46 protein-coding genes and 4 pseudogenes (2 of these 50 cut by a window edge) are annotated in these 57,671 nt (G+C 58.3%); 27 read left to right on the forward strand and 23 right to left on the reverse strand.

Features of this window, described 5'->3' with window-relative positions; translation table 11 throughout:
* The 3 genes in view from NLM33_RS36955 to NLM33_RS36965 are tightly spaced (at most 15 nt apart) and all read right to left on the reverse strand, a layout consistent with a single transcriptional unit that may run on beyond the window.
* On the reverse strand, positions 1 to 677 hold the 5' end (the start) of the coding sequence (locus tag NLM33_RS36955; RefSeq protein WP_254103365.1) for a restriction endonuclease subunit S. It extends 892 nt beyond the left edge of the window; 677 of the gene's 1,569 nt are visible here — the first part of the coding sequence; the start codon lies at positions 675 to 677; its stop codon lies off the left edge, out of view.
* The gene (locus NLM33_RS36960; RefSeq protein WP_254103366.1) at positions 674 to 2,440 is read right to left on the reverse strand and encodes a type I restriction-modification enzyme R subunit C-terminal domain-containing protein; all 1,767 of its coding nucleotides are present in this window, start codon (positions 2,438 to 2,440) and stop codon (positions 674 to 676) included. Before NLM33_RS36960 ends, NLM33_RS36955 begins: the two co-directional genes overlap by 4 nt.
* Positions 2,441 to 2,455: 15 nt before the next feature.
* Entirely contained in the window at positions 2,456 to 3,427 is a 972-nt protein-coding gene (locus tag NLM33_RS36965) for a DEAD/DEAH box helicase family protein (protein WP_254103367.1), read from the reverse strand.
* 169 nt (positions 3,428 to 3,596) lie between these two features.
* Between NLM33_RS36965 and NLM33_RS36970 the strand changes: the two genes are divergently transcribed.
* Positions 3,597 to 4,208, forward strand: a complete 612-nt coding sequence (locus NLM33_RS36970; RefSeq protein ID WP_254103368.1) for a DUF2441 domain-containing protein — start codon at positions 3,597 to 3,599, stop codon at positions 4,206 to 4,208.
* A gap of 274 nt (positions 4,209 to 4,482) precedes the next feature.
* Positions 4,483 to 4,644 carry a hypothetical protein gene (locus NLM33_RS36975; RefSeq protein WP_254103369.1) on the forward strand — a complete coding sequence of 54 codons (162 nt, stop codon included), beginning with the start codon at positions 4,483 to 4,485 and terminating at the stop codon, positions 4,642 to 4,644.
* A gap of 74 nt (positions 4,645 to 4,718) precedes the next feature.
* Here NLM33_RS36975 and NLM33_RS49870 read toward each other — a convergent pair.
* The 3 genes and pseudogenes from NLM33_RS49870 to NLM33_RS36990 form a co-directional block, all read right to left on the reverse strand.
* A pseudogene (locus NLM33_RS49870) lies at positions 4,719 to 4,946 on the reverse strand (DUF3223 domain-containing protein); the annotation flags it as partial.
* Between the two features lie 129 nt (positions 4,947 to 5,075).
* The gene (locus NLM33_RS36985) at positions 5,076 to 5,699 is read right to left on the reverse strand and encodes an AAA family ATPase (RefSeq protein ID WP_254103371.1); all 624 of its coding nucleotides are present in this window, start codon (positions 5,697 to 5,699) and stop codon (positions 5,076 to 5,078) included.
* 1,221 nt (positions 5,700 to 6,920) lie between these two features.
* The gene (locus NLM33_RS36990) at positions 6,921 to 7,100 is read right to left on the reverse strand and encodes a hypothetical protein (RefSeq protein WP_254103372.1); all 180 of its coding nucleotides are present in this window, start codon (positions 7,098 to 7,100) and stop codon (positions 6,921 to 6,923) included.
* 564 nt (positions 7,101 to 7,664) lie between these two features.
* Here NLM33_RS36990 and NLM33_RS36995 point away from each other — a divergent pair.
* Positions 7,665 to 7,868, forward strand: a complete 204-nt coding sequence (locus NLM33_RS36995) for a hypothetical protein (RefSeq protein ID WP_254103373.1) — start codon at positions 7,665 to 7,667, stop codon at positions 7,866 to 7,868.
* Positions 7,869 to 8,131: 263 nt separating this feature from the next.
* Here NLM33_RS36995 and NLM33_RS37000 read toward each other — a convergent pair whose 3' ends face one another.
* The 3 genes from NLM33_RS37000 to NLM33_RS37010 form a co-directional block, all read right to left on the reverse strand.
* Positions 8,132 to 8,974, reverse strand: coding sequence for an IS5 family transposase (locus NLM33_RS37000; protein ID WP_254099474.1), 843 nt, complete (start codon positions 8,972 to 8,974; stop codon positions 8,132 to 8,134).
* 338 nt (positions 8,975 to 9,312) lie between these two features.
* On the reverse strand, positions 9,313 to 9,474 hold the full coding sequence (locus tag NLM33_RS37005; RefSeq protein ID WP_254103374.1) for a hypothetical protein: 162 nt from the start codon (positions 9,472 to 9,474) through the stop codon (positions 9,313 to 9,315).
* A gap of 211 nt (positions 9,475 to 9,685) precedes the next feature.
* On the reverse strand, positions 9,686 to 10,723 hold the full coding sequence (locus NLM33_RS37010; protein ID WP_254106086.1) for a cytochrome-c peroxidase: 1,038 nt from the start codon (positions 10,721 to 10,723) through the stop codon (positions 9,686 to 9,688).
* 898 nt (positions 10,724 to 11,621) lie between these two features.
* Between NLM33_RS37010 and NLM33_RS37015 the strand changes: the two genes are divergently transcribed.
* Both NLM33_RS37015 and NLM33_RS37020 read left to right on the forward strand, forming a co-directional pair.
* A complete protein-coding gene (locus NLM33_RS37015) occupies positions 11,622 to 12,326 on the forward strand; it encodes a lytic polysaccharide monooxygenase (protein WP_254103375.1) in 705 nt (234 codons plus the stop codon).
* Between the two features lie 378 nt (positions 12,327 to 12,704).
* A pseudogene (locus tag NLM33_RS37020) lies at positions 12,705 to 13,369 on the forward strand (efflux RND transporter permease subunit); the annotation flags it as partial.
* Positions 13,370 to 14,256: 887 nt separating this feature from the next.
* Here the strand turns inward: NLM33_RS37020 and NLM33_RS37025 are convergent.
* The gene (locus NLM33_RS37025; RefSeq protein WP_254103376.1) at positions 14,257 to 15,189 is read right to left on the reverse strand and encodes a LysR family transcriptional regulator; all 933 of its coding nucleotides are present in this window, start codon (positions 15,187 to 15,189) and stop codon (positions 14,257 to 14,259) included.
* Between the two features lie 98 nt (positions 15,190 to 15,287).
* On the opposite strand from NLM33_RS37025, the gene NLM33_RS37030 reads away from it, so the two are divergent.
* On the forward strand, positions 15,288 to 16,853 hold the full coding sequence (locus NLM33_RS37030) for a bifunctional 3-(3-hydroxy-phenyl)propionate/3-hydroxycinnamic acid hydroxylase (RefSeq protein ID WP_254103377.1): 1,566 nt from the start codon (positions 15,288 to 15,290) through the stop codon (positions 16,851 to 16,853).
* Positions 16,854 to 16,855: 2 nt separating this feature from the next.
* Positions 16,856 to 17,917, forward strand: coding sequence for an alpha/beta hydrolase (locus NLM33_RS37035; protein ID WP_254103378.1), 1,062 nt, complete (start codon positions 16,856 to 16,858; stop codon positions 17,915 to 17,917).
* Positions 17,918 to 18,647: 730 nt separating this feature from the next.
* Here the strand turns inward: NLM33_RS37035 and NLM33_RS37040 are convergent.
* Both NLM33_RS37040 and NLM33_RS37045 read right to left on the reverse strand, forming a co-directional pair.
* Positions 18,648 to 19,931 carry a type II toxin-antitoxin system HipA family toxin gene (locus NLM33_RS37040; RefSeq protein ID WP_254103379.1) on the reverse strand — a complete coding sequence of 428 codons (1,284 nt, stop codon included), beginning with the start codon at positions 19,929 to 19,931 and terminating at the stop codon, positions 18,648 to 18,650.
* On the reverse strand, positions 19,918 to 20,253 hold the full coding sequence (locus NLM33_RS37045; protein ID WP_254103380.1) for a helix-turn-helix transcriptional regulator: 336 nt from the start codon (positions 20,251 to 20,253) through the stop codon (positions 19,918 to 19,920). The genes NLM33_RS37040 and NLM33_RS37045 overlap by 14 nt, the downstream gene beginning before the upstream one ends.
* A 293-nt stretch (positions 20,254 to 20,546) precedes the next feature.
* Here NLM33_RS37045 and NLM33_RS37050 point away from each other — a divergent pair, with 293 nt between their 5' ends.
* Genes NLM33_RS37050 through NLM33_RS37060 form a run of 3 tightly spaced genes read left to right on the forward strand, consistent with a single transcriptional unit; the run spans position 20,547 to position 22,954 of the window.
* Positions 20,547 to 21,257: a hypothetical protein gene (locus NLM33_RS37050; RefSeq protein WP_254103381.1), complete on the forward strand. Its 711-nt coding sequence runs from the start codon at positions 20,547 to 20,549 to the stop codon at positions 21,255 to 21,257.
* Positions 21,241 to 21,840, forward strand: coding sequence for a hypothetical protein (locus NLM33_RS37055; protein WP_254103382.1), 600 nt, complete (start codon positions 21,241 to 21,243; stop codon positions 21,838 to 21,840). The genes NLM33_RS37050 and NLM33_RS37055 overlap by 17 nt, the downstream gene beginning before the upstream one ends.
* Positions 21,794 to 22,954, forward strand: coding sequence for an MBL fold metallo-hydrolase (locus NLM33_RS37060; protein WP_254103383.1), 1,161 nt, complete (start codon positions 21,794 to 21,796; stop codon positions 22,952 to 22,954). Before NLM33_RS37055 ends, NLM33_RS37060 begins: the two co-directional genes overlap by 47 nt.
* A gap of 304 nt (positions 22,955 to 23,258) precedes the next feature.
* On the opposite strand, the gene NLM33_RS37065 is transcribed toward NLM33_RS37060, so the two are convergent.
* Entirely contained in the window at positions 23,259 to 23,489 is a 231-nt protein-coding gene (locus tag NLM33_RS37065) for a hypothetical protein (protein WP_254103384.1), read from the reverse strand.
* 247 nt (positions 23,490 to 23,736) lie between these two features.
* On the opposite strand from NLM33_RS37065, the gene NLM33_RS37070 reads away from it, so the two are divergent.
* The 8 genes from NLM33_RS37070 (at position 23,737) to NLM33_RS37105 (ending at position 33,302) form a co-directional block, all read left to right on the forward strand.
* Positions 23,737 to 24,866 (forward strand): IS3 family transposase gene (locus tag NLM33_RS37070; RefSeq protein WP_254095161.1). Its coding sequence is split into 2 segments (ribosomal slippage): positions 23,737 to 23,989 and positions 23,989 to 24,866, totalling 1,131 coding nucleotides; the frame shifts between segments, so codons are not numbered across the junction.
* Between the two features lie 999 nt (positions 24,867 to 25,865).
* A complete protein-coding gene (sfnG, locus tag NLM33_RS37075; protein ID WP_254103385.1) occupies positions 25,866 to 26,972 on the forward strand; it encodes a dimethylsulfone monooxygenase SfnG in 1,107 nt (368 codons plus the stop codon).
* A 122-nt stretch (positions 26,973 to 27,094) separates the two neighbouring features.
* Positions 27,095 to 27,916 carry an ABC transporter ATP-binding protein gene (locus tag NLM33_RS37080; RefSeq protein WP_254106087.1) on the forward strand — a complete coding sequence of 274 codons (822 nt, stop codon included), beginning with the start codon at positions 27,095 to 27,097 and terminating at the stop codon, positions 27,914 to 27,916.
* Positions 27,916 to 28,806 carry a branched-chain amino acid ABC transporter permease gene (locus NLM33_RS37085; RefSeq protein WP_254103386.1) on the forward strand — a complete coding sequence of 297 codons (891 nt, stop codon included), beginning with the start codon at positions 27,916 to 27,918 and terminating at the stop codon, positions 28,804 to 28,806. Before NLM33_RS37080 ends, NLM33_RS37085 begins: the two co-directional genes overlap by 1 nt.
* A 3-nt stretch (positions 28,807 to 28,809) precedes the next feature.
* Positions 28,810 to 29,856: a branched-chain amino acid ABC transporter permease gene (locus NLM33_RS37090; protein WP_254103387.1), complete on the forward strand. Its 1,047-nt coding sequence runs from the start codon at positions 28,810 to 28,812 to the stop codon at positions 29,854 to 29,856.
* A gap of 27 nt (positions 29,857 to 29,883) precedes the next feature.
* A complete protein-coding gene (locus tag NLM33_RS37095) occupies positions 29,884 to 31,215 on the forward strand; it encodes an ABC transporter substrate-binding protein (protein WP_254103388.1) in 1,332 nt (443 codons plus the stop codon).
* A gap of 72 nt (positions 31,216 to 31,287) precedes the next feature.
* On the forward strand, positions 31,288 to 32,076 hold the full coding sequence (locus NLM33_RS37100; protein WP_254103389.1) for an ABC transporter ATP-binding protein: 789 nt from the start codon (positions 31,288 to 31,290) through the stop codon (positions 32,074 to 32,076).
* A 29-nt stretch (positions 32,077 to 32,105) separates the two neighbouring features.
* Positions 32,106 to 33,302 (forward strand): acyl-CoA dehydrogenase family protein, encoded by a 1,197-nt coding sequence (locus NLM33_RS37105; RefSeq protein WP_254103390.1) that lies wholly within the window; start codon positions 32,106 to 32,108, stop codon positions 33,300 to 33,302.
* A 90-nt stretch (positions 33,303 to 33,392) separates the two neighbouring features.
* Here the strand turns inward: NLM33_RS37105 and NLM33_RS37110 are convergent, their stop codons facing one another.
* From NLM33_RS37110 to NLM33_RS37130, 4 genes are all read right to left on the reverse strand, one after another.
* Positions 33,393 to 33,767 (reverse strand): hypothetical protein, encoded by a 375-nt coding sequence (locus tag NLM33_RS37110; protein ID WP_254103391.1) that lies wholly within the window; start codon positions 33,765 to 33,767, stop codon positions 33,393 to 33,395.
* 20 nt (positions 33,768 to 33,787) lie between these two features.
* On the reverse strand, positions 33,788 to 34,132 hold the full coding sequence (locus NLM33_RS37115) for a helix-turn-helix domain-containing protein (RefSeq protein WP_254103392.1): 345 nt from the start codon (positions 34,130 to 34,132) through the stop codon (positions 33,788 to 33,790).
* Positions 34,129 to 34,500: a type II toxin-antitoxin system RelE/ParE family toxin gene (locus tag NLM33_RS37120; protein WP_254103393.1), complete on the reverse strand. Its 372-nt coding sequence runs from the start codon at positions 34,498 to 34,500 to the stop codon at positions 34,129 to 34,131. The genes NLM33_RS37115 and NLM33_RS37120 overlap by 4 nt, the downstream gene beginning before the upstream one ends.
* Before the next feature lie 708 nt (positions 34,501 to 35,208).
* On the reverse strand, positions 35,209 to 35,649 hold the full coding sequence (locus NLM33_RS37130; protein ID WP_254103394.1) for a hypothetical protein: 441 nt from the start codon (positions 35,647 to 35,649) through the stop codon (positions 35,209 to 35,211).
* A 407-nt stretch (positions 35,650 to 36,056) separates the two neighbouring features.
* Between NLM33_RS37130 and NLM33_RS37135 the strand changes: the two are divergent.
* Positions 36,057 to 36,262, forward strand: a pseudogene (locus tag NLM33_RS37135) (cold-shock protein).
* Between the two features lie 202 nt (positions 36,263 to 36,464).
* Here the strand turns inward: NLM33_RS37135 and NLM33_RS37140 are convergent.
* Complete coding sequence (locus NLM33_RS37140; RefSeq protein WP_254094380.1) at positions 36,465 to 37,733, reverse strand: IS256 family transposase; 1,269 nt, start codon at positions 37,731 to 37,733, stop codon at positions 36,465 to 36,467.
* Between the two features lie 694 nt (positions 37,734 to 38,427).
* Here NLM33_RS37140 and NLM33_RS37145 point away from each other — a divergent pair.
* Entirely contained in the window at positions 38,428 to 38,880 is a 453-nt protein-coding gene (locus tag NLM33_RS37145) for a MarR family winged helix-turn-helix transcriptional regulator (protein WP_254103395.1), read from the forward strand.
* A 289-nt stretch (positions 38,881 to 39,169) separates the two neighbouring features.
* On the opposite strand, the gene speD is transcribed toward NLM33_RS37145, so the two are convergent.
* Entirely contained in the window at positions 39,170 to 39,562 is a 393-nt protein-coding gene (speD, locus tag NLM33_RS37150; RefSeq protein ID WP_254103396.1) for an adenosylmethionine decarboxylase, read from the reverse strand.
* Between the two features lie 166 nt (positions 39,563 to 39,728).
* Entirely contained in the window at positions 39,729 to 39,896 is a 168-nt protein-coding gene (locus tag NLM33_RS37155; RefSeq protein WP_254103397.1) for a hypothetical protein, read from the reverse strand.
* 1,869 nt (positions 39,897 to 41,765) lie between these two features.
* Between NLM33_RS37155 and NLM33_RS37160 the strand changes: the two genes are divergently transcribed.
* The 4 genes from NLM33_RS37160 to NLM33_RS37175 all read left to right on the forward strand — a co-directional run bounded on the left by NLM33_RS37160 (position 41,766) and on the right by NLM33_RS37175 (position 52,280).
* The gene (locus NLM33_RS37160; protein ID WP_254103398.1) at positions 41,766 to 48,167 is read left to right on the forward strand and encodes a non-ribosomal peptide synthetase; all 6,402 of its coding nucleotides are present in this window, start codon (positions 41,766 to 41,768) and stop codon (positions 48,165 to 48,167) included.
* A 41-nt stretch (positions 48,168 to 48,208) separates the two neighbouring features.
* Entirely contained in the window at positions 48,209 to 49,588 is a 1,380-nt protein-coding gene (locus NLM33_RS37165; RefSeq protein ID WP_254103399.1) for an MATE family efflux transporter, read from the forward strand.
* 523 nt (positions 49,589 to 50,111) lie between these two features.
* Complete coding sequence (locus NLM33_RS37170) at positions 50,112 to 50,843, forward strand: 4'-phosphopantetheinyl transferase (RefSeq protein ID WP_254103400.1); 732 nt, start codon at positions 50,112 to 50,114, stop codon at positions 50,841 to 50,843.
* A gap of 660 nt (positions 50,844 to 51,503) precedes the next feature.
* The gene (locus tag NLM33_RS37175; protein ID WP_254103401.1) at positions 51,504 to 52,280 is read left to right on the forward strand and encodes a DUF4239 domain-containing protein; all 777 of its coding nucleotides are present in this window, start codon (positions 51,504 to 51,506) and stop codon (positions 52,278 to 52,280) included.
* Positions 52,281 to 52,287: 7 nt separating this feature from the next.
* Here the strand turns inward: NLM33_RS37175 and NLM33_RS49875 are convergent, their stop codons facing one another.
* The 3 genes from NLM33_RS49875 to gmd all read right to left on the reverse strand — a co-directional run bounded on the left by NLM33_RS49875 (position 52,288) and on the right by gmd (position 54,687).
* Entirely contained in the window at positions 52,288 to 52,515 is a 228-nt protein-coding gene (locus NLM33_RS49875; protein ID WP_371930035.1) for a hypothetical protein, read from the reverse strand.
* A 158-nt stretch (positions 52,516 to 52,673) separates the two neighbouring features.
* On the reverse strand, positions 52,674 to 53,621 hold the full coding sequence (locus NLM33_RS37185; RefSeq protein ID WP_305880503.1) for a GDP-L-fucose synthase: 948 nt from the start codon (positions 53,619 to 53,621) through the stop codon (positions 52,674 to 52,676).
* Positions 53,602 to 54,687, reverse strand: coding sequence for a GDP-mannose 4,6-dehydratase (gmd, locus tag NLM33_RS37190; protein WP_254103402.1), 1,086 nt, complete (start codon positions 54,685 to 54,687; stop codon positions 53,602 to 53,604). Before gmd ends, NLM33_RS37185 begins: the two co-directional genes overlap by 20 nt.
* Positions 54,688 to 55,626: 939 nt before the next feature.
* Between gmd and NLM33_RS37195 the strand changes: the two genes are divergently transcribed.
* The 3 genes and pseudogenes from NLM33_RS37195 to NLM33_RS37205 all read left to right on the forward strand — a co-directional run.
* On the forward strand, positions 55,627 to 55,827 hold the full coding sequence (locus NLM33_RS37195; protein ID WP_084801537.1) for a hypothetical protein: 201 nt from the start codon (positions 55,627 to 55,629) through the stop codon (positions 55,825 to 55,827).
* 27 nt (positions 55,828 to 55,854) lie between these two features.
* Positions 55,855 to 56,118: pseudogene (locus tag NLM33_RS37200) on the forward strand (hypothetical protein); the annotation flags it as partial.
* A 1,509-nt stretch (positions 56,119 to 57,627) separates the two neighbouring features.
* Positions 57,628 to 57,671, forward strand: the beginning of a protein-coding gene (locus NLM33_RS37205) for a hypothetical protein (RefSeq protein WP_254103403.1). 112 nt of this gene lie beyond the right edge of the window; only the first 44 of its 156 coding nucleotides appear in the window; it begins with the start codon at positions 57,628 to 57,630; its stop codon lies off the right edge, out of view.

A 57,671-nucleotide genomic window follows, 5' to 3' on the forward strand; every position in this document is an offset into this window, starting at 1 on the left:
TCAGCGCGCACATTAGCCAAAACTGTGTTCGATGTTTCGAGTTTATTCGAGTGCTTTGTTCGCCAATCCGCCGTAAGCATGCCCTCGAAGGCATGCTTAAGGAATGCTTGGCGGTATGCTGTGAGTTGCTCCTGAGCGGTCTTGAGGCTCTCGACCCCTTTGTCGATCTCGGAGAAGAGTTCTTCAATCTTGGCGACGATGCGACGCTGTTCGTTTGTTGGGGGCAGTTCAAACGGCTGCGCCCGTACTTGGTTATCCTTTACTGCGGGATAGCTAACGCCATATTGCTCACCAGTAAGTGCGGCGACGAAATCTCGGGAGATTGATTTGTAAAACAGATAGCTCGGGATCACGCCATCGACGGCGCGAAGCACCGAAAAACCTGTAGATGCAATTTCTCCATCTAGACTTTCAGGAACCTGGGCTATGTTTCGGAGGTAAGGCCGAACGGTAGCAAACAGGACATCGCCGGACTTCACTACTTGTCGTGCCCGTGATGGTGCTGACGAGAGGCGTAGTCTCTTCGGCTCGGCAATCCTGTTGGCAATGTTATCGATACTGGAAATATCAACGTATAGTATGTCTCTGTCTTGAGACTTCGCGGCGTCAATAGTTTGAACGGGAGCCGTAACATCAGCGATGGTACACAGGACCCAGGTTGCAGGGATGTGGGTCATGCCGCTAGCGCCTCATTGAGTTCAGAAATCACGTTATCCATGCTGTCGCCGAAGAGCTGATACATCTTCCCGAGGCTGCCTTTTGCGTCAAACGGCGCCATATCGAGGTCGTCTCGTTCCAAGTGAATCGACATCGTGATGTGGTCGCGGATCATGCGAAGCCAGTCCATCTGTTCTTCCGTGAACTTCTCGCCTGCGCCGCTATGGCGCTTCAGAATCCAGCTCTGGAAGTTCCGGCGTACCGTGTCGGCATAGGGAGAAATCTTTTCGTCCAACCCGCAGGCGCGGCGAATGAGGGCAACAAGTGCCGTTAGTTCGTTGACGGGATCGCTGCCCTTATACTCATCGAGCAGGGCATAGGCGCGCCAGACGCGCAGCGGTGCGAGCTTTGGCCGATCCGTCTTGAGTGCGTCCAACAGCGTCTTGATCATTGCGTAAGTGACAGTCGATCTGCGCGCTGGTTGGGTGTAGAAGATGGTAAGAGCTTCGATCTGGTCCTTGTTTTCTTCCAGATATGTCGCAAAGTCCTTTGCCATCGCCGTGGCATTCTCCTTGGCATCGCCGCTCCAGCCTGCCTCGATGAGCTTGTCGAGATTGTCGTGGTCGATTGTTTGTTCTTTCTCACGACGAATACCGTCGAGAAGGTTTATCAATGGACCAGTAAAGACGTTGGCGGCTTGACCGACAAGCTTGTCACGCGCTTGGTTGCGCTGTGCGTCCGTCGGCTCCGTGCCGCCAGCTGTGATCTTTGCTGTTTCTTCGATCAGGTCACCATCGATCGCATCGAACAATCCCCGCACAATGTCCGTCAGGGTTGCGCCTCCTGCTGCTTCCTTGATGCGGGCCTGGTCTGTCTCGTCAAGCTCGTTGTTGAGGCGCGCAAGACGTCCAGCGAGTGAGCTGACGGTATCGTCATCGCGTGCGCCCATCATAACCCCAGTCAACAGGTCCTTGAGAGGGACCGACGGCTTCGTTATGAGTGGCTGGCTGGCGGTCTTGAGCGATTTTGTGACACCCACGGCATCGACGATAACGTAGTGAGTCTTGGCTGTCGTTGCAGACGGGGTTACTTTCTTCAGGCTGTCTTCATCTAACGTGCGAGTCCCACGTCCCTTCATTTGTTCGAAGTAGTTCGAGCTTTTTACGTCTCGCATGAAGAGCAGGCATTCCAGCGGTCTTACGTCCGTACCGGTAGCAATCATATCGACCGTAACGGCAATTCGCGGATTGTAGCCATTGCGAAATTGAGCGAGGACGGACTTGGGGTCTTCCGTCGCTTGATACGTGATCTTCTTGCAGAAGTCATTGCCCTCCGAGAATTCTTCCCGAATCGTCTGGATAATGTCGTCGGCGTGACTGTCGGTCTTTGCAAAGACGAGCGTCTTCGGCACTTCCTTGCGTCCGGGAAAGATTTCGGGGAGTTTGTCCCTGAATGCACGAATGACAGTGCGTATCTGGTCGGGATTGACTACGGCGCGGTCCAGCTGCGTTGCGGCATATTGTTCGTCCGCGTCCTGACGTTCCCAACGCTTCTGGCGGGTAATGCGCTCGCGCTTCTGTACTTGCTGATCTGCTTTGATCGTGCCGCCCTTTTTCGTGACCTCCGTATCGATGATATAGATTTCATTGCCGACATTGACTTTGTCGGCAACGGCTCGCTCGTGGCCGTACTCGCTAACGACGTCTTTACGAAAGAAGCCATAGGTCCGATTGTCTGGTGTGGCGGTGAGGCCGATGAGATAGGCATCGAAATATTCTATCACCTGCCGCCAGAGATTTTAGATGGAGCGGTGGCACTCATCGATAATGATGAAGTCGAAGAACTCCGGCGGAATCTTCTTATTGTACACGACCGGGAGCGGCTGTTTGGGTTTCACCATCAGCTCGGCAGGATTGGTCTCCTCGGCGGACTCATCCAACGGCTCGTCCTTGAGCAGCGAATACATTCGCTGCACCGTACTGATGCAGACCTGGCTGCTGCCCGCGATGAAGGGGGATTTCAGGCGCTGGACATTGTAAAGCTCGGTGAACTTCCTGTTATCGTCGTTCGGCAGGTAGGACATGAACTCCTGCTCGGCCTGCTCGCCGAGGTTTTTCGTGTCCACGAGAAAGAGAATGCGCTTGGCGTCGCCAAACTTCAGTAGCCGGTAGACAGACGTGACGGCTGTGAAAGTCTTGCCGGAGCCGGTCGCCATCTGGACAAGGGCGCGGGGGCGGTCGTCACGGAAGGACTGTTCAAGATTGTGGATGGCGGTAATCTGGCAGTCGCGTAGACCGGCTGAGTTCAGCGGCGGTATATCCTGTAGACGGGCGCGAAGGGATTTGGGCTTCGAAAGCCATTCGGCCATCGTCTCCGGCCGATGGAAGGTGAAGATTTCACGAGAGCGAGGTTTGGGATCGCGCCCATCGGTGAAACGGGTGATGACACCGGTGCTCTCGTAGACGAAGGGCAGAGGCTCTTTGTTATTGACCCATTTGAGCTTGGCGGCTGCGTAGCCCGCAGACTGCTCTTCGACCGTTGTGATCTTCTGCCCCCAATCTTTGGGCTTGGCTTCGATCACACCTACGGCACGTCGATCGACGAATAGGACGTAGTCGGCAGGACCTGCATCGGTCTGATATTCGCGTACAGCGATGCCTTGGCCCGCGTTGAAGTTGATGGCGTTCTTATTCTGAACATTCCAACCGGCCTCGTTCAGGCGCTTATCAATTTGATCCCGGGCAATCTGTTCGGGGTTTTGATTGGCCATCGTTGCAGATTACCTCTGCGCAGCACCGGGAGCGGGAAGGAGCCCCGCGTCGAGCTCCTGAACATACGGGGTTAACACTTAGGGTGGGGCTTACGGGATCATGTTCGCCGGTGAGTGATACGTGACCGGTTCTGCTGGTGTCATTTTGCATGATGAGGACTGAGGCGGGGTGCGCGAACAAGTCGAAAATCGGAAGCTTTATCAGGTCACCGTAACGAACAACTACAAGCGGGCCTTTGTGCCGGGCGAAGTAATCGATATTGGGACCGAGCATAATCCATTTTTCAAGTTTTACGAGACGACGCTGGAATACCCGATAGCGGACGGGCGGACTGGAGCGCAGATCAACGTGAATGCCGTGGATTGGCTGCATCGCGTCCGGACGGGAAACATTCTCACCTCGTATGAAATGTTAGCCGACAAGGCTTTCGAGGTGAGTCAGCATTACATGATGCTGGCACGTGAGCTCATCATGGAGCAGATCAGGCTTGATGAATTCGACGGTAAGCCGCCATCGAGACAGAGCTGTCTGTACCTTTCGGAAACGCTTGATGAAGCGAGAGCCTGGATTCCGTTGCTGGGCGGACAGGGAGCCGTTTGCGAGTTGACCTGCACCGGAGTGATTCATCGGGCAGACTCCCGGCTCATGGTTAAGGTGAGCGAGCCTCTGTCTGTTACAAAGGACAAAGCGCGTGCTTATTGGCGAGGTGAGGCAAGTGCAGACCCTCGTATGGAAACCTTGTTTGTAGGTAGAGCTATTGTAACCAGCATAGGTTTGTAAATCTGGAGCCGCGTCGGAGCTGGGCTAACCCGAGATTTGTATCGCCCCGGCTTTAGACGCAGGCGGGATGATTGGGCAAGATTGATCGTGTCTTTGACAAAATCGAGTCTAGCGACTCTTGCATGCCACTGGCGGAATGCTTCGATGAGAGCGTGGTTAGTCACCTCCGGCGTGACCTGCTCGTCGGCGCCATCGGTTAGAGGAACAGCGTCGAGGGCTAGTCCGCGGCTTTCGAGGAAAGTGGTGACGATGACTTCAAAGGTCATGAGGGGCCATGATCCATGTGGCCGTCCTCCGGGCGGATGCGCTCGCCTGTAACTGCGCAGGTGACAAGGCCGTCGCTGTCGCGGTGTTCGGCAAAAAAGCTGTCGCGGGCTCGATAGAGGTCAATGCGAACTGCGTGGTGCAGTGCCTTCGATACTTCCTGCTTGCGTGAAGGTGGGCGGCTCTAATGCAGTGAAGATAAGAGAAATCAGTTCCAGTGCTGTCGGTGCGAACCACGCGAAAGCATTGTGTACCGTGCTGCGTCGTCATGACTTCGAAATGATCGACGCCAACGCCAACTTTGTCCTGGTACTCCGTGTGTCGCTCCAACAGAGCTGCCAGATGAAGCGCATCGATGTCATCGACGCGCTGGCCTGCCCCATAGCGGTTGAGCATCTCCTCAAAGAAATCGGCTGCTGCTGTCTGGGTTGGAAAATTGATTGTGGCAAGGTCAACTAAGTTGCCGCGAGCCATAGGTTCCCTCCTTTTAACGACGCGCAAACGTGAGCGTGCGTTGCACAAAATTCAGCAGTTCTGCGCCGTTAATCCTCTGAGAGCGCCAAGCAGAATTGGTGTCGTGATGAAAGAGATTGGCGTATTCAGTTAGGTCGCGCAGCTCATCGATGTCCTGTTGACCAAGGACTTGATCGGCACCGACGCGCTGCTGACAAATACCTCTGAATGGTCCGAGCAATTGGCCGGGCGGAAAATCGCCCGGATAGGCGACGCGGCAAAGGCTTCCAGTATCGGACGCAACGCCTCGGCCACCTCGCGCGCATCAACTCCCGTTGCCGAGCCAATGTAGTTGCGCAAAAGCTCGTGGCGTTGGTCATGCAAGGTGATCATGTCCCGGTTTACGTCCCAAGCTCGAAGTGTCGAGCCAGTGCCGTCACGGACGACCTCGAGTGCCGCCCGTGGCATTTGATCGGCGGCGTCCCAAACATTGCAAAGAAACGGTTTGTTGTGAGAAAGCACAATGACCTGCCGTGTTCGCTGCGCAAGCCTCCGCAATTCCTGCACCGTGGTAGGGGAGCGATGATCGTCAAGACTTGAGACGGGGTCGTTGATGACGACGATCTTGTCCGCGAGCGCTGGGTCTTGGTCGATCGATGCAAAGAAGAAGGCGAGGGCAAGGGTGTTCCGATCGCCCGCGCTGAGCGAGGTGCGGAAAGAAGGTCTGCCGAGAGCTGCGGTTGCCACGGGGATGGCTGGATCGTTGATGAGCACGCTGTAGGTGCATGCGGACCACCCCGGGTATTTTGCGGGGCGATTTGATCAATGCGGAACCCGGCGTTGAACTTCCGGAGATACTCGTTAATGGCCGTCTGATAGGTCGGAAAGATGCTTTGTCGATATTGATTGAGAGCGGTGCGAGCAGCACCCCGCCTTTGCTCTGCGGCAGTCTTTGCTGTCTTTTCGTCAAGATAGCTCGCACAAAGGGGCGCTATCTCCGGCGTGTATCGCGCTTTGATGGCTCGAAGTTGGTCGCGGTCGCGGGTTAGAGCCGCAACATTGCCGCTCGCTGCCTGCTCGCGGACCACCGCAATCGTGTCGTTCGCACGCTGGAGAGCGAAGCTAAGGTCCGAGATATGTTGTCGCAAGCGTTCGTATCGCTCAAGCGCCGCCACCCCCTCTCGACTGAACTCCATTCGTTCAAGTGGACGGTCCTGCTTTGAACGGAGCGCGGTCAGAACGGCAGCCTGCGCCTCACCTCGCGCGCTCGCAATAGCGGCAGTGTCGATCACAATTTCCGGTATCTCGGCGAAACGAGACCAGAATTGCCGCCGCTCGACGGTGACTCGGATAGCGCGCTCGAATGCGGCGGAGGAATCGAAATCGCCCGATGACCCCGTCCCATGGAAGCGCTCCACATCTTCGATGGCACGCGCGACCTGGGCCTTGAGAGCGGCATAAGCTTCGCCAAAATAGGCACGATAACGACCGATTAGCGCGGAACCATCCAGCGATTGAGCGCAGAATGGGCAACCATCGAGGCCATTTGCGGTAACGCGCTCCATGCCTTGCGCGACCGAGGATTCCCCACTAGCGCCGATATTGGCGAGGTGAGCCTGCACACGGTCTGCCGCATTGTCATCGAGATCACTTAGGGTAGTCGCTAGGATCGCATTTAGATCGTCAGTTCTAAAATCTGGCAACAAGAACGGACTCAAAGCCACGAGCGATCCGGCTCGATAGCGGCAGTCAAGTTTCGCTCGGCCTCTTGAATTGCGCTATCAACGTTTGGGTGGTTGGGAAGTGCACAAAGGTCATCAACGGCGAGCCCGCCCCGTTGAGCAGCGGGAATGGCGTCGCCCTTCTCGCGTAGGGCTCTGTTGTGCGCTTCCACGTCCTCGACTGCATTCTGCACGTCAGTATTGAGCGCTACGCCCTGTGCGCCGATGATAAGCTCATGAAGTCGCTGTGCTTAAACTTGCCACGCAGGCCGAGTTACCACTCTTCGGCATAGTCCTCCGCGAGCCGTAGCTCGTCTTTGCGGGTCGTCGCGCGGTACTGCTTCCCACCAACGGACGCGGAGCGTTGCCAGAACTGATAATCGCCGCGCCGATAGAGCTGGACTCTTCCGCCAAGGATGGAATGCCGGGTGATGTTCGAGGGCGCGTTCTTCATGGCAATCCTCGGTTGAAAATGAGAGGAATACAGTCTCAATAGTCAGGACTGTGCTAGCTCTCGTAAGGAGGGATGGTAGGATTAAGTAACTGAAAGACAAGTAAAAAATGTGGTTACTGCTGTATGAAAAGGGATTTTAAGGCGAGTGTTGCAACTAGATCTTATTCGCGTCCACGGCAGCTTGCCGCTTCATTTCGAGTGAGAACATGCATGCCAGGGCGGATGGTACGTCCTCCCATTGAGGCGTATGCCAGCGCCTTTGGAAAAGGCGCGAATGATACGGTGGCGTGTTTCCCATGATCCGGCACACGCTCTAGCATCGATCGCTTGCGTTGGGCGGGGCCGCCGCTTCTGGAGGCGGCGGCCCCTTGCCGCGAAGACGCAGGTTACGCGAGACATCGGCACCTTCGCGACCACCGCCAGGATGGGCGCGGTTAATGTACGGCGACAAGGAGCTTTGCTCGTTAGTCTTACCGATCAAGGTTTTTGCTATTGGGATGCTGCATTCAGCTGCGTGGGCAATTATATTGGCCAATTCAGGCCAATTTTCTATTTGAGAGATAGATGTCGCATTCAGTTGAGTTGATCGTCAACGGCTATGTCAGACTAAAGGATCGTGGCGCGCTGGAGGGTCTTCTTGCGCATCGGCGGGAGCTGCTGAGGCAACTAACGAGCGTCACCGGCATCGATCCAAGTCGAGCCGTCGCGCAAGTAAGCCAAGAAATCGCAGTCATCGAAGCTGGACTTGCGACGATCGCGCCAGAGTGACGCGCGGGGGCGCCCGTTCAGTACAGGCGAGCAACGGGTGTTGGCTACCTAGTTTGATGGCCTCCACGCCCATGCGGGCTAAGCCAGCGACGCGCGAGCAGGGTGATCCAGAGGCGGGCATAGAAAGCGGCGGACAGCGGCTTACGCTACGATGACGCTTTCCAATCAAACGAAGCGCCGCGCCGAGTATATTGGCGCGACGACTTCGCCTTGGGTGGCCCCGGACGGGGCAATGTCCGGTGCGCGGAGCCTAAGAGTCTGACTCAAAATTGCATTGCTGTTTTTATGGCTGCGATGCGCCTTGTCATGAGTTGGACGGAGGCGAGGAAGAGCCAGGCAGTTGCGCTTTCGATGGTTCGCTCGAAGTCCTTGGCCAATCTGCGGTTGCGGCCGAGCCAGGCGAAGGTTCGTTCGACCACCCAGCGGCGCGGAAGCACCTCGAAGCCCTGTGCGGCATCGGAGCGCTTGATGATCTCGACAGTCCACCGGCCGATCTTTCCCAGCACCGCCTTGAGCTTTCCGCCGGCATAGCCGCCATCGGCGAAGATATGGCGCAGCCAGGGGAAGCGGTAGCGAATGCTGCACAGGACATCTGGCGCGCCATCGCGATCCTGGACGTCGGCAGCGTGAACGATCGCGCCGACCAGGAGCCCTTGGGTGTCGGTGACGATGTGGCGCTTTCGACCCTTGATCTTCTTCCCCGCGTCGTAGCCGCGAGGGCCGCCACCTTCGGTGGTCTTGACCGATTGGCTGTCGATCACACCAGCCGTCGGCGAGGCCTCCCGGCCGATCGCCTCGCGCGCCAGCATCAGGAGTGCGTGGTTGATCGATTGCCACAATCCGCTGTCCCGCCATTGGTAGAAATAGTACTGCACCGTGGTCATTGGTGGAAACAGAGTGGGCGGCAGCATGCGCCACGGCAACCCGCCGCGCAGCAGATAGAGCACTGCCTCGACGATGTCCCGATAGCTCCATTTCGGGCGCCGCCCGCGCTTGGCCCGCACAGGAAGCAACCTCTCCAGCACGACCCATTCCGCATCCGTCAAGTCGCTTGGCAAACGCAGCTCCTCTCGGGCAAACTGTGCCCGAGTGATATCAGTCCACATTCTCGATCCCTTTGATGCTTCGCAACACCAATGGAATCAGAACTCGCTGATATCACTCAACTTATTTTTCGGTCGGACACTAACGCCCTGTAGTACTATGGCAAGCAAACCCTTGCATTAAGCTTGATGTCGCCGCCGCAGGTCAATTCTGGAACCTGTATCTGCAGTCGACGTTGGCTGAACGCCAATGTCAGCGGGGGCGAACAGCGATGGCCCGTTAGGAGAATTGATTGCGACGCTGAGGCACGGCGGACATGATCCAGAGTTAAAGCTCGCCAAGCTTGCTGGAAAGCCAAAAAGTTCCCCTCAAGATCGCGCCGGGCGTCGGTCGCGCGTTCTCAGTCGCTCGGCTGCTTAGGCCGATCGAGAAGGTCGAGCGCCGTGTTTACTTGCCCAAGTTGATGCTCGATCTTCTCGCGCTGCTTAACATCTGTAGTCGAATCGAGTTGCTCAATCAGCTTCTGCTTTCGAGCGAGCAGATTTCTAATGACCGTTGTCATCTGACCTCCGTGACGGCTCCCGATCGACCGCGCGATGCTGCATGTTCTTCCACCATGATCCCGTGCTTCTGCCGGCCGGGATAGAGACGGTCGCGATGCTTCGGGCTTGCGACGCCGCTGCCGAACACAGCAGCGACGTTGCAAGTAGACTGGATCGACCTGACCCATGGTCCATTTGACAATGTGTGATCCCGTTTGTGGAAGAACGACACTATCTGCCTAAGGAGGGGGGTGGCGTCTCCTTTGTGCGCATTGGCAGTATCGGATATTCGATCTTGGGGAGCCGCCCGCTCAGTGAATTAAGAAAAGCAACAATATCGTTATTCTCCTTCTCGCTGAGCTTCGCGCCGAGCTGTACTTCGCTCATGATTCCTACGGCTTCCTTGAGAGTCCAAATTTGACCCGAATGGAAGTAGGGAGCTCGCAAAGCAACGTTGCGCAAGGGGGCGACACGGAACACGTATTCGTCGCCGGGGGCATTGGTGACTGCGAACCGTCCCTTATCGGCTGTAGGAAGCAGTTTGGTATCGGGCTTTTCGATTACACCAAACGGGAAATAATCCTGGCCGCCAATATTCAGTCCGTTATGACAGGAGGCGCATCCTTTGTCCATGAACAGCTTCAATCCCGCCTTTTGCGGATCATCCAGAGCGCTGGCATCGCCATTCAGGTACTGGTCGAACGGAGCCGCCGGTGTCGTGAGAGTGGCTTCAAAAGCCTCGATCGCTTTGGCGAAATTGTCGAAGGTGACCGGCGGTGTATCATTCGGGAAGGCTTGCTTAAACTTACCGACATAACCTTCCATCGAGTTCAACGTGCTCGTCACGCGGTCCGGGGTCGCATTCATTTCGACGCTCGCCTGAACGGGTCCCTTGGCTTGCGCCTTGAGATCCGGCGCGCGTCCGTCCCAAAATTGCGCGGCATTGAATACCGAATTGTAGACGGTTGGCGCCCGACGCGCCCCCTTTTGCCAGCCATGACCAACCGAGGTCGGCCCGGCGTCGACCCCGCCAGTGGCAAGATTATGGCACGTGTTGCAGCTGATGATCCCGCTCGCCGAGAGGCGAGGGTCGAAAAATAGCATCTTGCCGAGCTCGGCTTTCTCCACAGTGACAGGATTGTCCTTAACTGCGGGGATAGCTGAGGGGATCGGTTTGAAGATTTGTCTGGCCGCCCTCATCAACTCGTCATTTGCAATCGCTTGGGATGAGATGAGCACTAGGAGGGTAGCAATAGACACCTTGCGCATCACGTGAGACTTCCGCTTCTTTCGGCGCCGCTACCGAACAACAATTCTTCAGGAGGGCACCCACGACATGATCGCCGGCAACCATGCAGGAACTGAGCCAGCCCTCGCGCGTGAGCAGGTGTCGCGTTTTCCTGCCCGATGTCGGCTTCGCGACACATTGGCAGCAGCGCAACACTCGTGCGTTCGGCTTGGCACGAAGCATATGGTTTCGCCGCGCTTCGAGGAGGGCAAAGCGGCACGTCAATTGCAAGAATACCGTGACAGCGAAGACACTCGTCTCGCGAATTCAAATTCAACTGCTCAATCGGATCCAATCGATGTCACAGACGCTGGATCATTGATCTGGTCCCGTTGATTGCAGCGTTGCTGAGTTCGTCGCGAGCGCCGCGGTCGCTCTCAACAGGTGGCTTTGGTCGCTAGCGTGTCTGGCAAGTGTTGGCGAGATGAGGCAGGGCGTTCTCGCAGTTCGACGCGCCTGGCTTCCTGAAGGCCTGGATGGGTTGGTGGCGCATCTTAAGTGTCGCAGCGTTAGCTGCTTGTGACTTGCTACATCCATGGCGCGCTTCACGCGCAGGCTGAATCCTGATGGAAGGCTGATCAAGAGCGGATGGAGAGATGTCTTAAGCGAAGTGACTTGAAATAATCACCCCGCCACCGCGGTATAGCTCAATTGCCCAGCCTGCGCGTCGTCACTCGAAAATCTTGGGGTCCCAGAGAGTTGGGTGCAGTTCACCAGAGGCCCCCGCAATCGCGATGTGCGTGCCGATGGCGTAGCAGGGATGGTGAGCGCCACCGAGCACTCCTCTGTCCCGCAGGGGCTGGGTTGCCTGACGGCGGACATCTACCTCGGCTTGGCGGACTTTCTTCAAATGCCCATCCGACAGTTACGAGGTAAACCATGAAGTATGTATTTCAGCGCTGGTCCAGTGGACTCTTCGGCGGCGCGGCATCATTGTTCGCCGCTGCTAGCGCGCACGCGCAAGGCCGCCTTACTGAACCTGCCTCACGCGTCGTGCTCTGTGCCGAGCACAGGAATATGGACTGTCCAATCGATTTGTGGAGGGCAAACGCGATGGAGGGCGGCAAATTCTTTCCCGCCACCAAGGGGGGTCTGCTAGACCCGATCGCACCGACCGATGTGCAGAACGCGGCGCCGCCAGCGGACGGGCACATTGCCGGCAGCGGCGTGCGCGGCGATGTGCCCTTGCTAGATGAGCAGACGCCGACGCGCTGGGAGAAGATTCGCTTACACTCCGGCGCGAAGCAGAAGTTCAAGTGGGAATATGATGCGCCTCACCTGACACGACGTTGGAACTACTTCATCACGCGGGCGGACTGGAATCCGTCCTCGCCGCTCACGCGCGCGCAGTTCGAAGTGAAGCCATTTTGCACAATCCAGAATGGCGGCCAGCCGTTTTGGGATCCGAATGCCAACCTGATGCCAACGGCGCCCACTGTGCACATGTGCGAGCTGCCAAGGCGCACCGGCTACCAAGTGATTTTGGCTGTTTGGGAACTCGCCAACAGCCCGATGGCGTTCTATCAGATCGTCGACGCGACCTTCGAGGAACGGAGATCGTCGAGCACCAGTGGTTCCGATTGAAGGGCGCTCTAGGCGGATCTCGCCGCCGAAATGTGGCGGGCGCTTGGCCGACCTGCAGAGATCCACCACAAACAGTAGCCGCCGTTTAGCAAGGGAGACGCCGAATGAAGCTGCTTGTTTTCGACGTCGAAGGCGCGCTGCTCATGGTCGGGTCTTGATCTTGGAACGTGTTACGCCTTGCCTTTGTTCAATGTTGTGCGCCTCTTCCATCACATCAGGGCTAGTTCGCACCAATTAGAAGGTCGATCGGACTTATCCGAACACATCTAGCCGGCAGTTTGCTACGCAACGAGGAGGCTTGTCGCACACATGGTGAGTCGCGGCGTCTCGAGCATGGCCACGCCCCAAAGATGGACAAGCGGGAAGCACGATCGGCGCTCAGCCGCGACCATATCCGGGGTGGCGATGCCGGGCGTCGCGATGGGCGATGCGCTCGCGACCTTGAAGACCCTGGCAAAATCCCTTCCGGGGGGCTACTCGACCGATTTCGCAGGCGCCTCCCGCCAGCTCGAGCAGGAATCGGGCGGCTTCGTCACTATGTTCCTGTTCGCGTTGATCATCATCTATCTTTCGCTTTCCGCGCTGTTCAATAGCTTCCTGGATCCGGTCATTATTTTGATATCGGTACCGATGTCGCTCGCCGGTGCGCGGATCTTCATCAGCGTCGGCATCGGCGGCGCCAGTATCAACATCTACACTCAGGTCGGCCTCGTCACCCTGATGGGCTCGTCAGCAAACATGGGATCTTGATAGTGGAGGTGGCGAATGAGTTGCGCGCCGAAGGGAGAAGCCGCACGGAGGCCATCATCGAGGCGGCGACAATCAGGCTGCGGCCCATTCTCATGACGACGGCGGCCATGGTGCTGGGCGTGATGCCGCTGGTCACAGCGAGCGGCGCCGGCGCGGTGTCCCGCTACAACATAGGCCTTGTGATCGCCACGGGCCTGTCGCTCGGAACGCTCTTCACCCTGTTTGTGGTGCCGGTCGCCTACTCGCTCATCGCCCGTCGCGGGCGAGATGACGCTGTAGGGGCTTCGAATTGAAGCGCTCTGATCAGGGCGTGCGTCGGAGAGCTGCTGGTCGCGCGCGTCCGACCAAATCAAATGACTACCGCCGGCCCTGATCATCCGACCGGTACGCACCGCCCCTCCTTTTATGGATGCATGCAGCGGTTGCCACTCTTGCGGCCTGGTTGCTGGCCACAATTGGAGGCATCGACAAGGGCCTCTGCGGCGCTCGAGAGGCGAGAAGATTAGCCGGACGCGGTACCGCTAATCATGGTCGGCATGTTCGCGGCGATCATCGCCGCGCCGAACCGGCTACGACTGCTACTGTTGCTGGTGCTGACGATGATGATCGCGCCACCGCGCGGTGGACCGGAGCAACCTGCGCCGGCGACCGACGAAGAGGCGATGCGTTCCGGACAGCTCCCGCGTCCCCGTCGCGGAATGAGCGAATCTTCCCGATCGGGATCTTTTCCAGGATATGAGATATCTTTTACCGATCGGGAATATTTCGGCGGTCCCTCAGCCCAGAACCGGTCTTTGCCGAGCGCGGACCAGCGAGGTCCGGCTTTTGCCGACAGTGGGCGGACATCACGACTGCAGGGCCTGCGCGCTGCTAAGGATTCCTGAAAAAATGCGATTTGCGGGCGGACTATGCGTCGAAATGCCGGCGTGCCTGTTTTCTTGCATTGGAAATTGTCCAATAGAATCATGCCACGGAAATTTGGATTGCTGGCTTGGTATGGGGCCTTTTCACACGCGTCCGATGATCGCAAATTTCCATTTGAGCTGCGATTTCCGCCTCAAGCCGATTGCGAACGTCGTTCAGGTTGCTGGACGTGACAAATCAAGGTCGGTCGTAGAAAGCGAACATTTTATTCAGGTGGCTCTTTCGATAGATTGAGGCGAAACGCTCGGCTCTCCAATCAGCTATGCGACGTCTTGTGGTCTTGCGCCATGCGGGACGCCTCCTGTAACATGATCTCCCTCATCCAGATGCTTGCCTGATCATCGTTGTGAAGAGCCGGCCATTGCACGGCTTCCGTAAAGGCCGGTAGCGGGATTGGAAGATCAACGATCCGTAGCCGCATCGTCGTTGCGAAATGTCGCGCCAGCCGTGAATGCATCGTCGCGATGCGCTCGGTGCCCAGCAACAGGGGCGGGATCAAGCTGAAGCTCGGCACCGCAACCTCGACACGCCGCTTGTGACCATGCTCGAGCAAGAGCCATGCCTCGATCGAGGGCTTGCCCGTTCGTCCGAACTGCGCCGCAACGTGACCCATCGACATGTACCGATCGAAGGTGAGCTTGCGTGAAAGCTGCTTGTTCGTGTAACAGCCCACGCACACCAGCGTCTCGTCAAACAGCTTTGCCTTGGGGTGCGCGTTTGACATGTACATTTCCGGAAAGATCAGGAAATCGACCTCGCCGCGATGAAGTGGCTCGTCCGGTTGGTCGTCAAACGGAACAAGCTCGAACGTGATGTTGGGGGCCTCGCGCGCGACACGCGCGATCACCGTCCGGAAGAACAGCAATGCCATGAAATCAGACAGAATGACCCGGAAGCGGCGGTCCGATTTGGCCGGGTCGAACGTGTCACGCTCGGTCATGGAAAGCCGAATGTGCAGCAGCGCTTCGCGGGTCGGCGCAGCCAGCGCTTCGGCAAGCGGCGTCGGAACCAGTTTGTGGCCGTGCATCGTGAAGAGATCGTCGCGGAAATAGGCACGCAATCTTGCGACCGCCGCGCTCATGGCCGGCTGGCTCAAATGGATGCTGCGCGCCGCCGCAGTTAGGCTGCGCTCGGTCATCAGCGCGTCGAATGCGACGAGGAGGTTCAGGTCGAGACCTTTGAAGCGCATGATGAGGCATCCACGCTATAGATATGGCTCATAAAGACAATCGATTGTACCAATGCCTCTCAGTATCACAAGCTGCAAAAAAAACCGGAGGACGTTCATTGGCTCAGACCGACTTCGATGTGGCCGTCATCGGATATGGGCCGACGGGCCTGACGGCGGCATCGCTCCTGGGGCAGCTCGGCCACCGCGTCCTGGTCGTCGAGCGATGGCCCTCTCTCTATGGTCTTCCGCGATTGACGCACATCGATGGAGAGATCGCGAGGCTGCTCAGCTTCGTATGCGACATCGAGGAGGCGCTCAGGGACTCATCGCCGATCGAGTCCTACATTTTCTATAACGCGAAAGGGAAGCGGCTGGTCGATGTCGTCGATATTCCTAGCCAGCCGATGGGATTTCCGGCGCATATTTCGATTCATCAGCCTGATATCGAGGCGGCGATCGACCGCAGGGTGCGCAGCTTGCGGAATGTAACGGTGCGCCAGGGGGTGGAGCTCACCGGCTTGAAGATTTCAGCCGGCAAGGTCGAACTCGCGCTAAGGGCGGGCGACGCCGCGGAAACCGCGCACGCGAGCTACGTCTTTGCGGCCGATGGTGCCAGGAGCTTCGTGAGGGCCGCGCTCGGGATTGAGCGCGACGACTCCGGCTTCAACGAGCGCTGGCTCAATATCGACGGGGAGCGCAAGCGGCCGCTTCCCGCAAGCTTCGAAGAAACCAAGCAGTATTGCGACCCGGCACGAGGCCACATGTTCCTGCCGATCGGCGCAAATCGGCAGCGGTTCGAATTTGCGCTGCTGCCGGACGAGGACACTGACGAGATGGAGCGGGTAGAGAGCGCGTGGAGAATCTTGAAGCAATATCACGATGTCGGCCCGGACGACCTTCGGATCATCATGCAGATCGTCTACACTTTCGAATGCCGTATGGCGCAGAGCTGGCGCAGCGGGCCGGTGTTCCTGGGAGGCGACGCCGCGCATACCATGCCGCCCTATCTCGGGCAGGGCGCTTGCTCTGGTATCAGGGACGCCGCGAATTTCGCCTGGAAGCTTGATCTCGTGCTCCGAAACGTCGCTTCACCGGAAGTCCTTGAGAGCTACGAGCCCGAGCGCCGTCCACATGTCGCCCACATCATGCGCACGGCGGTGATGTTGGGGAAAATCGCCAATGCACATAGCCGCACGGTCGCGTTCTTCCGTGATCTTGCTTTCCGGTTCAATCTGTTCCCGCCGTTTCCGTCCCTTTCCGCCGGCATCATCCAGGACGACCGTCGCGGCGCCTGGGGCAAGGCCGTAGGCTCGGCACTGCCGCAGGGGCGTGTCAGGATCGGCGGTCGCATTGCAAGGCTCGACGACCAGGTCGGCTACAGTTTCGCACTCATTGCTGAACGCAATCCAGCGGCTATTCTTGGCCCATCGCGGATGGGCTTCCTTAGGAGTCTCGGCTGTCGCGCATTTACGCTCGCCGACGATGCCGGCGCCGGCGTTGAACGTATGCTCGATATCGATGGAACCTATTCGTCTTGTCTCGCTGGAAAGAACGCTGCCGCGATGGTCACCCGTCCGGACACCAATCTGTTTGGCTTTGCCGCCGGGCTGAAGGACGTCGCCGACCTTGTAGAAAATCTCCAGCAGAAGCTGTCGTGGCACGCGACGGCCTTGGCAGCGTGAACATGGCCATATCCGAAGAAAAGGCCAAGGAAATCGAGGCCCTGTGCCGCGCGATGTCGGTCACGCGCATGGTCGACTATGGCATGACGCGCGATAAGGCACAGCTCGCACATCGGCGGGTGCGCGAGGGGAGGCCCTGGGACCTCGTGCTTGAAGAGATGGCGCGCGGGGAGGAGCGCCTTGCCGAGGTGGCCGATGACGCAGCACTTGCCCGCGAAAGCTGGCACGCCGCTGCTGTGAGCCTGATCTTTGCTCAAATTGCCTTCAATGCGGATGGCGACCGTAAGCGGGAGCTCTATCGCCGGATGACCCAGTGCTTCGCGCGCTTTGCTGCGCTGTCGAATTACCCGGCGATGAAGGTGGAAGTGCCATACCGGCAGGGGACGCTGTTCGGATGGCACTTTCAACCGATCGAGGAGCGGACCCCTGCGAGCGTGATCGTGTTAGGGGGCATGACTGGCTGGTCCACGGCCTATCGCTCGATGGCGGAAGCGCTGTGCGCGCGAGGGATCGCGTGTTTCCTGGTAGATGGTCCCGGGCAGGGCGAGAGCAGGCTTGAGGGAGGCATCCTCGCCGATGAGGACGTTGCAAGCGGTTTGAGCCGCTTCGTCGATCTTGCTCTGATGCGCTCGCCTGGTCAGAGGATTGGGCTGTGGGGCAACAGCTATGGCGGGTTGCTCGCGGCACACACCGCCATCCGCGACACCCGCGTGCGCGCCTGCTGCATTAATGGTGCTCCGGCGCGCACGGAGGTGCTGCCGTTCCGAACGGCGCAAGAGCAGCTCGCCGCGATGTTCGGCTGCCACGATCCGGATTTGCTTGCCGAGCGCGTTTCCGCGCTTGTCTTCGACGGCCGCGTTTCTATCGCCTGCGCGACGCTGGTGCTGGAGGGCGGCGCCGATGCGCTGGTCAAGCCGGGATCTCAGAGTGCGTTTCTCGAAGGCAACACCGATCCCCGATCGCGCCTCAAGTCCTGGCCAGACGGCGATCACACGCTCCATAACCATCGGGACGAGCGAAACACGCTAGCAGCGGACTGGTTTAGCGCGGTGCTCAGATTGTAGCCGGAAGCGGCTGGAGCGAGATTCGCATCGGGCCAAGCCGGTTCGAGGGTCGGGTCCACGAGCGGCTCGGCCGCCTGCACTCAAGCAGAGTCGCCTGCACTCAAGGTGTGCCTTTCTGCGTTGGAGGGCGGGGCTCGTCAGCTTCTCGACAGCCAGGCGGGGTAGGCAACCTGATCTGATTTGACTTCGGACACGGAGGGTTGGTGTGGACCTAAACTATTCCAATCGATTCGATCCAGGTCATTGGCAGGCCGACGATGCCATGTTGCAACAGCAGGAAGTGGGGGCGGTCCGGGTCAGAGGACTTTGAGCAGCACTTGCACGAGGCGCGCCGAGCCGACTCTCTTGGCTCCGTATTCGCCGGCTCGCGGCGTTAATCAGCCAGGCGCCGGCACTGTTCTAGGACCTCGGGGCCCTGCTTCCCGTGCCTCAGCACAAGCGCCGTCCTCATTGTTGCCTCCTTTCAAATGAGAAAATCAGTCAAAGATGCTGCTCAGCCCCTCCTGCCGCTGCGCAAAGGGAGAAACTCAAGAGTTGTGCCAACTGCGCAGAAAGAGCCCTAGAAATGCCGTTCTGTATATTTTTTTTCAACGGCTTGATTGCTAGCGAGCCGGCCCGCCGGCCTCGTCGGTCAGATATGCTCGGCAAATGTCTCGGCGCGGCCGTGCCGCAACTGTGGGCTCCGGCGCGCGCGTGGCATGCTGTCGCCCCTCGGCGATGAAGACAGGCTTCAGTTGGAAAGTTCGGTGAGAACAGCAGGAGCATCGACGAAGGCGAACGCATTAAGGAATTGGCGTCCCCAGAGGAAATTGCGGTCGACCTCCGTCAGCGATGCGGCGTCGCATACCTCATTCCAGGATGTCTTGATTGTCATGATCTGGCGAGCGATCAGGTCGACGGCATCATTCTTGTTGAGCAGGAACAACGGAGCCGCTTCAAGGCAAACGGAAATCTGGCTCGTGCGGTGATTGCCTACAATAAGCATCGCCTGCGTTGTTTCTCCTACCGTCCTGGTTTGTGGACAGATGTCGTAGACAGGCGTCAGCGTAAGATCTTTTCCATTCCAGAACGCCGCGTGGTTGCGGGCATGATCGTCCGTGTTGCCGCAAAGGATGTTGAACACCATCCGGCCGTACAACTCGCGTAGCGTCTCCTTGGGCGAGGTGAATCGGTGGCGGATAATGGTGGCAAGATCTTCATAGCTTGCGTAGCGCGCCATCATCTCGTCGAGCCCAAGCAAGGTCAGGGCTGACACCATGGCGCGGCGCTCCCATCCGCCATTGGCCTTTTTCCGATCAAAGCGCTCGATCAGCAGCACATCTTTGCCTGCGGCGCGCTCGAGGCTGACCGAAGCTGCGGCAAGCCCCGCTTTGGCGGCCAGTCGCATGGCCACGAACTCAGCCTTCACGACATTGTAGAGGTCGTTCTGCGAGGAGAACTTGACGATGTACTTCGTCCTGTCTGAAGTGATCGCCGTCTTGGGCCGGGCGCCGCCGATCGAGCTTCCGTGCAGGAGCGCGCGATCGAGGTCTTGCGTCAGCGGCTCTCCTTTTTCGACGAGTGCGGTCGCGGCCTGAAGCTCTTCGAGCGAGGCCGCTGAAGCTTCCCTCGGGACGTACTTTTCTGGGGAGGACTGAAAATCGAGGGCTCCAATGCGGTCCGAGCCGGATTCGAGCAGATAGGTAAGTTCGTCGATCTCCGCCGCATCAATCGCCTTGCCGCTCTTCCCGAATTTGCGATTGATGATGACGCGGCGACCCCAGGCATCAGGGGCGGCGTCGCGGATGCAATTCGGCATCATCAGCCCCGGCGTCAGTGGAATGGTGCCGCGGCGTAAAGGCAATTCCGGATCGTAGGGTGCAATCGCGTTGTTGCGCGCGAGATAGCTTTGGCCGTAGTTGAAGAGGAACTGATTGCCCGAAGCGAACAAGCGGCCGGCTACGACCGGCGCCGTCTCGCCGGGCAGCCAGACCCACACATAGGTTTCAGTCGGCTCCTTGTCAGAAGTTGTCATCGGGTTTCGCGCGCGGTGTGTGGACGGCTTTCGGCATCAGCGTCATTACGGCTGTATTCGATTCGAGAGCGCTGGTCAGAGCGCGTTCATCGGCAGCAAAGAGCGGCACGCCAACGATAGCGGCGGCTTCGAAGACGGCACCCAGCGTGCAGCCGAGATCTCCGTTCTCAATTCGCCGCAGGAGTCCGCGAGAAAGGCCCGCGCGGTCGGCGAGCTCTTCAGTCGTCATCTTCCGGTCGATGCGCGCCTTACGAATGAGCTGACCTAAAAGGGCAGCCGCCTCCTTTGCGTAGCGGGAATAGGGTCTCGTTTTCTTCATCATCACTGAGCCATTAATGGACCCTATTGTCCCTATTGGGCTTATAACCCAAATCGAGATTTGTCAATGATTCGATCTATAAATAGACCGGAATACGTAGAGATGGTTCATTAGTAAGCCAATAGATTCATGGACAAAGCCCATTTTGGAATCCCTCCGTCTAATGAGTGCGGCGATGCGGCCGCGATTTCCCCCTAACTTGCATGGGTTTTGCTAGGCTGTTAACGCGAGCAAGCTACAAGCAAGCTCTCCGTGTAGGGTATGGGAAGGCCTGCTGGAGTCCTGGATGCCAAGCGATGCGCATTAAGCCCCAAGTTTCCTCATCGGCCATCGCGGCCGTAGGGCACTTCAACCCTCTTATCCTTCGGCCCGATTGGCTTCTGAAGAAGGGTCTAATCGTGGGAAGCGATAGCGAGCAATTGCGCGTCGAGGTGGTCCACGCCGAGCTTGTCCTCTTGCAATTTCCGTGGGGGCGGCTGCACTGCGATCAGGGGCAATTCTTAGTCGCGACCGAAAAAGACCCGGTGGTGACCGCCCATGATTTTTTTGTGAACTGCTTTCAAATGCTACCCGAGACCCCAGTTCGAGCTGTGGGCATCAATCGGGAAATACACTTCCCGGCAGGAAGCCTAGGAAAGGTTCATCTGATCGGGGACACGCTAGCTCCGAAGGCATTTTGGGGAGAGTGGATTTCGGAAGGCGAGGAGCGCATCGGAGGTTTAAGAAGCCTTGTCATGGAACAAGGAGTTGTGCGAGAAGGTCGTAAGCTGCGTAAAGACGGCCGTGCGGGGCACATTCAATTTAAGGTAGAGCCATCGGTGCGCGCGGACGTCCCCTACGGTGTTTACAGTCATGTTAATGATCATTTCGATTTGACCCACAAAGGGGAGCCTAGCGACGGAAGAGCAGCCGCAGAACTCGTGGCAGAAGTGTGGGACGACTCCATTGAACGGGCCGAGCTTTGGTTTGATCAACTGATGAGCATTGTCGATGTCGATGCTAATTGATTTTGAGACTTCCTTCAGTCCTACGAGCGGCAAAGGCGGACTCGCCACGTTCGACGCCGACGCTGTAAAGCACCGGCAGAGGAAGAGAGCCCTCATCTTGCGCAATCAGGGCGTAGACAACACCAGCGTGGATAGTGAGGACGTTTCCCCGAGGGCCAATGAGCCCGCCCCTGAGGAAGTTGGCATACGCCCTCTGCGGTTCCCGCAGTCCCATGTCCGCGCGGCGCCCCGCGAAATCACTTTGCAGGAGTGGGAGGGGCGTGTTGTGCAAATCGAAGGAAGGCTTGTCATCGCGCGCCTCGTTGACATCACAGCGGGCGAGACGGAGGAAGCCGAAGAGGTCGAGCTGCCGCTAGATGATGTTACGGAAGCCGATCAGGCGCTGCTCCGGCCGGGTGCAATTTTCCGTTGGATTTTGGGCTATTCGTATGCGTCGGGACGAAAGGAGCGATTTGCAAGAGTGATTGTGCGTCGGCTTCCCGTCTGGACTGAGCGGGAGATGCTAGAAGCGGATCGGGAAGCAAGCGAGCTGCACAATGCCATTTTCGGAGCTAGCGAGGATCGGGCCGCCAGCGCCGGATGAGGTGGAAGTAACCATATTCGGTCCGAACTTCGGTGAGTGCATAGTCGTCCATTTCGGCAGCAACCGCTGGTTTGTTATCGACTCTTGCAGCTACTCTGGCATTTCGGGCCCAGCAGCCCTTCATTATTTCAAGCAACTTGGCCTGGACGCCGGTACGGTGGTCGAGCGTATCATTGTAACCCATTGGCATGATGATCATTGCAAAGGCGTGTCGGAACTTGTCGCCGCCTGCCCTAATGCATCTATTTGGATGGCCGCCGCTCTCACTAGCCGCGAATTTATCAGGTTCGTGCAGAGGCTTTCCAAAAACAAAACTGTTGTTGCGGGCCATAAGGCCGCAGAGTTCTCGCAAATTCTAGAAGAACTGCTTAAGCGACAGAAAGCGGGGCAGCCAACATTTGGCGTGGCGAGCCAGAACATGCTTGTGCACCAAGCCATCGGCTCACAACTAGCGCATGGTGCGCCGTTCCGCCTGCTAGCGCTCTCGCCGTCGCATGGCGACCACTTGGATTTCTTGTCCCGAATAGCGGCTCAAATGCCATCGGCTGGAAGGCAAAAAGGCTCCCTTGGCAGTCCGAGCCCCAATGAAATCTCGATAGCATCGCTCGTCGAAATCGGGGATGCCGTCCTTCTCCTTGGGGCGGATCTCGAAAACAGCAAGCCAAGCTCTGGCTGGGGTGCCGTGTTGCGAGCCAATGACGCAACTCCGTTCGGCGCGAAAGCTCAGATTTACAAGGTACCTCATCATGGCTCCATGACTGGACATAATCCGGATGTTTGGGGTGAGATGATCGAAAAGGAGCCGATTGCTGTAATAACGCCTTGGAGGCGCGGGCGCGGGCGGCTCCCCAGTCGCGAAGGCGTTAAGGCAATCACCGCCTTGACCAAGCGGGCTTTTGCCACTTCTGACGAAGGCGGTGCACGACCTAAGAAACGTCATGCGAGCGTGCAGACCTTTCTGCGAGCAAACAACATACGAGTCCATAGCCTGCAAGCGGAGTCCGGGTTCGTGAGGCTCCGAAAGCGGCAGGGCCAGGAATGGGCAGTCGAGCTTTTCGGCGCTGCGTGCAGATTGAGTGAATTATTGAAGCGACGGGGAAGTGCAAAGGCGTGAGCCCGAGCCCGACCGTGCGCGTGAGCCCAACCAAAACTCGACTACAAAAGCCTCAACCGCGAGCGCAAATTTGTGTGGTTTATCAAAGCTGAAGCTGGGCGTCGGCAGTACCCACCCAACTGTACCGGCGTTACCGGAGACTTCGCTCGACAAGGTCGCGGACAAGCGCCCCTCACCAAATCCTGACGCACCGGCTCACCAACTAGGGTCAGCCCTAGCCGCCGTCCATGAATGTGGGGGGCATTGAACGCTTCGTCGCGGTGGCGTCCAGCTCGCCACTGAGAGGCAGAGCCTCGTCCATCGCTCAATCGACCGGCCGCGGATAGCCCACCGAACGGATCAAACAAGGTCGCTCTTTCTGGTTCTGGCTCTTGTCGCGGTGGCGTTGATGTCGACGCGGGATTTGTTCGTCCCTTGCATCCAGGCCAAAGCCCGAGGCGCCGAGGGCTCGGAGCACCAGTCGCAGCTCTGCACGCGGGTGACCGTGCTCGGCTTCGATCACCGCCGATGCGTTTGGCCAGCGTTGACTGATCAAGCTTGAGGCGCTTGCCCCAGTCGCGGATGAGAGCGCCGATGTCAGCGGGAGCGCAGACGAGCATAGACGCCACCGCGATCCAAAGTTGCGCGATCCGCTCGCCGTCGGCGGCGGACATGGTTCGTCCGCTATCCTTCATGATTGTGTCCTATGGACGGTAGAGCTGGCTCCGCAAATTCGGACAGTAGCTTGAGTGGATTTTCTGCCTGAGAGCGGCGAGGCTTCTTGCCGCGAATCAGGAGCGAAGATGACGAAGAGGAGTCGCCGGACGCATTCTCCGGCATTCAAGGCAAAGGTGGCTTTGGCGGCCGTGAAGGGGGAGAAGACGTTGGCCGAGCTGGCGCAATTGTTTGATGTCCATCCGAACCAGATCACGACCTGGAAGACCCAACTCCTGGAAGGCGCCGCCGGAGTGTTTGGGCAGGACAACGGACCGGCCGAGGCGCCGGTCGATTTGAAGGCGTTACATGCCAAGATCGGCGAGCTTGCGTTGGAGAACGATTTTTTGTCCGGCGCGCTCACCAAGGCGGGCCTGCTGAGCGCAAAGCGATGATCGACCGCGACCATGATCTGTCTGTCGTGCGCCAGGCGAAGGTCCTGAACCTTGCCCGCAGTACGGTTTACTATGAACCTCGGCCGGTTTCGGCCGAGGACCTTGTCTTGATGCGCCGGCTCGATGAGCTGCACCTCGATTATCCCTTCGCAGGGGCGCGCATGCTGCGATCGCTGTTGCAGCGTGAGGGCATGCAGATTGGCCGCCGCCACGTCGCGACGCTGATGAAGCGCATGGGGATCGAGGCGATCTATCGCCGTCCGAACACGAGCAAGCCCGCACCGGGCCACAAGATCTACCCGTACCTATTGCGCGGATTGAAGATCGAGCGGCCGAACCAGGTCTGGGCAATGGACATCAGCTACATTCCGATGCGACGTGGATTCGTCTACCTCGCGGCGGTCGTCGATGTGTTCAGCCGACGGGTGTTGGTCCATCGCGTATCGATCACGATGGAGACGATATTCTGCGTCGAAGCGCTCCAGGAGGCGTTGGCGAAGCACGGCAGGCCCGAGATCTTCAACACGGATCAGGGTAGCCAGTTCACCAGCCTCGACTTCACCGGCGTGCTGCTGGACGCGAACATCGCCATCAGCATGGACGGCAAGGGTGCCTGGCGCGACAACGTGTTCGTCGAGCGGCTGTGGCGCACTGTCAAATACGAGGAAGTCTATCTGCGTGCTTACGACAGCGTGCTCGAGGCGCGAGCATCGATTTCCAAATATCTGGCGTTCTACAACCGAGGACGTCCTCACTCGAGCCTTGACGAACGCACGCCCGACGAGGCTTACTTCGGCGCGCAAACGATGGTGACGGCCGCATGATCGTCGCCAACGATTTTGCTGCGGCTCTGGTCGGGCTTACGCCCTCCCGACGCCACAGCAAAATCGTAAAGCCCCGCCTTCAGCATAACCCGGCAGGAATCCACTTAATTTTCGCGGGGCGCTGTCCAAACAACCGGGGCCAGCTCTGGTCGCTAATGAAAAACCGCTCCGTGAGCGATGAACATCTCAAGGCGCGACGCCGCGAGGCGTCTGCCTCATGGGGCATGGCATGAGTTAGCGTCCAGCCACGGCGGTACGAAGGCATCTCACCCCTCGTCGAGCGCTCCAGATGTCTGTTTTGCTTGCGACAGCTGGTCTTGATGAGCAGCATACTGACCTCGGCAGGCAGTCAAAAGGCCGCTCCACCATGCAGACGAAATCGCAAGGACCAGTGATCCTAGCGGGTGCGTGCGTTGCCCCGGGAGTGGGCATGGCGAGGTTTTAGAAAAGCTTATGGGACGATAAGCAAGAGTGCCCCTGACTGTCAGAAACTCGGCGAAAGTCCTTTCGACGAACAAGAGAGACCTTTGGTTGACCATCGTGAGCTTTGCGACAAGGTCGTCGGCATTCAGCCAGTGAGAGTTCTCATTCGCGCAATGAAAATCGCGTCTGATGAAAAATTACAAAATCGGATTATCTCTAACGTCGGAAAAATAGTTCGTCTTCGACTCGCGCAGTCGAGACTTCTCTGAGACGATAGTCATGCAATGATGACAGCCGGGGACGCTCATGATGCGCAACAATTTCGTCGATCAGTTGAGTGATTTGACCAGGCCAACGGCTTGTCGATGCGTTTGTGCGAACTTGTGTTGGCCCGGCTGAAATGCACGCGCTCGGATGGTGTCCGAGACGACTGTAGCGCTTCTGAATCAATAGCCTAAACGACGACTATGACTACACGTGAGCCGCGCCCGTCTTGATGGGCGTGATGGCACAACGCTGCCCAACTCAGATCGTCGTTCTTCTCCACGCAAACCCAATTCTTGAGGAACAAGCAGGATGACTGCGAGCAACAATCCGATCAAATTCGCTTACTGGGTGCCGAACGTATCCGGCGGCCTTGTGATTTCTTCGATCGAGCAGCGCACCAGCTGGGATATCGATTACAATCGCAAACTTGCTCAGATCGCCGAGAAGGCTGGTTTCGACTATGCCTTGAGCCAGATCCGGTTCACCGCAGGTTATGGCGCCGACAAGCAGCACGAGTCCGTCAGCTTCTCTCACGCGCTCCTTGCCGCGACCGAAAAGCTCAAGGTTATCGCCGCACTCCTTCCCGGACCATGGAACCCAGCGCTTGCGGCAAAGCAGATTGCGACGATCAGCCAGCTCACCAATGCACGCGTTGCGGTCAACATCGTCTCGGGCTGGTTCCGCGGCGAATTCCATGCGATCGGCGAGCCCTGGCTGGACCATGACGAGCGCTACCGCCGCTCGGAGGAATTCATCACCGCGCTACGTGGGATCTGGACCGAGGAAAGCTTCACCCTGAAAGGCGACTTCTATCGGTTCAACGACTATTCGCTCAAGCCAAAGCCGCTCGATCCGTTGCCGGAGATCTTTCAGGGTGGCTCTTCGCGAGCAGCCCGCGACATGGCTGCCCGTGTGTCCGACTGGTATTTCACCAACGGCAATACGCCGGACGGCCTGAAGGCCCAGGTTGAAGACATTAGGACCAAGGAAAAGGCCTTCGGCAAAAGCTGGCGCACCAAAATCGGAATCAATGCCTTCGGCGTCGTCCGGCAAACAGAAGACGAAGCCAAGGAGGTCTTGCAGGAGATTATCGATAAGGCGATCCCCGATGCGGTTCGCGGATTCCACCACGAGGTCCAGAATGCCGGAAATGCCAGCCCCGAGCGCGAGGGCAATTGGGCAAAATCCACCTTCCAAGACCTCGTTCAATACAATGATGGCTTCCGCTCAAACCTGATCGGAACCCCGCAACAGGTCGCCGAACGCATTATCGAGCTCAAGGGCGCTGGTGCCGATCTGATCCTGCTCGGCTTCCTTCATTTCCAGGAAGAGGTCGACTATTTCGGCAAGCATGTGATCCCGCTCGTTCGGGAGCTCGAGGCGAGCGCGCCCGTGCGGGCGCAAGCTGCCGAATAGTCGAAAACCGTCAGGGAGGGGGCCAAGTGGCGGGGATTGCGAGGGGAGAGGCTGCGCTTTGTCTGGAGGACAGTTCCGCCGGAGAACATGTCCGTCACGCGAGGCAAGAGCGCGGCAAGGCGATTGTGAGCCGGGCGGAGCCTGTTACGCTTCCATGTCCGGTCCTCGGACTTACGAACATCTCGCTGAGCTTTGGCGCTGTCGCAGCACTGCGCGAGGTTGAATTGCAGGTCGCTCGGGGACAAATCCTAGCGGTCATTGGGCCGAACGGGGCCGGCAAGAGCTCGCTGCTTAACGTCGTCAGCGGCCTCTACCGGCCCGATGAAGGCGAGGTGTGGTTCGGCGAGCATTCGTTCCGTGAGGTGCCGACGTCGAAGCTCGCCGCCTATGGCGTGGCACGGACGTTTCAGAATCTTGCGCTGTTCAAGGGGCTTTCCGTCTTCGACAATGTGCTGATGGGGCTTGCGCACCGCGTGCGCGCGGGGGTCCTGCGGCAGATCGTCGGCTCGCCATTGGCGCGGCGGATCGAGGCGGAAAACCGCGCGGCGGCGGAAGAGGTCATCGGCTTTCTGCATCTTGACGACGTTTGCGACCGCATCGCCGGAACGCTGCCTTACGGCGTGCAGAAGCGGGCCGAGCTGGCGCGGGCGTTGGTTGCCGGGCCAGAACTCCTGCTGCTGGACGAGCCATTCGCCGGCGTGACCCTGACCGAGAAACATGAGCTGTCGCTGCATGTACGCAACGCCCGCGACAGCTTTGGCGCCACCATCGTCCTGATCGAGCATGACATCGGCGTCGTGATGGGGCTGTCCGATCGCGTGGCCGTGCTCGACTACGGACGAAAAATCGCCGACGGCACGCCGGAGCAGGTCCGCTCCGATCCGGCGGTGATCGATGCCTATCTCGGCGTCGCGCATGAAGATGACACGGAGCTCGCAATCTGATGTTCGATTATCAGTTTCTGATTGAGGTCTTGATCGGCGGCCTGCTGTCGGGGGTCATGTACTCGCTGGTCGCGATCGGGTTTGTATTGATCTACAAGACCTCCGGCGTGCTGAACTTCGCGCAAGGAGCGATGCTGTTGTTCGCGGCGCTGACCTTCGTCAGCCTGATTGAGCGCGGCGCGTCGTTTCCTGCGGCGCTGGCGGCAACACTGGCGATCATGATCGCGCTGGGTCTCGTCGTCGAGCGCGCGGTGCTTCGGCCGCTGGTCAACCAGCCGCCGATCACGTTGTTCATGGCGACGCTCGGGCTCTCCTACGTCATCGAGGGTGCTGCACAGCTTCTGTGGGGCACGCAGGTGCATGGCCTCGACATCGGGATCAGCGACGTGCCGTTCGAGGTGGCGGGCGTGCTCATCAGCCAGTTCGATCTGTTCGCGGCCGGCGTCGCAGGCAGCTTGGTCGCACTGTTTGCTCTGTTCTTTCGTTATACCCGCACCGGGCTCGCTTTTCGCGCGGTAGCTGACGACCAATTTGCCGCCCTTGCGGTGGGCTTGCGGCTGCCGCGCGTTTGGGCGGCAGTCTGGACCGTAGCCGGCATCGTCGCCCTGGTCGGTGGCCTGTTGTGGGGGGCGCGGCTCGGCGTGCAGTTCTCGCTGTCGCTCGTCGTCTTGAAAGCGCTGCCGGTCCTGGTGCTGGGTGGCTTCGATTCGATCGCCGGCGCGATCGTCGGCGGCCTCTTGGTCGGTGCGATCGAAAAATTGGCGGAGGTCTATGTCGGGCCGTTTTTCGGCGGCGGCATCGGGGCTTGGGCGGCCTACGTCGTGGCACTTGCGCTCCTCTTGATCCGGCCATCGGGCCTGTTCGGACAGAAGCTGGTGGAGAGGGTGTAGACAATGGCCATTCTTGCTCCCGCCAAATCGAACTTGCCTTCCGCCGAGACGTTGTGGATCGGCATTGCCATCGCAGTCGCCTACGGAGTCGTTCCGCTCGCCGGGTCGGACTATCTGCTTGATGCCGTGCTCACGCCGTTCCTGGCGCTGGCGCTCGCCGCCGTCGGACTCAACGTCCTCACCGGCTATGCCGGGCAGATCTCGCTCGGCTCGGCAGCGTTCCTCGCGGTCGGCGCCTACGCCGCGTACAATCTCCATCTCCGCCTTCCTGGATTGCCGCTGCTGGTCGATCTGGTGCTGGCAGGCGGCATCGCTGCGGCCATCGGCATTGTGTTCGGGCTGCCGAGCCTGCGGCTGCGCGGGTTCTATCTCGCGGTATCGACGCTCGCCGCGCAATTCTTCGTGCAGTGGGCGCTCACCAAGTTCGGCTGGTTCTCCAACGACAACCCATCCGGAGTGATCGATGCGCCGGCTCTCACCGTCGCCGGCGTCTCGTTCACCAGCGCCGCGCAACGTTATGTCTTCTCGCTGACGATCGTGGTCGTCTTGACCTTGCTGACATTGCGACTACTGCGCTCCCAATCCGGCCGCAACTTCATAGCGGTGCGCGATCACGAGATCGCGGCCAAGGTGATCGGCGTGCCGCTGCTGCGGACCAAACTGCTCGCCTTCGGCATCTCGTCGTTCCTCATCGGGGTCGCCGGCGTTCTCTGGGCGTTTGCGTACCTGCGCACCGTCGAGCCGGCCGGCTTCAATCTCGATCGCTCGTTCCAGATCTTGTTCATCATCATCATCGGCGGGCTTGCTTCGCTGCGCGGCTCCTTCATCGGCGCGGCCTTTATCGTCGTATTCCCGCTTCTGCTGTCCCGCGTCGGTGCGGCCTTGCTTGGCGGCGTCTTCGATTCCGGCGTGCTGGAGATGAGCCAGCGTATCGTCATCGGCGCGCTCATCATTGCCTTTCTGATCGCAGAGCCGCGCGGGCTGATTGCCCTGTGGGATCGCACTTGGTCCGCTGTTCGGCCCGCCAGGCGCCCAACGATCCCGACTTGAGATCTGATTTACCCAGAGGAGCTTGTAATGAACATGTTCAGCCGTTTGAAGGTGACAATGGGCGCGGCACTCGCCGTGGGCCTTGCCAGTACGTTGGCGGTGCACGCCGACGAGCAGTTCTTCCCGCTGCAAAGCTATCGCGTTGGTCCCTATGCCGCCGGCGGCACCGGGTTCTTCGGTGGCTTCATCGATTATCTCAATCTAATCAACATCCGCGATGGCGGCGTCAACGGCGTGAAGCTGACCTGGGATGAGGGCGAGACCCAGTACGAGGTCGAGCGTGGCGTAGAGGTTTATGAGCGGTTGAAGAGCCGACCTGGGATCGCAGCCTGGAATCCGCTGTCGGTCGGCATCGCCTATGCCATGATCGACCGTATCACCAAGGACAAGGTGCCGCTGATTACGATCAATCATGGACGCACCGATTCGACCGATGGCCGCGTGTTCCCTTACGTTTTTCCGCTGCTGCTCAATCCCTACAGCGAGACCTCCGGGATCGTGAACTACATCGCCTCGAGAGAAGGCGGCCCGGACAAGCTGAACGGCAAGAAGATCGTCGTACTCTATCATGGCTCGCCCTATGGCAAGGAGACGATCCCGATCTATAAGCTGCTCGCGGACAAGTACGGCTTTGGCCTGGAGCAGATCGAGGTCCCGCATCCCGGCAACGAGCAACAATCGCAGTGGCTGTCGATCCGACGGGCAAAGCCGGACTATGTGGTACTGCGCGGCTGGGGCGTGATGAATCCAGTGGCCTTGAAGACCGCACAAAAGGTCGGCTTCCCAGCCGACCACATCATCGGCAATGTTTGGTCCAATTCCGAGGAAGACGTTATTCCCGCGGGAGATGCGGCCAAGGGCTATATCGCGATTACGACCCAGGCGTCTGGCGCCGAATATCCGGTGCTGCAGGAGGTGATCAAAACCGTCTACGGCGCGAACAAGGGCAATCTCGACGACAAGAAGCGGATCGGCAGCGTCTACCACAATCTCGGGATTGTAAACGGTATCCTCAACGCCGAAGCTGTCCGGATCGCGCAGGCCAAGTTCGGCAAGCGCACCCTAACGGGCGACGAGGTTCGCTGGGGCCTTGAGCACCTCCAGCTGGATCCGGCGCGGGTGGAAGCACTGGGCGCGAAGGGGCTGTTCCATTCGATCAACGTTACCTGGAACAATCATGAGGGTGACGGCCGTGTCACGTTTCAGCAATGGGACGGCAGCAAGTGGAAGGTCGTCTCGGATTGGATCGCGCCCGACTGGGCGTTCCTCCGGCCGATCATCGAGAAGTCGTCGACGGCCTATGCCAAGGAGCATGACATCAAGATCCGTACCTCCGGTGATGATCCGGTGAGCCAGTAGTGAAGCGATAGGCGGTACCCTTCGGGAGCGTCAGCTTGCGAACGGTACCGCCTTGGAATGGATGGATCCGGCATGAGTGACATTCTGCTTTCAGTCGAGGGGCTTGCGGCGACCTACAATCACGTCATCCGTGCCGTGAACGAGGTATCGTTCGCGGTTCGGCGCGGCGAGATCGTCGCTCTCCTCGGCGCCAATGGTGCGGGCAAATCGACAACGCTTCAGGCGATCTCGGGCCTCTTACCCGCGCGGCGCGGTCAGATAGCTGCCGGGCGAATCGCTTTTGAAGGCCGCGACATCATATCTGCGGCGCCCGCCAAATTGGTCCGATCCGGGATCGTTCCGGTGCTTGAAGGTCGGCATTGCTTCCTATCGCTGACCGTCGAAGAGAACCTTATTACGGGTGCCATTGGCCGAGACGCCAAGTCTCGCGTGATCCGCACGGATCTGGAGGAGATCTACGAGCTTTTCCCGCGACTGAAGGATCATCGCAGGTCTATCTCGGGACTAACGTCGGGCGGCGAACAGCAGATGACAGCGATCGGCCGCGCGCTGATGTCGCGGCCGCGGCTGTTGGTGCTCGACGAACCGTCCATGGGGCTCGCCCCGCTTGTCGTTGAGAGCATTTTCCGAGCGCTGAAGCGGCTCAACAGAGAGCGGGGCCTCTCGATCCTGGTAGCTGAACAGAATTCGACGGTCGCGCTACGCTTTTCCGACCACGCGGTCGTTCTCGATAACGGCCATAGCGTCCTGTCCGGCGCATCAGTCGCCTTGCGCGACCGCGACGATATCAAGGCGCTTTACCTCGGCGGTTCACCGCAAACTGACTTCAGAAAAAACGTGCTGACGCACGCGGTTGCTTGAGTTCGCAGAAAAAAATGGAGAGACTGAGAATGGCTTCAGCCAAGCTGGCACACAACTTCATCCAACACCCCTATTCCCGGCTGGATGCCGCCATCGATGCGACCGTAAGGGTCAATGCCGATCGCAACGATCTCGAAAGCCGCTTTCCCAAAGAGAATTTGGAGGCGTTGGCGGAAGCGGGCTGGACCGGCGTCTTGAACGAAACCCGGTTTGGCGGCCTTGGCCTAGGCCATGTCGATTTTGCCGAAGCTGCCTATCGTATTGGCCAGGTTGATGCATCGACTGGCCTTATCTACGTCATGCATGTCGGCGCGGCTCAGACCATCAATCTATATGGCAGCGACGACCAGAAGGAGCGCTGGCTTAAGGCGAAGGACGGTGCTTTGCTGGGTACATATTCGACCAGTGAACGCGCGACCGGGGGACACTGGTGGTATAATCTATCGGAGGCATCGCGCGACGGTGATGACTATCTGCTCGATGCCAAGAAATCATTCACAACGAGCTCCGGTCAGGCTGACTTCTATGTCGTGCAGACACGCACGCCCGGCGCCAAGGATCAGGCCGACATCGTCTTTTTCATCGTCGACGGCAAGTCTCCCGGGATCGAATCGAAGCCTTGGAACGCCCTCGGCGTGCGCGCCAATCACTCGGGGCCCATCCAGTACACCAGCGTGCGGGTACCGCAACGGGACCGGCTCGGCGCAGAAGGACAGGGGAAGGAAATCATCTACAACGGTGTCTCGCCCGTCTATCTGATTGGGCTCGGCGCCGTCTGGGAAGGCCTGGCGAGGGGCGTGTTGAATGCGGCGGTCAAGCACACCGCAAGTTTCGTACACAAGGATCGGAACAAAAGACTTGCGGACTATCAGGCAATCCGACAGGAGCTCGGTGCGGCCAAGGTGCTCGTCGAATCGTTGCGGCCGTGGCGCCTGGAACTAGCAGCAAGGCTGGACGAACTCTGGCGCGCCGGCAAGCCGCAAAGTGAAATCCTGATCCCGCTGACCGAATTCAAGGTGCACGCCGCCGAGGTCGCGAACAAGGTCGCCGCCGCTGCACTGACGGTGACGGGAGGTTACGGCTATCACCGAGGGCCGATCGAGCGTTCCTTCCGCGACGCTCGTGCTGCCATCGCAATGGGGCCGTCCAACATCATCGCTCGGGACTGGATTGGCAAATCGCTGGTCGGCCTGCCATTAGAGCTGTTCTATGAAGGCGGAGAATAGTTCGAACTTCGCAGGTTAACCCGCGGAGGATTGGAACCTCGTGCATGCCGCGGGAGATGCGGCGATCAGGATCGGATATTGAACGGCACGTTACGGCGCCGGCCAGCCGGGGTGACGAGCAGGCGTTGGGAGTGCTTCATGAGCGCACGAGTTGAACGGGCCGACCGATCCGGGCCGGGATCGGAATTCAGCGTTGTACCGAAAGCGCAGATCATCAGGTCCGATGCCGAAGCCATCGACATCGCGCACAAAGTGGCCGCCGAACTTGCGCTCGAGGCTCCGTAGGACTTCTGTTTTCTTTGCGACCTCAGCATCTTTGTTGGCTAACTGTTCTTGGAAGCGACGCCGCGTTTCCTCAATGAGGGGCGCGGCGAGCGACTCCGTCAGCTTGATTTCGTGATTACAGTTCGGGCAGTGGAGGGTGGGCTCATGCGTAGCATGGGCCGCCGTTGCATTCAGGTTCATGCGCCCCCCTTTGTCCGTGTCTATGCTGCCGGAATGAAGGTAATCCGGCCAGTCTCGCCGCGCTTACGATGCGGCTTTACCGTGATTTCAACATCTTGGTCGAACGCCGTGAGCATCCTCAACAGCTTTTCCACCGAAACCAGCTTCAACTGGCCGCGAAGGAGCTTGGATAGGTCAGGCTGCTTCATTTCCACCAATTTTGCTGCGGTTACCTGGGAAAGATCCCGTTCTGAGATCAGCCTTTTCAACTGGACTACGAGTGCAGCTTTGAGCTGATGTTCCTCGGCGTTCGGTAAGCCGAGATCAGCGAATATATTGCCAGAGCCCTTGGTATGGGCAGGTAGCTTCTTCTTGGTGCTCATCATCGGCCTCCCTTCGTTGCTTTGTGGATAGCTTCGGCGTCGCGCAAGCGCTGCCGTATCAACTCCACGTGTCTCTGCGGGGTGGCAATCCCGCTTGTTGATTTCTTTTGGAACGCATGCAGGACGTATAGGACGCCCTCAAATCGCGTTGTGTAGACGGCCCGGTAGGTGTCGCCGTCAAAGTTGTCCCGGATCTCCAAGACCCCGCCGAAACCCCTTAAGGGCTTGGCGTTGCGTGGATGCTTGCCGAGCTGCGCTTCAAAAAGGGACTGGCCGATCTCGCTCCGGACGGCCGCAGGAAAGGCCCTGAGGTCCTTTTGGCTCGAACCCACGAAAACAGTGGGTCTAATCGCGCGCAGTAGATCATTCACGGTCTTATAGTAATATACCTATAGGCTTCCTGTCAACGCTCCTTACAAGACGGGGCGGAGTCCGGCCGACAGGCGCTGACGCTTCTGGGTGACGAGCGTGCTATGCCGGCGACTACAAGCTCCGCACTTTGCTGGACTGCGTGCTGTTTTTGCAGGCTCTAAAATTGGGCTTCTCGGTGCTGACCGCCAACGTTGCCGACTTCGATATCCTGCTACAACTGCTGCCGGCGGGCAGAGTGCTCTATCGACGGAAGTAGCGTCCGAAAGGCCGACGGGTGGGAACTGGCATCACGTGCCGGCTATCCGGGGCACAGCGGACTCCAGCAAGCCGTCCGCCCGGCGCGTTTATAGGTTCACGGCCCAGCGAAATACGATGAGTTTTCTTCTGCCTATCGCGAGGCCTGAGAAACCGCTCGACCTCGCGAGCGGCTTCGACGCTCAGCGCGTCGGCCTCTGGAGCATTGAGGGAAGTGCGGTAATCAGCGTGCGGGAATCATAGTTCGGCTTTCTTGCCTCGGCGGCACCTCTGTCAGGAACGTTTCATGCGCGATGACAAAGCGGTCGGCTTCGCCAGAAGCAGAAGCCGACAATCGACCAGCGGAATCCATCGAACAAGAGCGCTCATCCGCCGAATTTATGCGTCGATGCGTGATTCTTGCGTCAAGCAACAGCAATAAACCGGTACTTTGCAGGCTAGGCAGGGTGATCTTAGGTCGGCGAGTACAGCGACGCAGGTGCTGAGATCAGGTCGGCGCAGCGGCATAGGAGCAGAACATGGCCAGCCATTTCTACCGCCTCCGTATGGGCACGTATGCCGAGACCTTGTTTCGGCGAAGCAACCGTGACCTGCAGCAAAGGCTTTGGCTGCAGTACAATCTGATGCGGCTCGTGAATGAATTGACGCAATCGGAGCACCGGTTCGGCACGGCGGACCAGCAAGTCCGGGATGGATACGATGCGGCCGAAGCCGTGACCGGCTAAATTGACTTCATCAGAAGTAACACGGAAATCTTTCTCAACGACGCACGCCCGTGGAATTTCCTTCGCGCATCGGGCAATCAGCCCGTCGCATGCGGTCGCGGCGTGCGCGCAGGTCCTCGATAAAGTTTGCAAGAACATGCCAAGCACGAAATCGACGTCCGCGCTCACGCCACAAGGCTCGCGGAGGCCTCTACCGTTGGCCAGGCTACCGCTCGACGACCTCAAGCGTGCGCGACGCGCTTTCTGAGACACCAGACCGTCTGGCGGTGGGCAAGATAACCTTGTCGCTTGATGGTCCTGCTCTATTGAGTTGAGATTCAAGCAGGCAATGGCAGTCAGATGGCCAAGCTAGCTTTGCAGCGCTTGAGCAACATTTTGCGCTGTTCTACTCCAGTGAGCCAGAGTGGACACCACGTATGAAAAACGCTTGGCGATCCAGGCGCCGCTATGGTACGCGGCTGCGCAATCGTTACGATCGCGCGACTTAGCAACACGGACGTCTCATACTACGGATGGTCTTGATGCTCAGTGGGAACTCTGGCTAAATCGCGCGCGTTCAACTTGGAGTTACCGTGGTGGCGATAGGTACTGTAAAAATGGTTCAGCGCAGCTAAGGGCTACGGCTATCAAGCCAGATGATGGCGGCCCTGATGTCTTCGTGCATATTCGTGCCGTTGAAAGGGCCGGCTATAGCGAGCTGGCAGAGGGTGCAAAGATTAGCTATGAGATAACGACCGGACGTTCTGGTAAAGTATCCGCCGAAAATCTCCGACTTGGATAGTCTTCCTCGCGCAAACGAAAATCAGCCAACCATTCCTCGTTCTGGCTCCGCCTCCGGCTTGTCCGCGAGGCGTAGGTTCGGCCTCAGCATATCCCCCCGGAGCCGCTGAGGCCGTTTCCTTTTTTGGCGCCGTAATTCCTCGAGCCCCAAATAGCGCGGCCAATTGTGTGGGAGCTATGCAGAATTTTGGGTGACGAGGTGATCAGGCGGCGTGGGTTGCCGGCATTTGGATGACCTCGATGCCGTCGTTGAATCTGACACCTGCGATGATCTTCGGCAACTGATTTGTGCCTTTGAGCCGCCGCCAGGTTTTTGATGCGGCGATAACCAGCTTGAACACCATCAGCCTGGCGGTCGTTGCCGACAGCGATCCTTTCGTCCGCACGGTTCTGTGCCGCACGGTCGCGAACACGCTTTCGATGGGGTTGGTCGTGCGCAAGTGATCCCAATGCTCGGCAGGGAAGTCGTAGAAGGCCAGCAGTGCGTCGCGGTCCTTGGCGAGGCATTCGACCGCCCGGCCGTACTTGGCGCGATATTTCTGGGCGAAGATGTCGATCGCCGCTTCGGCGGCCGCCCGGTTCGGCGCCCAATAGACCTCGCGCAGGTCCTTCTTCATGTTGGCCTGCACCGAGAGCGGGACCTTGTCCAGGACGTTGACGGTCTTGTGCACCCAGCAGCGCTGGTGCCGCGTGCCGGGACAGATCTCGTCAAGCGCCTTCCAGAAGCCGAGCGCGCCGTCACCAACGGCAATTTCAGGGGCGATTTGCAACCCGCGCTGCTTCACGTCGATCAGGAGCTCACGCCAGCTCTGCGCGCTCTCGCGGACGCCGACCTGAAAGCCGATCAGCTCCTTCTTGCCTTCCGGCGTCGCGCCGATCAGCACCAGCATGCATTCGCCGTGGTCTTCCATGCGCGCCTGCAGGAAGACGCCATCGGCCCACACATACACGTAGCGTCGCGCCGACAGATCGCGCTTCTGCCAGCGCTCGTACTCGCCCTGCCACTCGGCCGTCAGCCGAGAAACCACCGCAGGCGACAGGTTTGGCGCGTCCTTGCCCAGCAGGGCCGTCAGTGCCTCCCGGAAATCGCCGGTCGAGATGCCGCGCAGATACAGCACCGGCAACAGCGCATCCAGGCTCCGGGTGCGCCGCGCCCACAGCGGCAGGATCGCCGAGCTGAACCGGATCCGCTCGCCATCGCTGGCCGCTCCACGGTCGCGAATCTTTGCCCGCGCCACTTCGACCGGGCCGATGCCGGTCGCAATCGTCCGCGCCGGGCCGTAACCATGTCGCACGACACGGGCGCGCCCGTCGGCCAGCTTCAAATCCTTCACCGTGGCAAGAAACGTCTCGACTTCGACCTCCACGGCCTGCGCCAGAAGTTGCCGAGCACCAGCTCGCAGAATATTGGTCAGTGGATCGTCGATATCGTCGGGCTGACGAAGGGCAACAATATTGCTAGTCTCGTTCATGGCGTATCGCTCTCCTTGAGAGGTTCTGGCAGGCTCGACACCCGCCTCGATACGCCGCCTATCTCAGTCCGTCATCACCCAGTTTCCCGCATAGCTCATTGTGTGGGGTTCGTTATCGGACCATACCCTGAAGCAGTCTGAGCGCTGCTTTTTGGCTTGAATCTCAGCTCGCCGCGACTAGGAGCAAGGAGCCCTGAACAACCTCTCTTGGAACTCCCGAACGCATCATCAGAACGGCTTTTGCCGCTCGTTTTGCCAACTCACGAACCAAGCTCCGCTTTCACCGTGACGCTGACGCCCGGTCGCCGCCAATTCATAGGATGCGAGCATCATCTCAGTCGCGGAACATCTGATGGCTTTAGTCGGATGAAAAGCTGCGCGGTTCCCGCGACAATGAGCAGAATTTCGGCGGTATATGGCCTAATACCATGAAGTTTCCTCTGTGTTGCCAGCTACTATTTATGCATATGGGCCCAAGCTGGCGCTGAAGAACCGGCTATTCTTTGAGATCGGCACTCAATCAATTGCTGGTCTTACGTGTTTTGATGCATCGCGTTGCCTGAGCCCATTTCGATCACACAAGAAGGTTACGTACGTTTCGGCCGAAGTGAACACCAACCGTGATTGGCGACACCGAGACCTGCCGGAAACAACAAGATGCCAGATGCAAATGAAAGAAAGACTCGATCGAGCCGTGAGTGACTTCATCTGGAATATCGTCGAGGTGCATTCCATTCTCGAGGAAATACACAAGAGTTGGGCTCAGCTATTAGGCATAACTGAGCCGCAGTGGTTGATCTTGATGGCCATCGACGAACTCGACGAAGGTGGCGGGGTCTCGGGAATAGCGATTGCGAACAAGCTGCGTATCCATCCCGCCTTTATCAGCCATCAAACAAAGCGACTCGAAAAGCTGGAGCTCCTTGCCCGCGTGACCTCGCCTGATGATGCGAGATGCCTGCGGATATCGCTGACTGAAAAGGCGCAGGCGGACATCAGGAAGCTGTCAATCAAGAGGCAAGCTCTTAACTCTACAATGCTTGACGGGCTCGACGAGGAATCTCTTCACTACGTCAACAAACGTCTAACCTTGCTTGCCAAGAACAGCCGATTGGCATCTCAAAAGCTGAGTATCGGGATATTGTAGGTCTAAATGACGCAATGTTGAGCATCAGAGCGCGCTCGCCGGCACCATACGGGCTCTCCTTGACATGATCTTCCGGGGGGCGCCATGATGTCGGATACGGAGGCCAACCACTCCATCAATTCAGACGCGCCAGCCGGGCACTCAAGACGCTCCAAATCTTGTCCTCCGCGCCATTGGCCGCACGATTGCGCACAACAGCGGCCCCTAAACGGCGTTCGCTAAACTGCCGGAGCAACGCGCGCGAGCGAAGCAGCATCCGCTGCTATTCCAAGGAGATCGACCATCTGCTTCAACGCGTTGGCTTGATTGACGCGCATCTGCGGAAACGGCGAACGTCAGACTGTTCGGGCTGAAAGGCCTGAACTAGAACTGGCACGGCGCTCGCAGGATCGCTGTTGCCACATACGAAAATATCAGCGGCCGCGTAGGACCTCTCAGGCCAAGTATGCAAGGTGATGTGCGATTCCGCCAACAAGGCTATTGCGGAGACACCGTGACCCGGACAAAACTCATGAACATGAAGGTGGAGTAGGGTCGCACTCGCCGCACGGACGGCTTTTCGGATTGCGTCTTCCGCAACAGCCGGGTCGTCAAGGTTCTTCGCTCCCCATAGGTCGATGAGAATATGCGTCCCACCCGAGGACAGAGCCGGCGGGGCTGCCTTCTCGCCATCAATAGTCATTGAGAAATCTCCATTGAATCATCGGCCGCATTAGGCTGAGCTGTTCGGGATCTGGATGGCGAGGTGATCAGGCGCGCTCGGCACTTGGATGATTTCAATGCCGTCATTGAATCTGACAACTGCGACCTTTGGCGCCTATTTGTGCCTTAAGCCGCCGCCAGGTCCCTTATGCTGCGATCACCAGCTCGAGCACCATCGGCCTGGCGGTGGTTGGCATCAAGGAGCCGTTCGCCCGCATGCTCCTGTATTGCCCGGTGCCGAACAGGCTCTCGATGGAATTGGTGGTTAGCAAGAGATCCCTGTTCGGAGTGCGTCGCGATCCTTGACCAGGCATTCGAACGCCCGGCCGTTCTTGGCGCAACGCTTGTCGGCGAAGACGTCGATCGCCCCTTCGGTAGACGCTCGGTTCGCGCCCAATAAACTTCGCGTCTTGCAGAAGTCGAGCGCGCCGTCGCCGACAGTTGCATTGCCAAGCCACCCTTCCCTTGAGGTAGGGCATGGTGTCGCCCTGCGTGCCCAAGGCGTAAACCGAGGCGACCGGGTCCGGTGACAAAGTCGCTTGGACCCGCCTTGAAGTTTACCCTCGCTGCTATGCCGGAGCCGGCAAGACAGGTATTTCTGCAGTTGGAGACGGAGCCGTGGGCGTCGCGTTTGAGGCCAAACACCCAACCATTTTTTTGCGAGTTGTAGCCGATCTGGTCGCCCGCAGAGACCGCGGGAGTATCGGCGCAGCCGCCATAGACAGACGGAACGTCGGGATTTCTGAAGCATGCTTGAGCGCTGATACTGCGGGCGTGCCGGCCTTTATATTCTCCAGACCGGCTCCACGGGGCCGATGGCAGCAGTACTGCTGGCTCAAGATCCGCCGAATTGGCTACGCCGCTTGCTTCCAGCGCAATCGTTGTCGCTCCCCCAGAACGAACTCCAGATCGCATTAAACACTCCGCAGCGCTATCCCTATCCACAACCGAGCATTTTCGAGCTGGCTTCGGTGATGGCACCGCGAATGAAGCAAGCAGCGTGCCGCTTGGGAATTGAGGGGGCACCGGTTGCTTGGTACCGGGTGCATGCGTCAACTTATGGACAATGGTCTTAAAGCTCACAATCGCTTTGTAGCGTAGCGTACGACAGCAGGCTGCGCTGCAGGAAACCGCTTTCGTTGCTGGCTAGGCTGCGGCTATCGAAGTCTGGCTCGTGGCAAAGACGTCACGAGCGATCGGTTGCGCGATGCGGCACGGGAGGAAAGGCTCATCATCAACCCTTCAAGCTTACCACCGACACCCGCGCGATGATAACACTCCGGCTTCGCCTTGGTGCCAAGCGGCACCGCAACATTGTTTGTATCGGATCTTCTGTCGGCGGCGAGACGCAAGCTTGCTTTGACGAGCTGAAAGGAGTTGTCGAGCGTGCACCGCGTGGCGGCCAAGCAGCGCTACCCCACGTTCAATCCAGATTCGGAAAGCGTATCGGAACGACGGCCTTTCGGGCAGCCTCGACGTCCAGAATAGACATTTCTGAGTGCGTTTTCGTGTGGAACAGGGCGAACGCCTGCGAACAACATATCAATCGTGGTGGTGGTTCTGCACGCACACGATTCGTTACGCCGCTCATAGCCATTTCGTGAGCGAAGAACGACAAAAAGTTCGAGCACTTAACGACTGCCCCTCAGCGGCTACCGGAACGACGCAGGCCTCGCGGAAAACGATGAGGCGGTTCTGTCTTGGTTCTTGCGCAATCGATATCATCGCTTTCCGCACCGCGCGCGACCTGCAGGCCGGCTAGGGCGCCACGTCTTGTTTCACGAGACAGCACCAAGCCACAGCCCAGGCGCCTACAAATGCAGGAAATCACAAGCCGGAACCGAGTCTCAGGACGCGCTGATTGCGGGTGTCATGCAGATTAGCGCGTGTCTACTACAAGATCAGGTAGATGCCACCGCCAAGCTGAGGCCCTAGCGTTCGGTCATGTTCCCTGCCGATCATCGAGGACATCGTGAACGCAAAAAGCGAGAAGCTAGCAAATCGGCAAATCGGCGTAAGATGACTGGCAGAACCAGGGTGGCTAAGCAACGCAAAACCCATTCAGGACCCGCGATGTTCTGGCTGAAGGGCCGCACAGGGTGAGGAATGGCGGCAGGCGTACGCCTACGGAAAATCGGTCGGGCAAAATTCCGCTTGTGGAAGGTCAACCGATCGACGCCATCATGGCGATCGAACGGCTTGCAAGCTCGGATCCGGAAAGGGTTGCGCTCAGGTACGGCGTAGACGCACTCACCTACAAGGCACTGCGATCAAGATCGGATGCGCTCGCGAGGACGTTACGAGAGAAGGTGGCTCACGGCGCGGTGGTCGGCTATTGGGGTGAGCGAGACCTCGACTGGGCGACGGCGGTCGTCGCAATTTTGAAGGCTGGATCAACCTATCTGCCGCTCGATCCATCGTTACCGGTTTCCCGTACATCATTCATGATCGAGCAGAGCCGCTGCGCTCTGATCATTGGCCCGAACCAGCTGGAGCAGCTCAGCCTATTCCAGGCTAGCAGCATGGCCACCCCCCAATTCGTGACAATAGAGGCGGCGTTGCGCGAGGGTCAGACTTCGACTTTTGTGCCATCATCAAGCGAGGATGGAGTAGCCTACATTCTGTTTACGTCTGGTTCGACGGGCCGGCCGAAGGGCGCAATGATTGAGCGCGCAGCCCTCAATAATCATCTGATGGCAAAGATTGACGCTTTAACTCTCACTCGGACTGATTGCGTCGCGCAGACAGCGTCGCACTGCTTTGACATTTCGCTGTGGCAGCTTCTGGCGGGACTTTGCGTCGGAGGCTGTATCGCGATCATCGATGATGCGACACTGAAATCGCCAGTATCTCTTCTCCAAGCCATTCAACAATACGGCGTGACGGTCGTTCAATTCGTGCCGTCGATGCTTGCGGTATTTGTCGAATATCTGCAGTCGCTTGCGGCCGCTGAGCGAGTTCTAGACGGTTTGCGGAGTATTTCTACGGTCGGAGAACCTCTAACTCCCGGCCTGGCGCGCGCGTGGCTTGCCTTATATCCCTCGGTTCCCATTCTCAACCACTACGGGCCGACCGAGTGCGCGGACGGCGTTACGCATCATCTTCTTTCCGTCCCGCCCGCGCTGGCTGACACTTATGTTCCGATCGGCAAAGCGATTTCTAACCTTGAGGTCTATGTCGCGGATGGACCGCGGCTGTGCGACACGGGAGAGGTCGGCGAAATCTGTGTTAGCGGCATTGGTGTCGCGGCTGGTTACGTCAATGACGATGACCGCACCAAGGATGCCTTTGGGCCAAACCCGTTCTTGAACGATCCTTCGTTCCAGCGCCTATACCGGACAGGCGATCTCGGGCGAGTTCGTTCCGACGGCCTCTTGGAATGTCTCGGTCGACGGGACCGTCAGGTCAAAATTCGCGGGCACAGAATTGAGCTGGGAGAAATCGAGGCCCGCCTTTCCGCCCATCAATTGGTACGTGGCGCCGCCGTGGTCGCCTCGGTCAGCGCAGGCGTAAAGCTTACGGCGAGAGACATAACCCGGGCTGAGGGGGAAACTGGATCGAGGCGGCTCATCGCGTATGTGTCAGCCCCGCCTGAAGTAGCGGAAGGCGAGCTTCAGAGCTTTCTTGCCGAAACGCTTCCCGCCTACATGCTCCCAGAAAGGATCATCCACGTCGGCGGTATTCCACTGACCAGCAACGGAAAAGTCGATTTTGGAGCCTTGCCGGACCCGACCAGTGTTCGCCCTCTCTTGCCGACTCCGTTCGAAGAGCCGCAAACAGAGCTAGAAGCTCAGCTGTGTCGACTTTGGTCCGACATTCTGCGTATTGAGAACATTGGCGTCAATGACGAGTTCATTAGCCTCGGCGGAGACTCGCTTCGGGCAATGCTGATATTGGGCCGGTTGCAGACCCTGCTCGGAGTAAGAGCAGATTTCAGGTTGGTTCTGAATGGAACGGTCCGATCTCTTGCGGCGTCGATATCGACCCGAGCCGAATCGAAACCGTGCACAGCCCCGGCGCACGGCAAGCTTTTGCGAGCGCCCCTGACGCGAGTTCAGGAGCACCTATGGTTTCTGTCGCAGCTCGATCCATCTGCCAGGAACTACATCATTCAAGGCGGCCTGCGACTAAGAGGCATCATCGATCCGGCCGCGTTCAATCGCGCCTGGACCGATGTTGTTCACTCCCATCAGGCACTTTCTGCACGTTTCACAGACGAAAACGGTCCGGTTCAGCTTTTCGATGCTCCGCAATGCGCAAGCCTTCAACTGGTCGATGCATCTCATCTCACGGCGCAGGAAGCTGAGGAGCTGGTCTCGGAGTTGCGCCGAACAGAGCTGAACGCCAGCTTTGATCTCGGCGAAGGCCACCTATTTCGCGCGCGCATGATCCGTTTTGGCCCCGACAACCATCTCATACTGATCACCGCTCACGAAATCATCATCGATGCCTGGTCGATCTCCGTTCTGCTTAGAGACCTTCGACAAGGCTACGTAGATCCCGCGGCGTTCTTGCCAGAGAACCGCGCGTCACTTTCGGCCTACGCGCTCTGGGAAACGCAACACACGACTACAGAGGCGCTGGCCAACCAACGTAATTATTGGCGTCGTCAGATTGGTGATGATCCGCCGGTGCTTTCGCTTGGAACGGGACGAGCGCGGCTGCAGACAAATTCCTACCGCGGCGCCTCGCATGCGGTGCTGCTTGGCAGCGAGCTCTCCAATCAGGTCCGGGAGTTTGCCCGCCGACACAGGTGCACCACGTCGACAACACTCCTCGCATGCTTCAAGCTGCTGCTGCGGATGTATAGCGGTCAGGACGATATTATCGTTGGCATACCGCACGCCGTACGGGATCAACCTGGCAGCACGGAAATCGTTGGCTTTTTCCTGAATATGCTGCCGATCCGCACCGCGATCGATGTCGACCAGTCCTTTGCGGCTCATGTCTCGCGCGTCCAGGGCCTCGTCAGCAGTGCGATTGCAAATTCGGCATATCCATTCGGCTGGATGGTAAGGGATGCCCGAGTACATCGCGAAGCGGGACGCTCGCCGATCTTCCAGGTCATGTTCAACACGTACTCCGAGGCCGCCGAACCACCCGGCCAACATGAGTTGGATCTGACATTCCGTGAATACGAGACCGGCTATGTAAAATTCGATCTGACATTGTACGCACAAGATCAGGGCGATGAAATTGCCCTCCAGCTAGCGTATGCGGAAGACATATTTTCGAGCGATCTGATTGTCCGTATGGCCGACAATCTGCGCTGTCTGATTGCAGCCTGCATTGAGAAGCCGCTTGCGCCCATTGAAGATCTGAGCTGCCTCAGCGCGTTAGACGTCGCTATGCTAGACTCGCTAAATGGCTCGGCGCAGCCATACGAGACTGAATGCTCGCTTGTCGAGGCGTTCGAGCAAATCAGCGTCTCCAATCGGACACAGGTAGCATATTTTGGCAATTTCGGCGAGATCACATTCGGCCAACTGCGCGAGCGCGTAGCAGCTATCAGGTCGCTACTGCGAGCTTCGGACGTGAGGGCTGGCGATATGATCGCCATGGTGGTTGACCGGTCGCCTGACGTGGCGGCGGTTATTCTTGCGACACGAGCCTTGCAGGCCGTGGTTGTCCCAATATCGCCGGATTGTCCGCGTGATCGGATCGAACATATCCTGCGAGATAGTCAGGCAAAGCTCTTGGTTCACGCAAATATCGCTGAACCTGGTTTCGACGTGCCGTCGGTCTGTCTATTGACGCTGGAAGCGTCCAGCGTGGGCGCGCACGATTTTTGGCGCAGCGACAAACCATCAGATCAGGGAATTGCAAGCCTTATATACACCTCGTCCTCAACCGGGAAGCCGAAGGGGGTTCTTATACAGGAATCGGCTACTCTCAATCGGCTGAACTGGATGTGGCGACGTTTTCCCTTCGACAGTGCCGACGTTATGGTTGTCCAGAAGTCCGCTTCCCTTGTTGCGTCCGCCTGGGAGTACTTTGGGGGGCTTTTGAAGGGTGTGCCCACGCTGATCCTGACCCAGGAGCAGTTGCTGGATCCAGATCTACTGTTATGCACGTTGGCGAAACGTCGCGTGACACATTTATTTGCCTCGCCACCACTCCTGTCCGGCATCATTGATTCGCAAGGACGGCACCCGCGACCGACAGCCTTGCGGCTGGTCACGAGCAGCGCCGAACCGATGCCTTCCTCGCTCCCCGGCCGCTGGCGTGCACATTTCCCGGACGTGCCGTTGTGGAACTTCTACGGTGCTACGGAATGTGCATCCAATGCAGCAGTCTATGAAACATCGGACGCTTGCAACGGCTCGTCGCTTGTCCCCGTTGGGCGCCCAATCGATAACGTCAAACTCCACGTTCTCGATACCCAGTTGAAGAGAGTCCCTGTCGGAGCCCCCGGCGAACTCTGCATCGCCGGACGCTGCGTGAGCGCTGGGTACTGGCGGGATCAGGATCGGACCAACCGCTGTTTCGTCCGCAATCCCTATGATCACGGCCAATACAGCGTTCTCTATCGAAGCGGTGATATCGCACGCATCTCAACCAGCGGTCTGCTCGAAATTTGCGGCCGGTCGGACAATCAGATCAAAATACGGGGCTTTCGCGTCGAGCTGGAGGAGGTCGAAACGGCTCTTGAGTCTCATCCTGCAATCGCAAAGGCCGCGGTGGTCGCAGACGGCATGGATAATCATCGTCGCTTGATCGCTAACGTGGTTCAGGCTCGCGACAGTCTGAGCTCTGGAGACATCATCACTCACCTGCGCCACACATTGCCGTCCTTCATGATCCCCGCCGCCTTCCGTTTGGTTGACAGCATCCCCCTTACGGCAAGTGGGAAGATAGATCGTTCTCGACTGTCGTCCGTTCCCTCCCGCGAGGTCGGGCCAGTTCCATGTGCTGAGCCCCGCACGAGAAAGGAGCGCATTCTTGCTGAGATCTGGCAGGATCTATTAGGCGCCAAGTCGGTCGGACTGGATCGGAGCTTCTTTGATATCGGCGGAGATTCTCTTCTCAGCGTTCGCTGCGTCACGCTGGCGCGCAAAGCCGGGCTGAATCTCACCGTCGAGCGGCTCCATCGAACACCGACCATCAGGGAATTGGCGGCAGACGAAGCGGTTACACGCGATGCCGTCCGTTCCCCAGACGGTTCATTGCCAGTGACCCCCGCAACCTCATCTTGGAACCGTCTTGCCGGCTTCGATGAGCATTTCAACATCGGCGATCTGTTCTTTTTGCCCGCCGGCATCCTGAACGTCCGAACGCTGGAGCGTGCCCTTGCTCATGTCATGGATGGGCACGAAGGCCTCAGACTCCATATTGCTCGAACGGTTGAGGGCCTACGTCTGACAATCGGACCGTCCGTGGCCGAACGCCTCGTGGAAGAGATCGATCTTGTCGGAATGGACGTCCTTCAGCAGCGCAAGATAATCGAGAGCATGTCAGCAAGACGTCAGCACATGTTTCGGTTTGACGGCCAGAGGCCTCTTGTTAACGTCACCGCCTTCCGCACCGCGGAAAGCGGCGATTACTATCTGCTGGTCCTGATGCATCATTTTGTAGCGGACGGGATAGGCTATCGACTGTTCCTGGAAGCATTGGATGCGGCGTACAACGCCCTTGCTTCGGGCCATATCGAGAGTGGTGCCGAGAACATACAAATGCTCTCTCCATGGTGGAAGCGCCTTGAGCACTATGCGAACAGCGAAGCGCCGGCCGAACTCAAATACTGGGAGGGCATTGACTACCACCAGTTCAATTTCCACGTCAGCGACACTTCATCAGGCGGCGCGAGCTTTTCGAAAGTGACCGCCAGAGAGCTTCACTATGCGCGACTTGAACGTCGCATGGACGAAGCGAACTGCCGCGCCCTTTCGGAAGATCAGGCCAAATACCATCTTGAGATCGACAAAGAAGCGACAGCCGACCTCTTCAATATTGCAGCCAGATGGGCGCATTGTCAGGACGTCGATGTCTTTCTGGCCGCTATATCTGGCGCCTTCGGACGCGTTTGCGGCAACCACTCGCTTTGGATCGACAACCTTACCTCAATCCGAGGTCGGGTGTTTGACGATCTCGAATCATCTCAAATCATCGGCAATATCAGCGAGCTTGTTCCGCTTCCCTTGAGACTGACAGGAACGGAGCGCCGCTCCGATCGTGCGCGCTCAATATACCGCCAGCGCAATGCCTTGCCGCGCAGGGGAATAGGGTTTCGGGCCATGAGATTCCTAAACCGAGATCCTGCCGTGCGGAGTCGGGTCGATCGCCTGCCCCTACCAAGAATTGGATTGAATTATCGAGCGGGTGTGCAGCGCCATTTTCCACGCTGTCTCCTAGCCAAGGAACCCTCTCCACTCTGGATCGGCGAAGACATGGATGAAGCGTCCGTGGGTCATCTCTTCTGGTTCGATGTCGGATATCAAGCCGGCCAGATACAGATCGAAGCAAGGTACGATTCAAGCCAAGTCGGGTATGAGCCGACCCGTAATCTTTGCGAAATATTGCAACAGGAGCTGTTGGAGACGATTAGCGAATTCGGATCAGTTCGTGGCACGTTCACCCATGAATGAGCCGGATGTGAAAAGTCGCCGTCGAGAGCGATCGCGATGTGATGACAATGAAGAGTCCGCACCCTGACCTATCGGACCCAAATCTCTCGAGTCTCATTCTGCGGCTCGCCATTCCCTCTGTTGTTGGCTTATCGATCAACGCGCTACAGCAGGTCGTCAACGCGATCTTTGTTGGCGCACTTGGCGCACAGGCGATTGCAGCTGTCAGCATGGCCTTGCCAATTGTGGTCCTGCTCGCGGCGGCTGGACAGGGGATCGGTGTTGGAACAGCATCGATCATATCCCGTCATCTTGGCGCTGGTGAGTACCTGGAGGCGAGTAAAGACGCGAGCACCGCACTTGCGCTCGCGGCTCCGATCGGTATCACTATTACGTTGGCTCTGCTTCCAAGCCTGCGAGGGATCTTCTTAACGCTCGGCGCGACTCCAACCATCCTGCCCATGGCGCTCGACTACGCAGCGACGCTTTTGTTCGGGTACACGTTGATGCTTCTCAATATCGTCAACGGATTTGTTGTCAGAGCCGAAGGCAATACACGATTCAGCATGTGGACGATGGTTGCCGCCTTCATACTGAACGCTGTGCTTGATCCCATATTCATATTCCTACTGGACCTCGGTGTGCGAGGCGCGGCCCTCGCAACGCTGGTGTCCCAGATCGCTGCGATCAGCCTCTATATCGCGTATTTTACGACGCTCCGCGGGATAGTCCTCGTCAGGATGTCTCACGTCTCGTTGCAAGCCGATCGCATCAGACAGCTCGCCTCGATAGGTGCGCCGGCGTCCACGACCAGTATTTTATCTGCTATTGCCGTGATGCTCTTATACGGAGCTGCCGCACCGTTCGGGGACGAGTCCATCGCGGCCGTGGGAATAGCTGTGCGGATCTTGACGATCGGCGCACTGCCTATCACTGGCTTCTGTATAGGCTCTCAAGCTGTCCTCGGTTTCGGCTGGGGCGCACGGGACTTTGCTCGAGTGCTGAAGGCTGCGAAGCTCATACTCTCTATAAATGTCGCTTTTTCGGTTGCGTATTCTGCAGCCGTTATGACTTTTGCCCGGCCTTTGGTCAACCTGTTCAGCGATAGCGATAAGGTCAGGGAAATTGGCATCTCGACCTGCATCGTCTTCCATCTGTTTTTTGGACTTTTTGGTATTGAGAGTTTCGTGACGACGATGCTTCATTCGTTCGGGAGAGCGCGCCTCAGTGCGGTTGTGTCCTTCGCGAGGCAAGGCTATCTTTTCATCCCGGCCGTACTGTTATTCCCGGTCATATCGGGTTTCAACGGAGTGCTGGCCAGTCAAGCAATCGCTGAACTGGGCGCCGGAATGATCGCGCTGTTTGTCATGTTCCACCAGTTCGCTGAGCTCAGACGGGCGCTCCGGCACCCTGCTTCAGGACCAATCGAGATTGTGGGGTGACCTGACAACACATGTCACCGGAGCCCAGAGCATGAGGCCTAGCCGGGGAGGCGTTGCGCTCCAAAGTCATGACGAGCGCTATGTGCAGAAGTCATGCGCAATAGTATTCGTCTTGAGCGTTAGCGCTGGGTGTTGCAGGCCACCGCAACGACAGTCGGCAGCGGACGCCGAGCCGGACCTGCGAGCCAGCCGAGATTGGTACCGCGTGATCCCTTGGGTCATTCTATTTTGAGAAGGAGTTCGCTGCCTGGCTCGCCTCGGCTCGGCCTCGAACCATTCGCGCAGCTGGGGCGTAACCGCGCCACGTAGCCGAGAACGATCTAAAGCCGCGGCGCAAAAACATGCGGTACATTTCCCCACCGCTCGCAACGAGTGCAGCTGTTGCGCTTCCTCAAGAAAAGGAACTTCGGATCGCATATCGCCCCACGAGCACACAAAGCGCGTGCCAGCTTTCAGCGAAATGACCGAATGCTATTGACGTCGTCTCAGGCGCACGACCGCGAGAGAAGGGGCTTGTCCATCTATGAAAGCGCTCACGACGTTAGGAGCCGCCATCGGCACAGCTTTGGCGCACGAGATCAGCTTTTCGGGCGGACCAATATATGATCCCGCTCCCCCTCTGTTTCCCCTTGAAGCGAAAATGTTGGGAAACGTAGCCCTGCGCCGTCGGCGTGAATTCGCTTGGGGGCGGCATCACGCTCACGAGGCATTGCATCGCCTCGGCTTCACTCCTGTTCCGATTTTGTCTAGAAGTGATCGGGCTCCGCTTTGGCCTCTTGGAGTCGTCGGGAGCATTTCCCACTCTTCTTCCGACTGTGGCGCCGTTGCGGGACGCTCAAGGAACGTCCTCGCTCTGGGATTAGACATCGAAGATGAAGAGCCGCTCGGAGCCGACCTTCTGCCAATCATATGCACCTCCGCGGAACTACAGCGTCGGGAATGGTCCAGCAATCGCTTTGGCCCGAAACTAATCTTCGTCATCAAGGAAGCTGTATACAAGTCCTATTCGCCAGAAACCGGTGAATTCCTCGATTTTCAAGATGTCAGTGTCAGGGCAGGTGACCAGAGTGGGTTGTTCGAGGCGGAGATCATCAATCCGGAAAAACCTACAAGTTTCGGCAGCCGCACTATCAATGGAATTTATCTCCCGTTTCTCGGAGGCATCCTTGCATTGGCGGTGCGATTTCGAGGCTCGGAGTGTAGCGCTACGAAGCTTGCAAACCTTGCCCGGGGCATTCGCGTGGAAATGGGTTGATCCGGTAGGCATTGGTGCCCGCTAGACAGTCGATGCGGCGGCCTGCCGTTGCCGACGACGATGGTCGTCCTGCATTCACGTCAGACGTCGAGGAGGAGGAGGGGGCATTGACCGGGTTGTCCTCGCGCCTGAACGTATAAGCAGCTCTATCTGTTCAACGGGCACAGCGGGCGGCAGCAGGGATCCTGTCGTCGTTTTCGTTCCGAAGAATTGCCAGCGGCTTTGCGGTGCCTGCCACAATGTTTAATTCGACCTTGTCGACCCGCGTGAAAATCAGGCTTCGCTGCCTCATCAGCATTTCCGCGTCCACAATTCATGCCCGCGGCTTGTTGTTCGGCCATTGTCGGCCGGCGGCCTGCTCACAAACCGCTTCTGCATCCGCCGCATCCGTCCTGTTCGGCTGGACATAAGGCGTCACATAGGGGGCACCATGCGGACCAAATGTCGCAGCGAGGTAATCTCTTGCCCAGAGCGGGCCCTTGCAAAAGCCATGAAAAAAGTCTGAGAGAACTCTGATCCTTAAGCGAACGAACCCAATCCCTGAACCGTTCTATCGCGGCCCCAGAGTTGGGCTTTCGCTGGCAATGCACTATCGGGCAGCCGAATACTCATATGCTTCAATCGGAGTCTGCGCCTTGCATCGGAGGATCGGCTAACCCAATGATTAAAGCTTGGCTGGACTTTCCGATATTTGAATTGTTCGCGGTCCTCATCACTCTTTACGCAACGACCGGCGCTGTCATTGTGATCGCGAGTTTCAGCCCCGCAACGGTTGTGCCGATGCGCCGCGTAGAAGGCGTGGTCGCTCCGTTCTTCGGCACGGTCGGAGTGTTGTTTGCGTTCCTCACCGGATTTTTGGCCAATGATATAACCGATCGCAACCGTCAAGCGGCCCGCGCGGTGCAGTCAGAGGCGGCGGAGCTGCGCAACATCTACGCTGTTAGCCATGCGTCCGTCTCGGATATGGCCAGCCTCCGCTCAGTGGTTGCGAAATACGTCGCCGCCCTCGTGGACGATGAGTGGCCGGCGATGGCACAGGACCAGAAGGCCGATTCGCCTGGTCCCGCCTATGACGCCTTGCTGCGAGAAGTGAGTGATCCGCAGATCGCTCAAGCAGCGGGCGGGGCAGTGCAGACGGCCTTGTTAAATGCCGCAGTCGGAGCGGGCAGCGCGCGCTCCGAACGGCTCGCCTTGGCTTCCGACCGCACCATCGATGCCAAATGGATACTCGTCCTCATCCTTGGCGTGGTCACACAAATATCGATCGGATTGGTGCACCTGAAGAAGGTCGGTGCGCAAATTACGGCACTAACCGTGTTCTCAATCGCCGTCGTGATAGCGCTGGGACTCATCGGCCTGCAAGAGCGTCCGTTTTCCGGTGATATCCGAGTAGAACCGGGACCACTGGCAGAGCTCACCAAAATCGCAGCGGAATGAAGATGCATCAGCTTCTTACAGTGAATGCAAACCATTTCCGCGTTGATGCAACCGGGAGATTTGTCGTACTGACGTTGTGGTGAACTCGATCGCCGTACCGCTTTTTGGTATCGATGTCAGGTTCTTCGACGCCCTCGCCGCGCCATTCGAAGCCGACCTCGGCAAATGCGAACGCGACCATCTCGCGCACCGACCGCGGCTCGCCGGTTCCGGGCTTGTCGGCCTGCGGGATCATGTGCTGTCTTCGACATGATCTCGTGCATGCCTTCAGTCGCGGCTGGCGTCGAGGTCGTCGAGATAGAGCGAATCCTCCAGGCCGGCCTCAATGCGGCGGCGCGGGTGCTCTGACGGGCGACAAGTCCCGCCGTGGACTTTTTATCCGTACAATCTTCTTCAGTCGTTGCCTGTTGTCAGAAAGGCCCGGTAAGCCTGCTGGATGCCATCTTTCAGGGAGGTTTTCGCGCGCCAGCCCAGCTTTGCGAGTCGGTTGACGTCGAGCAACTTGCGGGGCGTACCGTCGGGACGCGAGGTGTCGAAAGTGATTTCACCTCGATAGCCGACGATGTCGGCAACGACGCGGGCGAAGTCGCCGATGGTGATGTCCTCACCGGTGCCGATGTTGACGAGATCGGCCCTCGAATAGGTCTTCATCAGATGCACGCAGGCATCCGCCATGTCGTCGACATAGAGGAATTCACGGCGTGGCGCGCCCGTGCCCCACACCATGACGCTTCTTTTATCAGCGACTTTGGCTTCGTGAAAGCGGCGGATCAGGGCTGCGACGACGTGGCTATATTCGGGGTGGTAGTTGTCGCCGGGGCCGTACAGGTTGCTCGGCATCACGCTGATGAAGTCGCTTCCGTACTGACTGCGATAGGCTTCCACCATCTTGATGCCGGCGATCTTGGCGATTGCATAGGGCTCATTGGTGGGCTCGAGCGGACCGGTCAGCACCATATCCTCGCGCAGCGGCTGGGGCGCAAGTTTTGGATAGATGCACGAGGAGCCCAGGAACATCAGCTTCTCGACATCATTGAGATGAGCGGCGTGGATCAGATTCGCGGCGATCGCAATGTTGTCGTAGATGAACTCGGCACGCAGTGTATCATTTGCCACGATGCCGCCGACCTTGGCGGCAGCCAAGAACACGACCTGTGGCCGTGCCTTGGCGAACCAGCCAAACACCTGAGCCTGGTCGCGCAGATCGACCTCGCTTCGCTCCAAGATGACGAGGCGCGCATCTTCCTGCACAAGGCGCCGCATGAGCGCGGCCCCGACCATACCGCGATGGCCGGCGACATAGACGGATTTCCCTTTCAGCTCAAACGGTGTGGCGGCCACCGGCGGCCTCTTGCTTCGCCTCGTCTAGATCGCTTGCCACCATCTCCTGCACGAGCTGCGCAAAGCTGCGCTTCGGCTTCCAGCCGAGCTGCTCGCGCGCTTTGGTAGCATCCCCAATGAGAAGATCAACCTCTGTCGGACGGAAATAGGTCGGATCGATTCGGACCACGGTCTTACCGCTCTTCGCGTCAACACCAGTCTCATCGATGCCCTTCCCGCGCCACTCGATGCGGCGGCCGACCTCGGCAAATGCTAGCTCGACCATCTCGCGCACCGACCGCGTCTCGCCGGTCGCGAGCACGAAATCATCGGGTTGGTCCACCTGCAAAATCATGTGCATGCCCTCGATATAGTCGCGTGCATGCCCCCAGTCGCGCTTGGCTTCGAGGTTGCCGAGGTAGAGCGTCTTCTCAAGACCGACCTCAATGCGGGCGACGGCGCGGGTGATCTTACGGGTAACAAAGGTCTCGCCGCGGACTGGGCTCTCGTGATTGAAGAGGATGCCGTTACTTGCGAATATGCCGTAGGCTTCGCGATAGTTCACCGTGATCCAGTAGCCGTACAGTTTGGCCACACCATAGGGCGAGCGCGGATAGAACGGCGTGGTCTCCTTCTGGGGGACTTCCTGAACCAGGCCGTAAAGCTCGGAAGTAGAAGCCTGGTAGAAGCGTGTCTCTTTCTCCAGGCCAAGAATCCGGATCGCCTCGAGCAGGCGCAGCACGCCGATCGCGTCGGCGTTTGCAGTATATTCCGGGCTTTCAAAGCTCACGCCGACATGGCTCTGGGCGGCAAGGTTGTAGATCTCGGTCGGTCGGATCTGCTGGATCAAGCGGATCAGATTGGTCGAGTCGGTCATGTCGCCGTAGTGCATCAGAAACGGCACATCCCCGGCATGCCGGTCCTGATAGAGATGATCGACGCGCGCGGTATTGAAGGAAGAGGACCGCCGCTTGATGCCATGCACGACATAGCCGAGCGATAATAGATATTCGGAGAGATAGGCGCCATCCTGTCCGGTCACGCCGGTAATCAAAGCGACCCGCCGTTGAGAATTCTGACTTGTCAAATTCTACCCTGGTGCAAACGAACCGATCGGTTTTACGTGCCCCTCAGTCACCCTCCGCCCGTTACCCCGACGGAAGCTGTTCAAGCTCTCAAAACCATCCACGGTGATAAAGAAATCAATGCCAAAGGACAATAGACGTTTACTACATTGATTTTACGGAGTTTTCGCCTGGTGCTCGATTTTCCGACACCGTGATGACTTGAGAGCGTCTACGCCAAAGTCGTCCCGAGGCGGCTTAAGGCCTTAAACCCAGCTTCAACCCCTTATCTGCAATCGCAGGCTCGTCATCCTGTTATTCGGGCGGCGCAATCTTCGGAGCAATCAAAGATAGATGCAAATCGTGAGGAGCGCCGTGAGCGAAACAAGTGAAATCCGTCGAAAAATGCAACCTGACGCGGAATTTGTGCGCCGAAATACGAACTCGTTGCACTCATCGAACGCGAAAGCTGGCTACCATGCACTGCAAGCTCTAACCTTTTTCACGCCCGATTGTTTGAAAATCGCTGAAGAATCACAAGGTCAAGCACATTTTCAATTCGGCAGGCGACGGCATGACTGGCCATCTCTACCGCCGCGCGGATGCCAGAGCCAGAAATTGTGCTTGGATTCCAAGCGAAGATAAGCCTGCTCGTAGGACTGTGTTTAAGTTCGACAGGGCGCCGGCTGGCGTGGAGCGCCGGATAGAAATCGCCGCCAAGTAAAGGAGCTCGAGCACCGCGCCGAAGCAGAACTCCGAAAATTCAAGTGAGAGTAGATGCGGCGACAATTGCGATCGAAGCCGAACCGCCGCTATCGAACAACGAGCCGGGTAACCGCCCGGTGACGTTGCGACAAGGGCGCAGGAAGCACGGTTGGAAGCTAGGTCATTCATCCCACTTGAATTTCGGAACGCGCGATCCGTATTATCTTCCTCATGTAGGGCACGCGGGAGATCTCCAAATGGTGGATACGGCTACCGCCGAGCTTCTGCGCGCGGTCCTCGAGGAGGTCTGCGCACGCATTTCGCGCTACGAGACTGGGGTCCGCGCACATGTTGCCGCTAAGCTTCTGGAAGCCGCCACCAGAGGTGAAACGATACCCGACCGCCTCAAACAGATTGGCCTCGAAGCACTTCGCGATGCACCGACCATGTGGCGGTAGGCGCGGACGATACGATCTCCCACGCAGGTGAATTTCCAGGTTACCGTTCTTAAGATCCTTGCGAGCTACCCGGACGGATTCGCGTCAATGGCGGAGCTCAAACGCGACATGGCCATTCTAGCGACGAGTGGTCGAGACTGGGCCGAGCGCACCAAGAGAATGGCCGCCCGTGTCCCGAACCTCGACATTTTTTCGCAGAAGCTCGTTGAGCGGGTAAATGGTGGCTGGCGCATCACAGAAAAGGGTCGCACCCTCCTCGATCTGATGGAAGCGCGCCTGGTCGCCACGGAGGCGCCGTCAAAGACGAGCGCATCTGCTTCCGAGCAACGCGAAGCGGACGATTGATCAATTGAACCCTGCCGGTGATATCATGCTGCGCCGCGCCGAAGTGCGATGTTTCGCCGCCCAGGTCCTCGGCGCGATCGGAATTTCAGGTCAGATCTGGCGACGGTCGTGAAAAGATCCCAGAAGCGCGCATGGTGCGCGTCGCCGCCGATCGGTTACGCGTGTGGCAGCGCCGTTTACCGGGCGAGCTGCGTTATAAAGCAGTCGCGCCGGCTTCGCTGATGCGCGCAAAGGGGCGGCTGAGGTTGACGACCGTTCGGTCGCATCAGTGACGCAGGACCGCAGCGGTGGTCACGTCAAGCCTGTTCTGGCCGAGACGCAAACCTTTCGTCGCACGCCGAGCGGCAGGGGGGGATGATGCTTCCCCCGAGAAAGGAACATCAAGTTTGAGTTTATGTCGGACTGTGCGGTTGTTCGATGTCCGGCTCCTGCACGGCTGCCGCGTTGAGCTCTCAGAGATCCTTTAGATCAATCATCAGGGCACCAAGCCTCGCGGCATGGGAGTTGACGCTCGTGAAGATCTGGCGGCGGCGACCCTCCTCGCCAGCTTGTCGCACTCTGCGTGGATGAAGGCACATAACTGCTGTCTCGGGAAGGGCTGGCGGCTAGCGGCAACGTCGTGCCTGGACTTATACTGTCTAATTCGACGCCGCGGTCAGCCTCGGCCTCAACCATCTTATGGGCGATAATGCAGAGTAGCGCGATTGCGGCAGCCCACAATGCGAGATGCTTCCACCAGCAAAACTCACGCTCAGACCCTTCGCGTGCGATGGCAGCAGCCAATCCTCCCAAGGTCATCCCTGCCATGACCAAGACAAACAAATCAATGCCTTCCATAGGCGCTCCGTTCAGCGGGGCGCGCAAATCGTGCCATGATATATCCTGTTGGTTTAAAGGCGATCACGCGAGCGTCCATCCGACAGGACTATTGAACGTCCAACTATGCAAGCAACTGCGTCCTGTCGAGCAAGCCAAGATCCGTTTAACTCTGCCCGCCATCATGGAGTTTCCGGCGTCTAGCGAAAGTGCGCCGCTAGCGTAGGCACAAAGTCGGAGGCCGCAGGACCTCATTCAAGAGGATGCAACTCCGTTGAACTATCCCTACAACCTGACGCTACGTACGGTTCAACCCCCGGCGTATAAGGAATCTTGGATGGCATCAGGTTGTGCGATCTCAAGTCAGCCGCTATTCACACATGCGAGTTGCGCGACCGAACTTTCCGGTACGGATCTCTTGAGCGACATCAATGCGTTTTCCGAGCGTCTCCATCAACGTTGTATTTGTAGCCGAACAACCGACTTGCCGGATTGCTGAGGCTATGGGCTCGGATTGCTGGGCAGTCCGGGCCCGCCACTTACGAATCACGTTTAGAACGCGTGCCTCCAGCTCGCACAAATCGCTTTCGGTGATCGAGGATATCCCCAGGTAAGTCCAAACGCCGAAAGACGCCTCTGATGAAAAACAAAAAGCAGAGGATCACTATGATTGCGGACTATCG

The sequence above is a fragment of the Bradyrhizobium sp. CCGUVB1N3 genome (assembly GCF_024199925.1).
Lineage (GTDB): Bacteria > Pseudomonadota > Alphaproteobacteria > Rhizobiales > Xanthobacteraceae > Bradyrhizobium.

Coding starts and splice junctions, on each gene's coding strand:
- NLM33_RS37110 (WP_254103391.1), bottom strand. CDS start 33,767: ATGAACCTGAATGCAACGGCGGCCCATGCTACGCATGAGCCCACCCTC.
- NLM33_RS37055 (WP_254103382.1), top strand. CDS start 21,241: ATGTCGATGCTAATTGATTTTGAGACTTCCTTCAGTCCTACGAGCGGC.
- NLM33_RS37195 (WP_084801537.1), top strand. CDS start 55,627: ATGGTGGATACGGCTACCGCCGAGCTTCTGCGCGCGGTCCTCGAGGAG.
- NLM33_RS37155 (WP_254103397.1), bottom strand. CDS start 39,896: ATGCCTGGTCAAGGATCGCGACGCACTCCGAACAGGGATCTCTTGCTA.
- NLM33_RS37090 (WP_254103387.1), top strand. CDS start 28,810: ATGGCCATTCTTGCTCCCGCCAAATCGAACTTGCCTTCCGCCGAGACG.
- NLM33_RS37045 (WP_254103380.1), bottom strand. CDS start 20,253: ATGATGAAGAAAACGAGACCCTATTCCCGCTACGCAAAGGAGGCGGCT.
- NLM33_RS37115 (WP_254103392.1), bottom strand. CDS start 34,132: ATGATGAGCACCAAGAAGAAGCTACCTGCCCATACCAAGGGCTCTGGC.
- NLM33_RS37175 (WP_254103401.1), top strand. CDS start 51,504: ATGATTAAAGCTTGGCTGGACTTTCCGATATTTGAATTGTTCGCGGTC.
- NLM33_RS37025 (WP_254103376.1), bottom strand. CDS start 15,189: ATGCGCTTCAAAGGTCTCGACCTGAACCTCCTCGTCGCATTCGACGCG.
- NLM33_RS37100 (WP_254103389.1), top strand. CDS start 31,288: ATGAGTGACATTCTGCTTTCAGTCGAGGGGCTTGCGGCGACCTACAAT.
- NLM33_RS37160 (WP_254103398.1), top strand. CDS start 41,766: ATGGCGATCGAACGGCTTGCAAGCTCGGATCCGGAAAGGGTTGCGCTC.
- speD (WP_254103396.1), bottom strand. CDS start 39,562: ATGACTATTGATGGCGAGAAGGCAGCCCCGCCGGCTCTGTCCTCGGGT.
- NLM33_RS36995 (WP_254103373.1), top strand. CDS start 7,665: ATGTCGCATTCAGTTGAGTTGATCGTCAACGGCTATGTCAGACTAAAG.
- NLM33_RS37010 (WP_254106086.1), bottom strand. CDS start 10,723: ATGCGCAAGGTGTCTATTGCTACCCTCCTAGTGCTCATCTCATCCCAA.
- NLM33_RS37040 (WP_254103379.1), bottom strand. CDS start 19,931: ATGACAACTTCTGACAAGGAGCCGACTGAAACCTATGTGTGGGTCTGG.
- NLM33_RS37085 (WP_254103386.1), top strand. CDS start 27,916: ATGTTCGATTATCAGTTTCTGATTGAGGTCTTGATCGGCGGCCTGCTG.
- NLM33_RS36975 (WP_254103369.1), top strand. CDS start 4,483: ATGATCCATGTGGCCGTCCTCCGGGCGGATGCGCTCGCCTGTAACTGC.
- NLM33_RS37165 (WP_254103399.1), top strand. CDS start 48,209: ATGACAATGAAGAGTCCGCACCCTGACCTATCGGACCCAAATCTCTCG.
- NLM33_RS37050 (WP_254103381.1), top strand. CDS start 20,547: ATGCGCATTAAGCCCCAAGTTTCCTCATCGGCCATCGCGGCCGTAGGG.
- sfnG (WP_254103385.1), top strand. CDS start 25,866: ATGACTGCGAGCAACAATCCGATCAAATTCGCTTACTGGGTGCCGAAC.
- NLM33_RS37015 (WP_254103375.1), top strand. CDS start 11,622: ATGAAGTATGTATTTCAGCGCTGGTCCAGTGGACTCTTCGGCGGCGCG.
- NLM33_RS36965 (WP_254103367.1), bottom strand. CDS start 3,427: ATGGCCAATCAAAACCCCGAACAGATTGCCCGGGATCAAATTGATAAG.
- NLM33_RS37105 (WP_254103390.1), top strand. CDS start 32,106: ATGGCTTCAGCCAAGCTGGCACACAACTTCATCCAACACCCCTATTCC.
- NLM33_RS49875 (WP_371930035.1), bottom strand. CDS start 52,515: ATGATCCCGCAGGCCGACAAGCCCGGAACCGGCGAGCCGCGGTCGGTG.
- NLM33_RS37140 (WP_254094380.1), bottom strand. CDS start 37,733: ATGAACGAGACTAGCAATATTGTTGCCCTTCGTCAGCCCGACGATATC.
- NLM33_RS37005 (WP_254103374.1), bottom strand. CDS start 9,474: ATGACAACGGTCATTAGAAATCTGCTCGCTCGAAAGCAGAAGCTGATT.
- NLM33_RS37035 (WP_254103378.1), top strand. CDS start 16,856: ATGGCCATATCCGAAGAAAAGGCCAAGGAAATCGAGGCCCTGTGCCGC.
- NLM33_RS36990 (WP_254103372.1), bottom strand. CDS start 7,100: ATGAAGAACGCGCCCTCGAACATCACCCGGCATTCCATCCTTGGCGGA.
- NLM33_RS37000 (WP_254099474.1), bottom strand. CDS start 8,974: ATGTGGACTGATATCACTCGGGCACAGTTTGCCCGAGAGGAGCTGCGT.
- NLM33_RS37095 (WP_254103388.1), top strand. CDS start 29,884: ATGAACATGTTCAGCCGTTTGAAGGTGACAATGGGCGCGGCACTCGCC.
- NLM33_RS37170 (WP_254103400.1), top strand. CDS start 50,112: ATGAAAGCGCTCACGACGTTAGGAGCCGCCATCGGCACAGCTTTGGCG.
- NLM33_RS37060 (WP_254103383.1), top strand. CDS start 21,794: ATGCCATTTTCGGAGCTAGCGAGGATCGGGCCGCCAGCGCCGGATGAG.